Annotated in this window: 51 protein-coding genes (2 of these 51 cut by a window edge); 32 read left to right on the top strand and 19 right to left on the bottom strand. The window is 53.2% G+C overall.

The features are described 5' to 3' along the window. Window positions 1-767, top strand: the 3' portion of a protein-coding gene (locus AC0YNW_RS23580; RefSeq protein WP_475834012.1) for an NAD(P)/FAD-dependent oxidoreductase. Its footprint begins 136 nt before the window's first position; 767 of the gene's 903 nt are visible here — the last part of the coding sequence; its start codon lies off the left edge, out of view; its stop codon occupies window positions 765-767. Window positions 768-911: 144 nt separating this feature from the next. Next, entirely contained in the window at window positions 912-1,094 is a 183-nt protein-coding gene (locus AC0YNW_RS23575) for a hypothetical protein (protein ID WP_475834011.1), read from the top strand. A gap of 37 nt (window positions 1,095-1,131) precedes the next feature. Here AC0YNW_RS23575 and AC0YNW_RS23570 read toward each other — a convergent pair whose 3' ends face one another. The 3 genes from AC0YNW_RS23570 to AC0YNW_RS23560 form a co-directional block, all read right to left on the bottom strand. Then, window positions 1,132-1,908 (bottom strand): uracil-DNA glycosylase family protein, encoded by a 777-nt coding sequence (locus tag AC0YNW_RS23570; protein WP_475834010.1) that lies wholly within the window; start codon window positions 1,906-1,908, stop codon window positions 1,132-1,134. Window positions 1,909-2,247: 339 nt separating this feature from the next. Beyond that, window positions 2,248-3,243, bottom strand: a complete 996-nt coding sequence (locus tag AC0YNW_RS23565) for an N-acetylglucosamine kinase (protein ID WP_475834009.1) — start codon at window positions 3,241-3,243, stop codon at window positions 2,248-2,250. A 28-nt stretch (window positions 3,244-3,271) separates the two neighbouring features. Next, entirely contained in the window at window positions 3,272-4,555 is a 1,284-nt protein-coding gene (locus AC0YNW_RS23560; RefSeq protein ID WP_475834008.1) for a 6-phospho-beta-glucosidase, read from the bottom strand. A 208-nt stretch (window positions 4,556-4,763) separates the two neighbouring features. On the opposite strand from AC0YNW_RS23560, the gene AC0YNW_RS23555 reads away from it, so the two are divergent. The 10 genes from AC0YNW_RS23555 (at window position 4,764) to AC0YNW_RS23510 (ending at window position 15,579) form a co-directional block, all read left to right on the top strand. Beyond that, window positions 4,764-5,627, top strand: coding sequence for a MurR/RpiR family transcriptional regulator (locus tag AC0YNW_RS23555; RefSeq protein WP_475834007.1), 864 nt, complete (start codon window positions 4,764-4,766; stop codon window positions 5,625-5,627). 328 nt (window positions 5,628-5,955) lie between these two features. Then, window positions 5,956-6,870, top strand: coding sequence for an N-acetylmuramic acid 6-phosphate etherase (gene murQ / locus AC0YNW_RS23550; protein ID WP_475834006.1), 915 nt, complete (start codon window positions 5,956-5,958; stop codon window positions 6,868-6,870). A gap of 58 nt (window positions 6,871-6,928) precedes the next feature. Next, a complete protein-coding gene (locus tag AC0YNW_RS23545; protein ID WP_475834005.1) occupies window positions 6,929-8,377 on the top strand; it encodes an ABC transporter substrate-binding protein in 1,449 nt (482 codons plus the stop codon). Between the two features lie 172 nt (window positions 8,378-8,549). Further along, complete coding sequence (locus AC0YNW_RS23540; protein WP_387479721.1) at window positions 8,550-9,449, top strand: carbohydrate ABC transporter permease; 900 nt, start codon at window positions 8,550-8,552, stop codon at window positions 9,447-9,449. Window positions 9,450-9,467: 18 nt separating this feature from the next. Continuing rightward, complete coding sequence (locus AC0YNW_RS23535; protein WP_387479623.1) at window positions 9,468-10,328, top strand: carbohydrate ABC transporter permease; 861 nt, start codon at window positions 9,468-9,470, stop codon at window positions 10,326-10,328. Between the two features lie 75 nt (window positions 10,329-10,403). Further along, a complete protein-coding gene (locus tag AC0YNW_RS23530) occupies window positions 10,404-11,372 on the top strand; it encodes a GNAT family N-acetyltransferase (RefSeq protein ID WP_475834004.1) in 969 nt (322 codons plus the stop codon). A gap of 2 nt (window positions 11,373-11,374) precedes the next feature. Then, window positions 11,375-12,082, top strand: a complete 708-nt coding sequence (locus tag AC0YNW_RS23525; RefSeq protein WP_387479619.1) for a PIG-L deacetylase family protein — start codon at window positions 11,375-11,377, stop codon at window positions 12,080-12,082. Window positions 12,083-12,104: 22 nt separating this feature from the next. Next, on the top strand, window positions 12,105-13,244 hold the full coding sequence (locus AC0YNW_RS23520; RefSeq protein WP_475834003.1) for an exo-beta-N-acetylmuramidase NamZ family protein: 1,140 nt from the start codon (window positions 12,105-12,107) through the stop codon (window positions 13,242-13,244). Between the two features lie 27 nt (window positions 13,245-13,271). Then, a complete protein-coding gene (locus tag AC0YNW_RS23515) occupies window positions 13,272-14,201 on the top strand; it encodes an N-acetylglucosamine kinase (RefSeq protein WP_475834002.1) in 930 nt (309 codons plus the stop codon). Between the two features lie 190 nt (window positions 14,202-14,391). Then, window positions 14,392-15,579 (top strand): anhydro-N-acetylmuramic acid kinase, encoded by a 1,188-nt coding sequence (locus AC0YNW_RS23510; protein WP_475834001.1) that lies wholly within the window; start codon window positions 14,392-14,394, stop codon window positions 15,577-15,579. 197 nt (window positions 15,580-15,776) lie between these two features. Here AC0YNW_RS23510 and AC0YNW_RS23505 read toward each other — a convergent pair whose 3' ends face one another. Together AC0YNW_RS23505 and AC0YNW_RS23500 are read right to left on the bottom strand one after the other, a co-directional pair. After that, window positions 15,777-16,556, bottom strand: coding sequence for a hypothetical protein (locus AC0YNW_RS23505; RefSeq protein ID WP_475834000.1), 780 nt, complete (start codon window positions 16,554-16,556; stop codon window positions 15,777-15,779). 207 nt (window positions 16,557-16,763) lie between these two features. Next, a complete protein-coding gene (locus tag AC0YNW_RS23500; protein ID WP_475833999.1) occupies window positions 16,764-17,330 on the bottom strand; it encodes a beta-class carbonic anhydrase in 567 nt (188 codons plus the stop codon). Between the two features lie 268 nt (window positions 17,331-17,598). Here AC0YNW_RS23500 and AC0YNW_RS23495 point away from each other — a divergent pair, with 268 nt between their 5' ends. Together AC0YNW_RS23495 and AC0YNW_RS23490 are read left to right on the top strand one after the other, a co-directional pair. Further along, complete coding sequence (locus AC0YNW_RS23495; RefSeq protein ID WP_475833998.1) at window positions 17,599-18,024, top strand: SRPBCC family protein; 426 nt, start codon at window positions 17,599-17,601, stop codon at window positions 18,022-18,024. A gap of 1 nt (window position 18,025) precedes the next feature. After that, on the top strand, window positions 18,026-18,361 hold the full coding sequence (locus AC0YNW_RS23490) for an ArsR/SmtB family transcription factor (RefSeq protein WP_475833997.1): 336 nt from the start codon (window positions 18,026-18,028) through the stop codon (window positions 18,359-18,361). Between the two features lie 89 nt (window positions 18,362-18,450). Here the strand turns inward: AC0YNW_RS23490 and AC0YNW_RS23485 are convergent, their stop codons facing one another. From AC0YNW_RS23485 to AC0YNW_RS23460, 6 genes are all read right to left on the bottom strand, one after another. Beyond that, window positions 18,451-19,302, bottom strand: coding sequence for a 1,4-dihydroxy-6-naphthoate synthase (locus AC0YNW_RS23485; protein WP_475833996.1), 852 nt, complete (start codon window positions 19,300-19,302; stop codon window positions 18,451-18,453). 53 nt (window positions 19,303-19,355) lie between these two features. Continuing rightward, window positions 19,356-20,042: a futalosine hydrolase gene (locus AC0YNW_RS23480; protein ID WP_475833995.1), complete on the bottom strand. Its 687-nt coding sequence runs from the start codon at window positions 20,040-20,042 to the stop codon at window positions 19,356-19,358. A gap of 53 nt (window positions 20,043-20,095) precedes the next feature. Next, the gene (locus tag AC0YNW_RS23475; RefSeq protein ID WP_475833994.1) at window positions 20,096-22,384 is read right to left on the bottom strand and encodes an ATP-binding protein; all 2,289 of its coding nucleotides are present in this window, start codon (window positions 22,382-22,384) and stop codon (window positions 20,096-20,098) included. Between the two features lie 62 nt (window positions 22,385-22,446). Beyond that, window positions 22,447-22,941, bottom strand: coding sequence for a hypothetical protein (locus AC0YNW_RS23470; protein WP_475833993.1), 495 nt, complete (start codon window positions 22,939-22,941; stop codon window positions 22,447-22,449). Window positions 22,942-22,988: 47 nt separating this feature from the next. Next, window positions 22,989-23,492 carry a hypothetical protein gene (locus AC0YNW_RS23465; protein ID WP_387479595.1) on the bottom strand — a complete coding sequence of 168 codons (504 nt, stop codon included), beginning with the start codon at window positions 23,490-23,492 and terminating at the stop codon, window positions 22,989-22,991. A 67-nt stretch (window positions 23,493-23,559) separates the two neighbouring features. Further along, the gene (locus AC0YNW_RS23460) at window positions 23,560-25,692 is read right to left on the bottom strand and encodes a multicopper oxidase family protein (RefSeq protein ID WP_475833992.1); all 2,133 of its coding nucleotides are present in this window, start codon (window positions 25,690-25,692) and stop codon (window positions 23,560-23,562) included. A 234-nt stretch (window positions 25,693-25,926) separates the two neighbouring features. Between AC0YNW_RS23460 and AC0YNW_RS23455 the strand changes: the two genes are divergently transcribed. The 4 genes from AC0YNW_RS23455 to serS all read left to right on the top strand — a co-directional run bounded on the left by AC0YNW_RS23455 (window position 25,927) and on the right by serS (window position 29,845). Continuing rightward, on the top strand, window positions 25,927-26,163 hold the full coding sequence (locus AC0YNW_RS23455; RefSeq protein ID WP_387479591.1) for a hypothetical protein: 237 nt from the start codon (window positions 25,927-25,929) through the stop codon (window positions 26,161-26,163). Between the two features lie 190 nt (window positions 26,164-26,353). Further along, window positions 26,354-26,887: a YceI family protein gene (locus tag AC0YNW_RS23450; protein ID WP_387479589.1), complete on the top strand. Its 534-nt coding sequence runs from the start codon at window positions 26,354-26,356 to the stop codon at window positions 26,885-26,887. A gap of 161 nt (window positions 26,888-27,048) precedes the next feature. Continuing rightward, the gene (locus AC0YNW_RS23445; protein WP_475833991.1) at window positions 27,049-28,191 is read left to right on the top strand and encodes an amidohydrolase family protein; all 1,143 of its coding nucleotides are present in this window, start codon (window positions 27,049-27,051) and stop codon (window positions 28,189-28,191) included. A 364-nt stretch (window positions 28,192-28,555) separates the two neighbouring features. Next, a complete protein-coding gene (serS, locus tag AC0YNW_RS23440; protein ID WP_475833990.1) occupies window positions 28,556-29,845 on the top strand; it encodes a serine--tRNA ligase in 1,290 nt (429 codons plus the stop codon). On the opposite strand, the gene AC0YNW_RS23435 is transcribed toward serS, so the two are convergent. Then, on the bottom strand, window positions 29,842-30,693 hold the full coding sequence (locus AC0YNW_RS23435; protein ID WP_475833989.1) for an aminoglycoside 6-adenylyltransferase: 852 nt from the start codon (window positions 30,691-30,693) through the stop codon (window positions 29,842-29,844). The two genes, serS and AC0YNW_RS23435, sit on opposite strands and share 4 nt — an antisense overlap. Before the next feature lie 198 nt (window positions 30,694-30,891). On the opposite strand from AC0YNW_RS23435, the gene AC0YNW_RS23430 reads away from it, so the two are divergent. After that, on the top strand, window positions 30,892-31,035 hold the full coding sequence (locus tag AC0YNW_RS23430; protein ID WP_475833988.1) for a hypothetical protein: 144 nt from the start codon (window positions 30,892-30,894) through the stop codon (window positions 31,033-31,035). A gap of 87 nt (window positions 31,036-31,122) precedes the next feature. On the opposite strand, the gene AC0YNW_RS23425 is transcribed toward AC0YNW_RS23430, so the two are convergent. Continuing rightward, on the bottom strand, window positions 31,123-31,845 hold the full coding sequence (locus AC0YNW_RS23425) for an amino acid ABC transporter ATP-binding protein (protein WP_475833987.1): 723 nt from the start codon (window positions 31,843-31,845) through the stop codon (window positions 31,123-31,125). Continuing rightward, entirely contained in the window at window positions 31,838-33,343 is a 1,506-nt protein-coding gene (locus AC0YNW_RS23420) for an ABC transporter substrate-binding protein/permease (protein ID WP_475833986.1), read from the bottom strand. The genes AC0YNW_RS23425 and AC0YNW_RS23420 overlap by 8 nt, the downstream gene beginning before the upstream one ends. Window positions 33,344-33,440: 97 nt before the next feature. Between AC0YNW_RS23420 and AC0YNW_RS23415 the strand changes: the two genes are divergently transcribed. Further along, window positions 33,441-33,776: a hypothetical protein gene (locus tag AC0YNW_RS23415; RefSeq protein ID WP_475833985.1), complete on the top strand. Its 336-nt coding sequence runs from the start codon at window positions 33,441-33,443 to the stop codon at window positions 33,774-33,776. Next, window positions 33,734-34,585, top strand: coding sequence for a membrane protein insertase YidC (yidC, locus tag AC0YNW_RS23410; protein ID WP_475833984.1), 852 nt, complete (start codon window positions 33,734-33,736; stop codon window positions 34,583-34,585). Before AC0YNW_RS23415 ends, yidC begins: the two co-directional genes overlap by 43 nt. A 111-nt stretch (window positions 34,586-34,696) precedes the next feature. Here the strand turns inward: yidC and AC0YNW_RS23405 are convergent, their stop codons facing one another. After that, a complete protein-coding gene (locus AC0YNW_RS23405) occupies window positions 34,697-34,828 on the bottom strand; it encodes a DUF4023 family protein (RefSeq protein WP_475833983.1) in 132 nt (43 codons plus the stop codon). A gap of 377 nt (window positions 34,829-35,205) precedes the next feature. On the opposite strand from AC0YNW_RS23405, the gene AC0YNW_RS23400 reads away from it, so the two are divergent. Together AC0YNW_RS23400 and AC0YNW_RS23395 are read left to right on the top strand one after the other, a co-directional pair. Then, window positions 35,206-35,412 (top strand): cold-shock protein, encoded by a 207-nt coding sequence (locus AC0YNW_RS23400; protein WP_120113927.1) that lies wholly within the window; start codon window positions 35,206-35,208, stop codon window positions 35,410-35,412. A 158-nt stretch (window positions 35,413-35,570) separates the two neighbouring features. After that, entirely contained in the window at window positions 35,571-35,726 is a 156-nt protein-coding gene (locus AC0YNW_RS23395; protein WP_475833982.1) for a hypothetical protein, read from the top strand. Window positions 35,727-35,792: 66 nt separating this feature from the next. On the opposite strand, the gene mle is transcribed toward AC0YNW_RS23395, so the two are convergent. Further along, on the bottom strand, window positions 35,793-36,638 hold the full coding sequence (mle, locus tag AC0YNW_RS23390; RefSeq protein WP_475833981.1) for an alpha/beta fold macrolide esterase: 846 nt from the start codon (window positions 36,636-36,638) through the stop codon (window positions 35,793-35,795). Between the two features lie 462 nt (window positions 36,639-37,100). Here mle and AC0YNW_RS23385 point away from each other — a divergent pair, with 462 nt between their 5' ends. The 3 genes from AC0YNW_RS23385 to AC0YNW_RS23375 all read left to right on the top strand — a co-directional run bounded on the left by AC0YNW_RS23385 (window position 37,101) and on the right by AC0YNW_RS23375 (window position 43,630). Next, window positions 37,101-39,434: an ATP-dependent DNA helicase gene (locus AC0YNW_RS23385; protein WP_475833980.1), complete on the top strand. Its 2,334-nt coding sequence runs from the start codon at window positions 37,101-37,103 to the stop codon at window positions 39,432-39,434. Between the two features lie 394 nt (window positions 39,435-39,828). After that, window positions 39,829-41,577, top strand: coding sequence for an ABC transporter ATP-binding protein (locus AC0YNW_RS23380; protein WP_475833979.1), 1,749 nt, complete (start codon window positions 39,829-39,831; stop codon window positions 41,575-41,577). Between the two features lie 19 nt (window positions 41,578-41,596). Next, a complete protein-coding gene (locus AC0YNW_RS23375) occupies window positions 41,597-43,630 on the top strand; it encodes an ABC transporter ATP-binding protein (RefSeq protein WP_475833978.1) in 2,034 nt (677 codons plus the stop codon). Window positions 43,631-43,740: 110 nt separating this feature from the next. On the opposite strand, the gene AC0YNW_RS23370 is transcribed toward AC0YNW_RS23375, so the two are convergent. Both AC0YNW_RS23370 and AC0YNW_RS23365 read right to left on the bottom strand, forming a co-directional pair. Beyond that, complete coding sequence (locus AC0YNW_RS23370) at window positions 43,741-45,486, bottom strand: methyl-accepting chemotaxis protein (RefSeq protein WP_475833977.1); 1,746 nt, start codon at window positions 45,484-45,486, stop codon at window positions 43,741-43,743. A 167-nt stretch (window positions 45,487-45,653) separates the two neighbouring features. Then, window positions 45,654-48,305, bottom strand: coding sequence for a putative bifunctional diguanylate cyclase/phosphodiesterase (locus tag AC0YNW_RS23365; protein WP_475833976.1), 2,652 nt, complete (start codon window positions 48,303-48,305; stop codon window positions 45,654-45,656). A gap of 238 nt (window positions 48,306-48,543) precedes the next feature. On the opposite strand from AC0YNW_RS23365, the gene AC0YNW_RS23360 reads away from it, so the two are divergent. From AC0YNW_RS23360 to bcp, 5 genes are all read left to right on the top strand, one after another. Further along, window positions 48,544-48,993: a MarR family transcriptional regulator gene (locus AC0YNW_RS23360; protein WP_475833975.1), complete on the top strand. Its 450-nt coding sequence runs from the start codon at window positions 48,544-48,546 to the stop codon at window positions 48,991-48,993. A gap of 41 nt (window positions 48,994-49,034) precedes the next feature. Continuing rightward, the gene (locus AC0YNW_RS23355) at window positions 49,035-52,232 is read left to right on the top strand and encodes an MMPL family transporter (RefSeq protein WP_475833974.1); all 3,198 of its coding nucleotides are present in this window, start codon (window positions 49,035-49,037) and stop codon (window positions 52,230-52,232) included. A gap of 669 nt (window positions 52,233-52,901) precedes the next feature. Next, complete coding sequence (locus AC0YNW_RS23350) at window positions 52,902-53,966, top strand: asparaginase (RefSeq protein WP_475833973.1); 1,065 nt, start codon at window positions 52,902-52,904, stop codon at window positions 53,964-53,966. Continuing rightward, on the top strand, window positions 53,963-54,655 hold the full coding sequence (locus AC0YNW_RS23345) for a ring-cleaving dioxygenase (protein ID WP_475833972.1): 693 nt from the start codon (window positions 53,963-53,965) through the stop codon (window positions 54,653-54,655). Before AC0YNW_RS23350 ends, AC0YNW_RS23345 begins: the two co-directional genes overlap by 4 nt. A gap of 25 nt (window positions 54,656-54,680) precedes the next feature. Beyond that, the gene (bcp, locus tag AC0YNW_RS23340; RefSeq protein ID WP_475833971.1) at window positions 54,681-55,151 is read left to right on the top strand and encodes a thioredoxin-dependent thiol peroxidase; all 471 of its coding nucleotides are present in this window, start codon (window positions 54,681-54,683) and stop codon (window positions 55,149-55,151) included. Window positions 55,152-55,292: 141 nt separating this feature from the next. Here bcp and AC0YNW_RS23335 read toward each other — a convergent pair whose 3' ends face one another. Then, the gene (locus tag AC0YNW_RS23335) at window positions 55,293-57,164 is read right to left on the bottom strand and encodes an LTA synthase family protein (RefSeq protein WP_475834123.1); all 1,872 of its coding nucleotides are present in this window, start codon (window positions 57,162-57,164) and stop codon (window positions 55,293-55,295) included. A gap of 244 nt (window positions 57,165-57,408) precedes the next feature. Between AC0YNW_RS23335 and AC0YNW_RS23330 the strand changes: the two genes are divergently transcribed. Then, window positions 57,409-57,671, top strand: partial view of a M15 family metallopeptidase gene (locus AC0YNW_RS23330; protein ID WP_475833970.1) — the start only. 694 nt of this gene lie beyond the right edge of the window; only the first 263 of its 957 coding nucleotides appear in the window; it begins with the start codon at window positions 57,409-57,411; the stop codon falls past the right edge of the window.

Here is a 57,671-nt window from a genome sequence, read left to right as displayed (position 1 = left end):
GCTTTCTGACCAGGGATGGCGTGGAGCCAAGCGAGCTGAGAGAGTTGGCCCAGAAGGAGCTTGCCGCCTACTCAACGGTGGAGGTGAAGCGGCAGCGGGTGACGGATATTCGGCGCGCGGGTATCGGGTTTCATATAGGGACAGGGGATGGCGGATGGTATGCTGCCCGCAAGGTGCTGCTGGCGACGGGGCTTCGGGAGACTCTGCCGCCGATACCGGGTATCGGGAGCTATTACGGCCGAAGCTTGTTCAACTGTCCGTACTGCGATGGGTGGGAGCTGCGTGACCGCCCGTTGATTGTAATTGCTGACGGCATGAACGCATTTACACTGACCAGACTGGCTTACCAATGGAGCAAGGATTTGATCCTGTGCACAAATGGTGCAAGACGTACATTATCCCATGAAGAACTGCAAAAGTTGCAGAGCCGCGGAATCCGGTTGACCAGACAGCGAATCGTGGAGCTGGAGGGGAAGGATGGAGAGCTGCATTCTATTCGCCTGGAGGAAGGCTCGCGGGTGCGCTGCTCCGGAGGTTTCGTGTCGCCGATCTGGCGGCAGGCCGCTCTGTTTGGCGATTGGCTTGGGTGCGAGGTGAATGATCAGGGCGGCATACAAACTGATCGGTTAGGTCGTACGAGCGTGTACGGCGTATACGCAGCTGGCGATTCCTCAGTCATCGCGCCTGCGCAGGCTGTTATTGCGGCAGGAGAGGGCAGCAAGGCCGCGATCGGGATTAATGCGGATTTGATTCAGGAGGATTTTTGAGGGGGAGAAATGAGTTAGGGTTAGTGGATCGGAAAAATGAACAAAGGTAGGCAGATGTAAAGGGGTTCGGTATAATAGGTCACAAATTAGTGTTTCAGCCTGGCCGGGGTTATGAATTAGGGCATATTGGGGGAGGACATGTTTGTGGTCTATTTGATTTTTATCATACCTATCTTGGGTATGATGCTGTACATCAATACCGTAAAGCTGCTCAAAAATATAAAAGAAGGCAGAAATACCGCCAATCAAACGGGTTGGGGGGCAGTGCTGACTGGCTTGATCCTATTTCTTTCGTTTGTCGTGATACTGAATGCATTGTCCTATTAATTCAAAGTAAATGTCTGGTACGGCAAGTCTGACTATCTTATGTTGAGGAGTCCATTTCGCTGCTATAGGATCTTCTCAACTTGCGCCGCAAAATTTCTTTATGGTGTTCCTTCAGCAGCTCGAATTGCTTCTTGCGATGGCCGTTGGCGCCAGAAGGATGAGGGAAGTCGAATAAACAGCGTTCATGGAGCCGTTCCCCGGGGAGCGGTTTTTCATCGTCGATGTAACGCAATACGTCCGAGACGGATTTGCCGAGCGGAATAACGATGGAGTCTTCCACGGCTGCAAGTTCATTGGCAAAGTCATGTAGTGCGTACTTGCGAATGAGATTGGATGATAGCATTCGCGGATTATGGCCAGTGTAGTTGTCTCCTTTGCGGAACAGGGGATAGCGAATGACCGAAGTAGTGTGAATCAGCTCACGGCGGTCTCCGAATAGTTCACTGCTATCGGAGACATTGAGCAGCTCCGGCAAGCCGAGCTCGTTCAGCATGTCTATCAGATGTCGGCGCATCGTTCCAGCGAAGCTTGCCACGTACTTTGCTCTCCGGTCGATATCGGATAGGCTGATACTGGACGCCAGGTCTTCTTTCGCTTGCCGGAGGGAGAGTGACATTTGAGTAAAACCTGGTGTAATGCCGACGATAGTGACTTTAGCAGCAGGATTCACGTAATCGTAGGGTGCGTAGTACAAGGAAAGATCGTTTTCTTGCTCCAAAAGCAAGTCATCTATTAGAAGGTCCTCGCGTTGCCAAGGCTGATCGGGAAGACCGGCAATGATGTTCTGATATGTCGCTAACTTCGATTGTGCCAATCCATCCGCCTCCGTAACATTTCGTTTAAGTAACCGTATCTTGTGATTGCGTGCAGCTTAACTATATTATGCCATGTATTCGGCATAGTTGGCGGACAATCTCTCTGCAAGCAGAGAAACTCGGCTTAGAGGGCCGCCCGAGCGGGAAAAGGATGCTGCAAGCAGAGAAACTCGGCTTAGAGAGCCGCCCGGGTGAGAACGGGAAGCTGCAAGCAGAGAAATTCGGCTTATAGAGCCGGCCGAGCGGAAAAAGGAAGCTGCAAGCCGAGAAACTCGGCTTTTATATAGAAGGAGGGCTGCCCACGACGGGCAGCCCTCCTTCTGTCAACGCAGCGCTTCCTACTGAAGCGCATCAACTATTTTCTTGCGCAGCTCTGCGCTGAGCGGACCGCCGTGCGCGAGCTCCAGCGCCCAGACGACCGCGCCTGCGGCTGGCGGCTCCTGGAGCAGGATGAAATTGCATTCGCGTCCCGTCAGCTCCGCAACAATTTGCTTGTAGCGGTCGCGCATGATCGGGGAGGCAGCTTTTACCCACACCGAGCCGGCCATGACGATGTCGACAGGTCCCTCATCGAAGTCTAGGTGGCTGATGCAGCCAACCGTGGAGTAGGCGAGCTGGCGCGCGGAATGCTCTACGATTGCCGATGCCACAGGATCACCGTTTTCCGCCGATTCGAGCAGCAGCGTCACCAGCTCTGTAAAAGGAAGCTTGCGTGTGATCAGCTGCTCCAGTGCATAATCCATAAAGCTTTCCTTGTCGCTCACGCCGATCAGCTTTAGAGCAGGCGCTGTCATGCTTGTCTCGGGAGCGAGACGGTAGAAGCTGTCATAGATCGCGCGAATAACGCGGCGAGACAAGTAGAAGCCGCCGCCTTCGTCGCCGGACAGCTCGCTGCCGACACCGCCGACTTGCAAGCGCTGGCCGCTAGGCGAGATGCCGCCCGTGCAGACGCCGGAGCCGTTGATCGAGCAGATGCCGTAGCCTTTTTCGCTGCCGACCTTGATCCCGAGGAACGAGTCATTGTCCAGCGCATAGGTGGTGAAGCCGATCTTCTCCACCACTTCATTGAGGTTGCGCTTCTGGACCGGGATGTCCGCTCCTGCAAGTCCGAATGCGCCAGTAGCTACATCCTCCATCGACAGGCCGTTTCTCGATAGCAGCAGCGTAATTTGTTCATTCATCACGCGATAGGCTTCGGCATAGCTGTCCTTGAACTGCTCATGACTGCATGTGCCCGAGCGGATATGATCGACGAGCGTGCCGCTAAGATCGAATAAGAAATAGTCCGTTTTGCTGTTGCCGCCGTCGACGCCAATTACATAATTACCTTTCATAACAGGTCATGCTCCTTAGTCGTACACCTTATTTGAATTGTGGCAAATAGTCCTTGTGCGCTTCCTTCAGCTCGTGGAAGCAATCATGTGCCGTCTGGTAGTCGCCTACCAGCGGGTTCATCATCAAGGCGCGCATCGCTGCCGCTTCGCTTCCTTCTACAGCTGCTGCAACGGTTTCGCGCTCGTAAGCCTTCACCATGCGCATGTAGTCGATGATATGCTGGTTGTCAAAGTCAGACACGGCAATAGGCTTCGCGCCGTCCTTGCCGATCACAGCCGTCACTTCAATGGCATCGCTGTCTTCCATAAATGGCAGAGCGCCATGATTCAGCAGGTTCACGACATGCTTCTCTTGCTTGTCATTGAAGATCGCGTCCACCAGGCTGATCGCTACTTCGGAGTAGTTGGCGCCGCCTCGGGAGGAGAGCAGCTCCGGCTTCGAATGAAGCTCTGCGTTGGAGTAGATGTCCAGCAGCTCTTCTTCGATCTGCATGCACTTCTCGCCGCGAGACAGCTCAGCGTCCTTCAGCAATTTCAGTTTTTTATCTTTGAAGTAGTAATATTCAAGATAGGAGGACGGGATTGCGCCGACCAGCTGGACAAGCTCCTTGCTGAAGCCGGTGGAAGGAATGTTCTTCATCGTCTCGCTGTTCAGACCCATATCCAGCGCTGTCTTCAAGTAGTCTTTGCCGTCTTGCTCGATGGCGGTTACCCAGCTCAGATGGTTCAGGCCGATATACGTAAGCTCTGCATTCGGCAGCTCCATGCTTTCGCGGATGCTCTTGTTCATATTGTAAGGGACGTTGCAGAGGCCCAGCATTTTCACATTCGTATGATTCAGAATCGCTTCGGTAATAATACCTGCCGGGTTGGAGAAGTTAATGAGCCAAGCGTCCGGACAAAGCTCTTCCATTCGTTTCGCAATATCCAGCATAACGGGAATGGTGCGCATCGCTTTGAAGAAACCGCCGATGCCGCAAGTCTCTTGGCCGATCAAGCCGTATTTCAGCGGAATCTGTTCGTCCACTACGCGTGCAGGCAGCTTGCCTACGCGAATCTGGCCAAGCACGAAGTCCGCGCCGCGAAGCGCTTCGTCGAGATCCTTTGTTTTGACAACCTGGCAGTTCATGCCCGCAGCCGTTGTCATGCGCTCGCACAGGCCGCCAACAATCTCAAGCTTCCGGTCATCGATATCCATCAAGGCAAGCTCGTAAAGTGGAAGAGAATCCTTCCGCTTGATAATGCCTTCCATCAGTTCAGGTGTATACGTGCTGCCAGCGCCGATAATCGCGATTTTAAGCTTTCTCTCCATGTCACTCATCCTTTGCTGCATTAGTAAGGCCAGTATATCACGCGGTGCTATTTTCAACAATAAAAATCAATATGACTAAAAAGTTTTGAAATAAAATTTTAAAAATTGGATACTCATGCAAACGTTTGTGCCGAAAAGTGCTTGTAATTTGTGGCTATTACGTATACTATTTAGTTGCGAAAACATGACACGGAATAGGGAGCGGCACATGGCGATTAATGATAATGTCTTGATTAAAATCCGCGAACGCAAAGACAGTCTGACGCCTGTTGAACGGCTGGTCGCGGAATATATATTAGCCAATAAAGAAGAGATTCCGCATCTCTCGATTAAAAGCCTTGCGCAAGCGAGCAAGACGAGCGATGCATCCGTCCTGCGCTTCTGCAAGACGATGGGCTACAACGGTTATCGGAGCTTCATCGTCAGCATCTCGGCTTCGCTAGGCTCGATGGATGAGGAGTCGGTCGACCAATATACAGATATCCAGCCTGGAGATGAGCTTATGACGATCATCTCCAACATAAGCCGGAACAATATGCGCTCTATCGAGGATACGTTGAGCGTGCTCGACCGAACCGCCGTGGAGCGGGCTGTTCATGCGCTGCGCACGAGCAAGCGGATTATCTTCTTCGGAATCGGCGCTTCCGGCTTGGTAGCGCAGGATGCGGAGCAGAAGTTCACGCGCATCAATATGATGTGCCATGCCTTTCTGGACGGACACAGCCAGCTTACAGCTGCTGCGCTGTTGACCAAAGACGATGTGGCGATCTTCATCTCCAATTCTGGCGATACGATCGAAATTCTGGATTCGCTGGAGATTGCGAAGAAGAATGGCGCTCATATCGTAGCGATCACCAAGTACGGCAAGAGCGAGCTATCAAGCCGCGCTGATACGCTGCTCAGCATCTCTACGCCTGAGATTTCGATCCGAAGCGGAGCGATGGGCTCGCGTATCGCGATGCTGACGATCATCGATATGTTGTTTGCCGGGGTGGCAAGCGCGGATTATCAGCAAGTGAAGAAATATTTGTCCAAGAGCCGCAGCATTATTGCAAACAAGCGGAGAAGATAACAGAGCTGCCTATATGGTAGTTGACAACCACTGTCCTTCGGGGCGGTGGTTTTTTATTTCAGCCAAGAGGGAAACTACAAGGCAGTCCCCATACGGCTTCCTATGGGGAAACCGCGAGTGCCGCGTTCGACATAGATTGTGCAAGGGGTACAAATTGTGATATAAAATGCCAAATATAAGTTTCAACTTAAAAATTTATTTCAAAATCTATTGACGAGATTGAAATAAAAGTTTTAATATAGAGTCAGCAACACAACAGAAATGAAACGATCACTCGGGATGACACACAGAAACGAACCCAAGCCATGATCACGTTAGGGGAATCACTATGAATGACTATCTTGCAAGCTTAACGACGGAGGGGATTAATGCCGAAACGGCCATGATTGACGAGTTGACGACAGAGCAAATGCTGAAACTCATCAATCAGGAAGACGCGACGGTGCCTACAGCGGTCGCCGCTGAGCTGCCTCAAATTGCAGCTGCGGTGGAAGCGCTTCATCGGGTGCTGGCAAGCGGGGGCCGTATGTTCTACATCGGCGCGGGAACATCGGGGAGACTTGGTGTGCTTGACGCTTCAGAATGTCCACCGACCTTCGGAACCGATCCCTCATTGGTACAGGGTCATATCGCAGGCGGAGACATCGCACTGCGGGTAGCTGTGGAAGGCTGTGAAGATGACGGCGAAGAAGGAAAAGCGTTAATCGATCGCATTGGCGTAACACCTGGCGACGCGGTAATCGGAATTTCCGCAAGCGGAAGCGCTGCTTTCGTCATCGAAGGACTGCGAAGAGCAGGCGAGATTGGCGCGACGACGATTAGCGTTGTCAACAACAAAGGAACGAAGCTTGGCGAAGTAAGCTCCATTACGATTGCGCCGGTTGTTGGACCGGAGGTAATCGCGGGCTCCACAAGATTGAAAGCAGGGACGGCGCAGAAGCTGGTGCTGAACATGCTGACGACGGGCACGATGGTGAAGCTGGGCAAGACGTATAATAACTTGATGGTTGATATGAAAGCGAGCAACAAAAAGCTGTATGATCGTGCGGTGCGCATGATCAGAATGACGACCGGGGTTGACCACGACACGGCCAAGGACACATTGCAGCAAGCGAAAATGGACTGCAAGCTGGCGATCATGATGATCAAGTCCGGGCTTAAAGCCGATGAGGCGCGGAAGATGCTGTCTGATTGCGGAGGCAGCCTGAAGAGAGCTATTCGCGTTTGCGCTAAAGTAATGTAAGCTTGCTTGGCCGGATGTGGGTATATAGAATGAAATGATTAAAGGGAGGATCTTAGCAATGAAAAGAAAAACGAAATTTGCTGCATCTGTTTTGGCTCTCATGCTTTCTGTAGGCGCACTTTCCGCTTGCGGATCCAGTAACAACAATGCTGGTCCAAGCAACTCGCCTAGCCCGTCCGCTTCTACAGGAACGGAAGGCGAAGCTGCGAAAGACACCATCACGGCGCTGCTTCCGCCGGTGTCTCCTAAGTACCAAGAGAACTTCAAGCAAATGGAAGCCGACTTCAACAAGCTTTATCCTAACCTGACTTTGAAAATCGAACCTGCAAGCTGGGAAGACATGACACAAAAGCTTGACACACAAGTAAACGCGGGCAGTCCTCCTGATCTTGCTTTCATGGGCTCCGACGGTATCTCCAAGTATGCGCAAATGGGCATGCTGATGGATATTAAAGACCTTGTTACACCAGAGATGGTAGCTGACTTCGACGAAGCTCCGCTGGAATACATGAAGAACGGCGAAGGCCTGTACGGCTTGCCAGGATACATGGAAGTTCACTCTATTGGCGGCAACAAGCAAATGCTTGAAGATGCGGGAATCGACTGGAAGAAAGTACAGCAAGAAGGCTGGACTTATGAAGAGTTCCGTGAAGCGATCAAAGCTGGCGTCAAAACTGAAAACGGCAAAACGCGTTACGGTTTCGTATTCGCAACAGCTGGTGTAGCTTCCAAGGATTACCTGAGCATTTTGGTGAAAAACGCAGGCATGCCTTCGCCATTCACAAAAGATCATAAGTATTCCTACACAAGCAAAAACTATCTGGAAGTATTGAAAGCAATTCGCCAAATGATCGACGACGGCTCCATGCCGAAAGAGCTGAGCTCCGTTGACGCCGGCAAGCGCTGGAACATGTTCCTGACAGGTCAAACGATGATCACGGGTAAAGGTCTGGCGGTATTCGAAAACTCCGCTAACCAGAACAACAAGAAAATCGAAGCAAATGATGGAAGCGCTGTTGCGGACAGTATCGCTGTAGATTACATTGCATTGCCAGTGCCTTCCTTCGCGGGCCAAGAAGCGGTATCCCATGCCGTTGTCGACGGATATGTAGCGTTCCGCGGCAAGAAAGAGCCAACTGAAGAGCATAAAGCAAACATTGTTAAAGCAGCTTACTTCCTGGCAAGCGGTCAAGTAGCAGCTACAACAAATGGAGACCTGTTCGCAGCTCATATCACGAACAGTGCTCGTGAAATCGCTAAAACAATGGAATCCACTCGTAACCCTGACAACATCGCGGCTGTAGAGAAGATGCTGGAGCATGCTGCACCGGCACGTCCTGACATCCCTGTAGAGCTGGGCGCGAAAGCGATCAAAGTAGAAAACGAAGTTGTCATTCCGAAGCTGCAAGCCTTACTTGCTGGTGAAATTTCGCCGGAAGACATGTACGAAGCAGTTAAGAAAGCTGCAATCGATGCCTTTGGCGCAGATGGAGTTGTACAAGAGTAATACAGTTCAATCCCATCGTATGCATTCGAGGGTGAGCGACCGCGTTTGAGCGGAGGTTTTGATCGCCGATAAAATTCGGCAAGATTAACGCTCGGATAGCCGCCCCCTGATCGGGGGGGCTATCCGATTATGTTTTCGGCGAAGTTAGCGGTAGTGAAAGGAGTCCTGAATGATGGCTCGAGCATCAAGCATCAAGAATCGTCTTAATAAGGGCGATAGCGTATGGGCGTACGCATTTATTGCAGTAGCGCTCGTCGTATATGCGCTATTCACAGCGTATCCCGTTATAAGTGCACTACTTATCAGTTTTCAGGAATACCGTCCATTAGGCTCCAGCTATATTGGAATTGACAATTACGCGAGTATCTTCAAGAGCGAGCTCTTCGGCAAAGCTTTGTGGAACACGCTAGTCTATACGGTACTGACGGTTCCGGTTGCGCTGATTCTCTCCTTCGGTGTTGCCATTATGATTATGCCGCTTAAGAAATGGGCACAGACAACGTTCAAGGCGATCTATTACTTGCCAGCTGTAGCATCAGGCGTAGCGTTGTCCGTTGTATGGCTGTGGATCTACGATCCAATGCCGGGCGGCATACTCAATCAGCTGATCGGACTTCTCGGCATCGAGAATCAGAACTGGCTGGGCTCCAGCTCTACGTCCATGTTCTCACTCGTGCTGATGTCCTGGCTATCCAGCCACGGAACGAGCATCATCATCTATGTAGCCGCGCTGCTTGGCATCGACGAAAGCTACTATGAAGCGGCGGAGATTGATGGCGCGACGTTCTGGCAGAAGATGTGGCATATCGTAATTCCATGTTTGAAGCCAACCACTTTGTTCTTGCTCGTAACCGGCGTTATCGGCTCCTTCCAGGTATTCCAGAATGCATACCTGATGACAGGCGGCGGACCGGACCATTCCACAACAATGGTGGGCTTGCTTATCTTTGATACGGCGTTCAAATATTTCGAATTCGGCAAAGCGGCGGCTCAATCGCTTATCCTTGCCTTGATTATCGGCATCATCGCGTTTATCCAGTTCAAGTTCCTGGGCAAAGACGTGGAATACTAGTAGAAGGAGGGACCCGAATTGGCCCTGTTTAACAACCACTTGGGAAATCGCGCAGCCAGATATACACGCAACACGATCATTGTTGTCCTCCTTCTGCTGTTCGCGTTAGCGACTTTGTTCCCAATTTATTTCATGATTATGTCGTCCTTCGGGGACCCCGTAGAAGCCGGAGCGATCAGCTATTCGATCTGGCCAAGCAAGTTCTCGTTCGAATCGTATAAGTTTTTCTTCAATTTTAGCGAGTACTCGTATCGCTGGTTACTGAACTCTTTAATTGTTGCTACGGTCGTTATGGTTTCTAACGTCATATTTGCTACGATGGCGGGCTATGCGTTTGGCAAGATCAACTTCAAAGGACGCAACGTGCTGTTCGCCGTATTGCTAGCGGCTATGATGATTCCTTACCAGGTTACGCAAGTGCCGCTGTACATTCTGATCGTGAACATTTTCGAGATTCAGAACACGTACCAAGCACTCATTATGCCATCTCTCGTTACGGTCTATAATATCTTCCTGGCGAAGCAGTTCATGAGCTCGATTCCGAAGGAGATATTGGAGAGCGCCAAGGTAGAGGGTGCGAGCCAGTTCAAGATTTTGACCAAAATCATTATGCCTTTGTCCAAAACCGTTATGGCCGTTATGGCGATCCTGACATTCATGGAAAATTGGAATACGTTCTTCTGGCCGTTCCTGGTCACGAACACCATGGATATGCAGACGATTCAAGTCGGTCTGAAAAACTTCCGCTTTGCCAACACGACGTTCTTTGCTCCAATGATGGCGGGTGCGACCATTTCAGCGGTTCCGATGTTCATTCTGTTCTTCAGCCTGCAGCGTTACTTCCTGGAGGGTGTAACAGTCGGCGCGGTCAAAGGTTAACATTTGCGCTTACAAGGCTGCGGCTCCTGCCGCAGCCTTGGTATTAGGAACGGTTCATGGAAGAGGAGGGACAGCATGATTACAACCTGGAATGAGCGATATCGCTCGGAAGTGATCGATTTGTGGAATAAGGAAGCCGTTAAGGACAGCTACAAGGAGATGACGGAAGAGGACTTCTCCCGGATCTTCACGAATCATGCCAACTTCGACCCCGCCTGCACGTTCGTATGGCTGGAGGATGGCCGGTTAACGGGCTTTGCCTGCGGCTGTACGGGAGACGAGCTCCCGCTTGGCGATGCCGCCGGATATATCACCTGCATTGTGCTGGATTCCGGTTCAGATAAGCAGGATAGGTATGCCGGATTGCTGGAGGCTATGGAGGATCGCTTCCTGGAGCTGGGTAAGCGGCAGGCGGAGGTCCTGTTCTTTAACCCGATGCAATTGCCTTGGTATATCCCGGATACGGATTGCCACGAGCATAATAATGCGCCGGGCGTGCCTGTCGGAAGCGGCCTGCATCAGTTTCTGCTGCAGGAGGGTTACACGGAACGGGCGACGCAATGCGCGATGTATCTGAAGCTTGGTGCCTTCGAGGTGCCGGAGAGTATTGTGGCGAAGGAAGAGAAGGCTGCGGCAGAGGGTTACATGGTTGAATTGCTGGATACGTCGAAGCATACCGGCATCGCCGAGATGCTGGAGACGCTCGGCAATCCGCTATGGACGAGAGAGATTGGCGGCAGCGCGGAGTCGGGTACGCCGGTTGTTATCGCAGCGCATGAAGGGAAGGCGGCAGGCTTTGCCGGACCTGTGATCAGACAGCCTAACGGACGCGGCTATTTTGCCGGTATCGGGGTTACGCCTCAGCATGAAGGCCATGGACTTGGCTCAAGCCTGTTCTTCCGTCTATGCGAAGCCTTTCAGAATATTGGCACTGACTATATGTCGTTGTATACAGGCAGCAACAATCCTGCCATACGCATCTATGAAAAAGCCGGATTTCAGACGGTGAAAACATTCGCTATCATGAGGAAGGAGCTTGTATAACCATGAGTGAGAGACAACCGATTACGATTCTGGGCATTGGGGCCCATGTAGGTGACGTTGAGCTGGTAGCGGGAGGCGTGCTTGCAAGCCATTACTTGAAGGGCGACAAGATCGCGACGCTGGCGCTGACAGCGGGCGAGCGCGGTGTGCCGGACTGGCAGGACGTGAATGAATACCGCGAGCAAAAAGTACGCGAGGCGCATACCTTCGCCAATATGCTTGGCGGCGAGGCACGTGTATTCGAGATTCCGGACGGCGAGATTCAGGATGATCAAGAAATTCGTCTGCGCGTCTGCGATGTAATTCGCGAGGTGAAGCCGAACATCATCATTACGCATCACTGCAACAGTATGCATAAGGACCATGCAACAACTCATCGTATCGTCAACGATGCGCGATTCTTCGCCGGTTTGCGGGCGATGGAGCGCGAGCATCCGGCGCATTTTGCAGCGAAGCTGTACTACGGCGAGAACTGGGAAGATGCAGTTGACTATGTTCCTTATGTCTACGTGGACTTCAATCAAGAAGCGTTCGACCTGTGGATCGAAGCTTTGTCCACGCACTGGTTCGTGACGGGCAGCAAGTCGTTCAACTATATGGATTACTACAAATCTCTTGCCCGCGTAAGAGGACTGGAAGCCAGGAAGGAATATGCGGAGACATTCATGATTCCAGCCGAGACGATGCGCTTGCGTCAATCTGAGTTGTAGTCCGGATCAAAAGGAGAAGCTTATGATACGAAACGGAATTGACAATATCGATGCTTACGCCGATCTGTTCCGCGGCAAGCGGCTTGGTCTCATTACGGCACCGACCGGGCTGAATGCGGAGTTTCGTTCAACGATTGATATCCTGCATGAGAAATTCCATCTTGCAGCGATGTTCTCCCCCGAGCATGGCGTTCGGGGCGATCTGGCCGCGGGTGCGCTGGTCGATACGTATGAGGACCCTGCGACCGGCGTGCCGGTCTACAGCTTGTACCGGAAGGATTCCAAACGCCTGACGCCGGAGATGCTGGACGCCGTCGATATGGTCGTCTATGATATTCAAGACGTTGGCGCACGCTATTATACATTCATCTATACGATGCTTTATGCACTAGAAGACTGCGCGAAGGCAGGCAAGCCTTTTGTCGTGCTGGACCGGATGAATCCGCTGGATGGCGTGACGGTGGAAGGGAATGTGCTGAAGGAAGGATTCACATCGTTTGTCGGCAACTATCCGCTGGCCGTACGCTACGGGCTAACGGCCGGTGAAGTCGCCATGATGGCGAGCAGCGAGACGAACCTGGGCGCCGAGCTGTATGTCGTACCTTGCGAGGGCTGGAGCCGGACCATGACGATCTCGGAGACGGGACGCGCATGGATCCCCCCTTCAATGGGCATTCCGCGCTTCCATACGGCGCTGCTTTATCCGGGCACTTGCCTGTTCGAAGGCACCAATCTATCGGAAGGACGCGGCACGACAGCTCCGTTCGAGCTGATTGGCGCGCCATTCGTAGACGCGGAGCTGCTCGCGAAGGAAATGAACGCCAAAGGATTGCCGGGCGTATACTTCCGCCCGTCCTACTTCAAGCCGTCTTTCTCGAAGCATGAAGGCGAGCTGTGCAGAGGCGTGTATGCGCATGTACTTGACGAGCGCACGCTCAGACCGGTAGAGCTAGGTGTCGAGCTGCTCTTTACCGTGAAGAAGCTATTTCCGGAATTTGCGTTCCTGCCTCCTGTGAAGGAAAATGGAAGACCGTTCATCGATCTGCTGTGCGGAGACAATGTGTACCGCGGGGATTCGGTTGATGTTCCGGCGCTGCTGGAGCAATTCCGCGAGGAAAGCCGTACCTTCGCGGCGCGCAAGGCGCAATTCCACTTATATTAGAGACAACGAAGCCGGAGTGATTCGAACATGAGATACGTTGCGGGACTGGATGGCGGAGGCACGAAGACGGCAGTGACGATTGGAGATGAGAACGGATCAATCGTACACGAATTTGCCGTCGGCGCCTTGAATATTAACGGCCAGGATGAAGCCAGCGTAAGAGCGGCACTTGCCGAAATCTGCGAGGAGATTGGCCGGGCTTTGCCAGGCGGCCTTGCTGCTTGCTCGGTCATCTGCCTGGGCGCGGCGGGCATCAGCAATCCCGTGGTAAGCGGACTGATGACCTCGGGTCTGCGCGAAGGCGGTTATCAGGGCGAGCTTGTGCTGGTTGGCGATCATGAGACTGCACTATGTGGAGCACATGATGGCTTGTACGGTGCCATTCTGATTGCAGGCACAGGCTCGATCGCTTACGGCCGCAATGGGAGCGGCGATACGCATCGCGCCGGCGGCTTCGGCCATCTCATTGACGATGAGGGCAGCGGTTACAGCATTGGCCGTGATCTGCTGTCAGCGGTTGTCCGTGCATCGGACGGCCGGGAGGAGTCTACGGTTATTACGGATTTGGTGTATGAACGACTCCATATCGGCTCGGTTCGCGAGATCGTAGGATTCGTCTATGACAAGAACCGGAATAAAAAAGAGATTGCTGCAATCGCGCCGCTGCTATCCGCAGCTTGTGAAAGCGGGGACCGCGCGGCTCTGCGCATTGCGCAGAAGAATGCAGAAGCTCTTGCCGAGACGGCATGTGCCGTCACCCGGCGTCTTGGTCTGCAAGATGGAGAGCTGGCACTGCTCGGCAGCGTGCTGACACGCAATCGTCATGTGCGGGAGATGTTCATCGAGGCAATGAGCCGTCTGCAGCCGCAGGTGAGCTGTATTGAGCCGAAACGGGACGCGTCGTATGGTGCGGTATTGCTTGCGCTAGAGAAGCTGAAGGATGGCGAGACAGGCTAGGGCGGCTGGAGCCGCAGTCTTTGGGAGGATGAAGCATCCTCCGGCGGCAGCTGGCAGAAGTTGAAGGGCAAGAAGAGGCCGGCAGAACGATCTGTCGGCCTCTTGCCGTATCAAGATGATAGGCCGAGGCCCGCAGGCATCGATGACGCCGCATGCGGGGATCAACAATGAAAAAGGAGCGTGGCGGAGCATGCTAACAGGCTTGGCGGGGAAAGCATCGGTTATCGGCATCGGTCTTATGTCTGGCACATCACTGGACGGAGTGGATGCCGCTGTAGTCAAGATAGAAGGAAGCGGACTGCAATCCAAGGTTCATCTGTTGCATTATTATACGAAACCCTATGATGATGAATTGCGAGCGCGGATCAAAGAGCTGTGCGATCCTGCGACGTCCAATGTTATGAATATTTGCGGCATGAATGTCTATATGGGCGAGCTGTTCGCACAGGCGGCGATCGAGGCGGCGCGCGAGGCGGGTCTTGCTAAGGAGGAGATCGACTTCGTGAGCTCGCACGGACAGACGATCTGGCATATGCCCGAGGTGACGGTGCAGGATCAATATCTGAGCCGCTCGACTCTGCAGATTGGCGACTTGTCGGTTATCTCCAAGCGGACGGGATGGCTCTCTGTGGGCGATTTCCGGCCTGCCGACATGGCGGCAGGCGGTCAAGGTGCGCCTCTAGTTCCTTACGGAGATTTGATCCTGTTTGGCGACCCGAGCAAGGGCAGGCTGCTGCAAAATATCGGCGGCATCGGCAATTGTACAGCGCTGCCTCCTGGAGCGGGGCCGGAGGACGTATTCGCCTTCGATACCGGTCCGGGCAATATGATCATGGACCAGACCGTGCTTACGCTCACCGATGGACGTCTGAGCTATGACGAAGGCGGCGCATGGGCAGCGCTGGGCACACCGGACGAAGAGCTGCTGGCTGAGCTGCTGTCGCATCCGTACTTCCGCCAGCTACCGCCGAAGTCAACGGGCCGCGAGCTTTTCGGTGCTGCTTATACCGAAGCCTTCCTGCGCAGAGCAAGCGAGCGCGGTCTGCATGCAGCGGATATTGTCGCGACGGCCACAGCGTTCACGGCGCATACGATAGCGGATGCCTGCAAGGAGCTGGTTATGCCGCGCTGTCGGATCGACGAGGTTATTGTCAGCGGCGGAGGCGCTCATAACCGCACGCTCATGGCTGCGCTGGCACGGCTGCTGCCAGAGCAGAGCATTATGAACGCCGGAGCGCTGGGGCTGGCTGACGACGCCAAGGAGGCTGTCATCTTCGCTTTGCTCGGCCATGGCTTCCTGTGCGGCGAGACGAACAATGTGCCGGCAGCAACCGGAGCGGCTTATCCGACGGTGATGGGCAAGCTGGCTTTGCCGTAAAGGAGTGGGCATTCAACTCTCCAGATCCATAGAAAAGAACCTTCGTACTCTCAAAGTGATGCGCTCCTCTAATCCACTCGCCGGACAAAAACTGCGGGTAATCCGGTGGGGGAGCAGGGCATATCTCATCGCCTGAGAGGCTTCGAAGGTTCTATTTGTCGTGGAGTGCTAATTGTATTGTGCGGCTGAGACTCGCCTCAATGACCGGTCAGATAAGGAGGCAGGCTGCCTTCGTTCGTCTTCAAGGTCATGCTTCCTCGCGTCACCGTATAAATCATCGCGCGGCTTCCTTCTTCATTCTCTTTGCTCCATTGCTCCCGGAAGGTCACTTCAAATTGCTCATGGCCAACCCGTGCAACAGATGTTTCCCGGGTGACCTTGTAGCCGTCCAGCTCAAGCTGGGTAGCGCCTACCTGCTTCGGGAATATCTCAAGCTCAGTGCCGCTGGTCCCAGAGGTTGCGGCTCTGACAGCGGCTTCTTTCGTGAAGGGCTGCTGTTCAGGCGTCTTTTCGTTTGTAAGCGACAGGAGGCCTACCCCGGCAATGATAACGAGCGGCAGCGCCAGCGAGATCAGTATGCCGTTTTTGCGCCATCCCCGCTCCGAAATCCAGGCAAACAGGAAATCTGCAAGCCAGTAAACCAGAGCAGCCGCAAGACATAACCAAGTGAAGCTGGCTGACCGGAAAGGGATGCTGAGTAATGCGCCGAATATCAGATGTCCGGCAACAGGGAGCGCGATCTCCATGATGCGGCTGTGCACGCGCCGGTTCGTTACAAACTCCAGCGCAATCGATACAAGTGAGCCATATATCAGTACGATCGGAAACACATATAAGCTAATGAAGGTCGTCCAGGTCATGAATTGATCAAAGCGGGGGAAGGTAGCTTGCGCTTCTACCCCGGTCAGAACCAAAGACATGTAGATGACGACTGCAAATGAAGTCAAATAAGATGCAATGACTTTTCTAATTAGCAAATGCAGGCCTCCTTTCCGAAATATTATCACCGGCGCCACAAGCCGAATGATGCGAAAGCGATTGCAAGGACGGACAGTTTGTGACTGCGTATAGAAATGATGTTTTTGAAAGAAATATATAGGATGAATGAGAAGCGCACCCCAAAAAAGCTGCCATGCCAACGGGACGTATGGCCCGTTTAGCAGGCAGCCTTGTGCAGCCCGGCGCTACTCTGCTTGATAATCCTCGACGATAACTTCCAACTCGCCCGTCTCAGGATCGATGACGAAGCCATGTACAGGAATCGCTTTAGGGAACAATGGATGCTTGCGAATCATTCGAACGCTATGCATGACGCCTTCTTCCGCACTGCTGAAGCCGCGAAGGAACTTCTCCATGCGAATGCCGGAATTCTCCAGTGTCTCGATCGCGAGCGGGTCGATACCGTGCTCGCTGAATTTCTTGATCATGCCTTGCGTATCCAGGTTTGTCATACCGCAGCCGTGGTGGCCAATGACAAGCACCTCGCGCGCGCCAAGCTCGTATACCGCTACCAGAATGCTCCGCATGGCACTTCCGAAGGGCTGGGTCAGGATGGCGCCAGCGTTCTTGATAAACTTGGCGTCTCCGTTGCGAAGGTTAAGCGCTTTGGGAAGGAGCTCAACGAGTCTGGTGTCCATACAGGTGAGGATGGCGATTTTTTTCTCCGGGAACTTGTCCGTTAAGTAAGCCTCGTATTGTTTTTCCTCGACGAATGTTTTGTTGAATGCCATCAATTGTGGAACGATAGACATAGGTGATCCTCCTTTTAACAATTGAAACTTGTACAGAGCGTGCTTTTTTATCTATTATTCATACAATCGCGCCGCTCGTCAATGAAAGACTGTTGACAGGAAACCGAAAGGTTTCGTATTATGATAATTAGAAACCATTTGGTTTCCTAATGAGTGGTTTAGTGGACGGAACTGTGTTTTATAGCGTAAAACCTGGTGAGGGAGCGAAGAGACGGTATGGCTATCGCCTCAATCGTGACCTGCGTCTAATAGGAGGAGTGAATACAGGATGTCGAGTGAACAACAGGGAGTACTGGCTGATGTAGTCAAGGAAGTCACGATAAAAGCTCCAATTGCAAAGGTATGGGAGGCAGTAGCAACGGCGGAAGGAATCGCAGCATGGTTCATGCCGAACAACTTCGAGCCGATACTGGGGCACGAGTTTCAGTTAAATGCAGGGCCATTCGGTCATTCGCCATGCAAGGTGCTGGAGCTGGACCCGCCTAATCGCCTGGTCTTCTCTTGGGACAAGGACTGGACGGTAACGTTCCAACTGGAGGCGATAGATGAGGGTACCCATTTCAAGCTCATCCACGGAGGCTGGGATGCCGATACGGCTACCGCTTTTGGAGAGAAGCATGCGGTGGTCAGAGAGCGGATGGCTGGCGGTTGGACGGGTATTGTGCAGAAGCTTGTCCGTACGGTGGAGGGCTGAGATGGGAGAGGCATTGCCTAAGCATGATGTCTTCCATGCGATCTCGGACCCCACAAGACGGAAGCTTCTTCATCTGCTCGGCGATGGCGAGCTGCCAGTGAACGTCATCAGCGGACACTTCCCGATGAGCCGGCCAGCGGTGTCCAAGCATCTGCGCATTCTGGCGGATGCAGGGCTGGTGAAGGATCGCAAGGTGGGAAGAGAGACGAGGTACAGGCTGGAGGCGGAGCCGCTGCGGGAGCTGCAGCAATGGCTCGCTTACTTCGAGCGGTATTGGGACAATAAGCTTGCTGCTCTCAAGCAGTATGTGGAAAGCGGAGAACAAGAAAACGGGTAGTGTGGCAAATAGCCATTCATCACGCCCAAGCATGAACCCAAAAGGTCCCGTCAGCGATTATGCTGGCGGGACCTTTATTGTATGACGGACTATTCTCTTAACAGCCGCAGATCGAATGCCGGTACAAGTCCAAGCTTGGCCGCACGGCCGAGCAAAGCTTCAATGGCTCCATAGCCGTCCTCGCCCAGATCATGGCTGAAGGAATTGACATACAGCTCGATATGGGACTGCGCCACTTCAGGCGACAGCTCCTGGGCATGGGCCATGACGTACTCTGTGGAGGCGGAAGGGCTATTCCAGGCATGCTCGAGCGAAGAGCGAATCCATCCACTGAGGGCATCTGCATCCAGTGAACGCTTGGCGATAATGGCGCCGAGCGGGATCGGCAAGCCTGTATCCTCTTCCCACCAGCTGCCCAGATCGGCCAGCTTATGAAGTCCGTAGTTACCGTAAGTGAAGCGGGCTTCATGAATGACCAGACCAGCGTCTATCTTGCCGTCTCGAACAGCAGGCATGATCTCATGGAATGGCATAACGACGATCTCGCCTACGCCGCCAGGCACTTGCTGGGCCGCCCATAACCGGAACAGCAAGTACGCCGTAGAACGCTCGCTAGGAACAGCAACGCGTTTGCCCGTCAGAGCAGAGCCGTCTAGTGGTCCGCTGCCGCCTTGCGTCAATACAAGCGGTCCGCAGCCTCTTCCGAGCGCGCCGCCGCAAGGGAGCAGTCTGTAATCCGACAGCACCCAAGGCAATGCGGCGTAGGAGATTTTCATCACTTCCGGTCCCTCACGGCGGGCGGCCAGATGGTTCGTTATATCAATGTCCGCATAGGTTACGTCAAGCTGGGGCGCATCCGGAAGCAGACCGTTCGCCCAGGCATGGAAAATAAAGGTGTCATTCGGACAAGGAGAATAAGCGATTTGAAGACGTTTTTGCATGAAAATCCCTCCTTCTGTTGTTCATGATGCCTATATTCAATGAGCCAGTCTTATCAAGGCGTAATAGAAGCGAATGCGGCAAAGGCGCTCTCCAGCGACTTCAGAGCTTGGCCGATCTGCCATGCGGAACGGTCGCGCGGGCCGACCGCATTGGAGATGGCGCGCAGCTCCGTGACGGGTACGCCCTGCTGTGCCGCGGCAGTCGCCACTCCGAAGCCTTCCATGCCTTCGGCTGCGGCTCCCGGCACAAGCCGTTCTCGCAGCGCTGCTGTCGCAGCTGTTCCCGTCGCCGAAGAGACGGTCAGGATAGGGGCAAGCGTACAGGCCAGACCCGCATCGGCTAACTGAGCAGCGAGTCTCTTATTCCACACTGCGTGGGAGTCGATGCGCGAGCTGCCGAAGCCAAGCTCGTCTACGCTGAGGAAGCCGTCTGGCGTCTCTGCGCCAAGATCGGCCGATACGATCGTATCGGCGATGACGAGTGACCCGATCTCGGCCCGTTCGGGGAAGCCGCCCGCTATTCCCGCGCTGATGACAAGTTGATAATGATGTCCGGCTGTCGCCAGAAGGGCAGCTGTGCGCGCCGCAACGGCAGCAGGCCCTACGCCGCCAGCGATCACCTCAAAACGGGTGGAGCCGGCTTGGGAGAGGCCGCGCAGGACGGCTTCTCTCTCGGCTTCTACAGCCGTCACAACCAGGATGCGTGTATCATCTGTAGTTATTGTAGCAGGGTGGGTCATGGTGAAGACTCCTTTATATGGGTCGGCAAGCAGTTGCCGGAGCGGTGGTCGCCTTACTGGTCTGCCGCCCTGTTCACAGGAAGACGAATCTCTACGCAGGTGCCTTCGCCGACCAGGCTCCGGTATTTCAATTTGCCGTTATGATTGCGGATAATCTGCTGGCAGATCATGATCCCAAGGCCGTTGCCGCCTTCCTTCCGCGTGAAGAACGGTTCGCCAAGACGTCCCATATCTTCCTCCGAGATGCCGAGGCCTTGGTCGGTGAAGCGAATGGCAATTTCGCGGCCATCCTCGATAGCGGCCAGTTCGACCGTAAGCTCGCCGCCATCGGGCATTGCTTCGACGCCATTTTTGATCATATTGACGAACACCTGCTTAAGCTGGCTGCTAACGCCTCCGATAACGGGGATATCCGTGATTTGATGAACGGACAGATTGACTTTGCTCAATCGTGCCTCCGTATCCATCAGCATGACGATATCCCGTATCAGCTCGTCGACATTCAGGCAATCATGCCGGATCGCCTGCGGCTTGGCGAGCACCAGAAACTCGCTTACGATCATGTTGATCTGATCCAGTTCAGACAGCATCAGATCCAGATGCGACATGGACAGCGAGCCTGTCTGCTTCTGCAGCTGGACGAACCCGCGCAGCGTAGTAAGCGGATTGCGCACCTCATGGGCGACTCCGGCGGCCAGTTGGCCGACAACGGCAAGCTTCTCCGAACGGCGGATCATCTCCTCGGATTGCTTTCGGGATGTAATGTTTCTGGATATCGTAGCGATTGCGACAATTTCGTCCATCTCGTCCCGAATGGCGGATATCGTAATGGAGACGTCGATCAGCCCGCCGTGTTTGGTGTAACGAACCGTCTCGAAGTCGGTCACAGAGCCGCCATCCATAATCGTAGCAATTAGCATCTCATGCGACTCTATCTGGCTGTCCGGCAAGTTAGGAGGCAGTTGGCCGATCACTTCTTCGCTGCTCCAGCCATAGATGGTCTCGAACGCCGGATTGACCTGGATAATATGCCCGTCCAGATCCAAGACATGAATGGCATCAGAGGTATGATTGACGAAGGACTCCAAATACTGCTTCGTGCTTTGCAGCTCCTTAGCGGTATCCTTCAATTGAGTCGTATAGTTCAGCAGCCGCACGCCCATTGAATTGACGCGAGATGCCAGCAGGCCAAGCTCGTCCTTATTCTGAATAGAGATGCTGGCGTCGAAGTTGCCCTCCGCAATGGCATTCACTTTGTTCATAATCTGATTCAGCGAACGGAGCATATAACCAGCAATAAAATAACTGCCTAGCATGGCAAACAGCAGCAGGCATAACGAAATCAGCACATGGGCAAGCAGTTGGCGATGAAGGGGCTCTTGAAGCCCGGCCTTGTCGAAGGCAACGCCGATGACATACGTTTTCTCAGCGTTGATCTTGATCGGGATGAAGCTGCGCAGCACCTCTTTATCATTGATCGTATACTTCTCGGTCTGCATGATCCCGCTCTCCAGCACCGTATGAATATGATGCGTATCCTCCTGAGAGTTGCGGTATTCATATTGGCCAAAAGGGATAGCCCTAACGTCCAGATTATAGACGGGAATGCCTTTTTTCATCTTAATGATCGGCTCTGAGCCGAAGTATTGCGGATCGAAGCCGGTCACTTCCAGCAAGCTTGGCTGCAGATTCTTGAGCTTGGTGATCACATTATTGGTACCGTTGACGAGATCAAATGAGAAATTCTCATCCGTATTAATGATTGTGTTAATCATGTAATTGGTTGTCCCGTCGTAATAATACCCCCATTTGTTAATTTGGGTAGGGTCGGAAACCGCATAATTGATAGGACCGGACCAATAATGCTTAAGCGCATCCCCGCGTCCGACGGACACCTCTTCCATATCGAAGAGCTGATGGAACGCTTTGTCCCAGTAATCCCATGTCTTGGAGCTCAAGTTGATCTCCTCTGGATTGGAAGAAAGGACGGAGACGACCTCGCCATCCAACCGTTGCCATAGCGTAATGTCGTCCAGACCCAGCTCTTCGCTGAGGGATACCAATTGCGCATTGCTGACATGCTCAATATCGGGATCGAGCTTCTGCTTGGCCACGATAGCGGCCATGCGAAGCTTCTCGCCAAGCTCGGCGTCCATCGCCGCGCGTGTCGTCTCAATAATTTCAAGCGTAACGCCGAGCTGCTCGACGATCGACTGAATTTGCTGCTCCAGGGCGGCGTCTTGGGCCATCTTGGTGCTGATATAGGAAAACATAATATTTAAGGCGAGAATCGCCGCTACAATGGCGGAGATGGAGAAGGATAGCTTAGCTTTGATGGACACAGATGTTCCTCCCGAAATCTAGTTGTTTACTTACAATTAGACAACGAGAGGCAAATTCCTGTCTATTCGCGTCGAAACCCTTCATCTACCAGATACTGAATCGCTTCGTCATGCGTCTCGAACGCCATGTCCAGCTCATTGCCGGCATAGACATACCACAGATCTTCCTGGAATAACAGCGTCAGCCGGGTGCCGCCGGCTCCACGCCAAAATTCGGCGCGGGAAGAACGATAGCCAGCTTCTTCTTCAGCTGGCTGAACTTCTGGTTCGCTTGCTTCTCCAGCAGATAACGATGCAATGGAACGAGTGATCAGGTCCTTAAGCTCTGCTTCATCGCAGTCGCGAATATTGACGAGCCCTTTGGCGTCGGTGTCCAGGCCGTCGATCAGTCCGCCATAGACAAAGCCGTTCCCGTTCGGGTGGAGATGATAGACGACGGTTTTTTTCTCATGGACGCTTTCTTCGTAATGAAAGTTTACGCGCCCAAGCGAAACGTCCTTCCGCTGAAGCTCAGGAAAGGACGCGATAATGGCAAGCTTTTGGTCAAAGGTAAGCATAGCTTTGGTTAATCCTCCTTGGATGGTAGGCTGCCACTAGCTTTCTCTCAGTCGGATTTCTTGCGCAGCGTCAGAATCGCGGCTCCGCCTACAATGAGCAGGATGGCGAAGTACGGTTGTTTCGTCAGCAGCACGTCAAATAGCGAGCTGAAGGAGAAGACGATAAAGAATAGCAGCGACAGTACGGTCAAAATATTAATCGGAATAAGCAGCCACTTGTTGCGGTTGCCGAACCAGTAGAACTCGAACAGGCCGACAGCCGGCGCCAGAATGAAGCCCGGCCACATGTATTCCCAGTTGCCAAACAGCATCGCGATCTGGCAGACAAAACCCGCAGTAAGCAGCACGCCTCCTGGAATGAGCAGCCCCGAAGCCCGGCGTTCCGTTACGCTGAAATACAGCCAGTGGAAAAACAAACCGAGCGGTATGACGAACAGGGATGGCCAGAAGTAAGCAAAGATTTTGCCGGGACCAAATGTCTCGCCTTGATTCAGAAGCAAGATAATGCCGAGCAGCAGCAGGAGTACCCCGCCAATGGTTTTGATTTTCATACCGATGAACACTCCGTTCTTCATATTAATTATATAGGATTAGAGGGCCCGATCATAGCGTGGTGCCCTATTCCGGATGATTATGTGTTTCGACACCGATTTGGAAGGGAGAAGTGACCCCCTCGTACATCAAGTGCATCGTCATCCCCGCGGCTGCGTGCTGGAGGTTGTGGCAGTGATCCATCCACACTCCGGGATTGTTCGCCAGATAAGCAACCTCGTAGACTTCACCGGGCAAGACATCCAGTGTGTCGGACCACCAGGGGCTGCCCGTTACCGGCTCGCCGTTACGGGAGAGCACAAGCATATGATGGCCGTGCAGATGCATGGGGTGATCGACGGCGCTTCGATTATAGATCGTTGTTTTGACGAGTTCCCCTTCCTTGACCATGTGCATAGGCGTATCGGGGAATACCTTTCCATTAATTGTATCATAGAGCGCAGGCACCCCGTTGAAAAAAGCGAGGCGATTATCCAGAATCATCGTAAACGCCCGATCGAAGTCGCTGCTGGCATGGAATGGCGTAGGCGCTTCCTTGCCATAATGGATCGGATCAAAGACGGATGCCGGACGAGTCGTCTTAGGCGCATCGCCTGAGCCATTGGTACTCATGAGTATTCCTCGCTCGCGGTTGCCGTCTACGCTGAGATAGACAGGCGCTGCGGGCATGATGAACTCCACATCGTAACGTCCACCGGTGGTCAGAATCAGTTCCGCATTCTCCAGCAGCTCTGGCTCGTTCAGATCGACGCCATCGATGGCTGTAACCTTGAATGGCGTACCGGATAGCGTATAAGAGCGGCGAACCCAATTATCGGTCTGAATGAGTCTAAGCTTCACTCGTTCGCCGGCGCCAATCTGCATGCGCTGGAGAGTGTCGTAGCTGCCGACAGCGGTGCCGGCGCCGTCCCAGACATGGGTGAGTACGACGATATCATGCTCGGGCTGAAGGATTGCCTCGGCAGGCTCGACGATCAGAGCGCCGAACAGTCCCTTCTCGACAGCTTCCTTGGAATGCTGATGGGAATGATACCAGAAGGTGCCGACCTGCTCCACTACGAAGCGGTAAGTGTGGCTGCCGCCAGGCATAACGGCATCCTGAGTTGCTCCAGCCACGCCGTCCTCAGCATTCGGCACATCGAGGCCATGCCAATGGAGCGTAGCGCCGTCTTCAATATCCTCGTTGTACAACGTTACTTCTACAAGATCGCCTTCGCGTACCCGGATCTCCGGTCCCGGCAGTTGGCCGTTGTACGTCCATACATCAACCATTTTCCCTGAGCTTAGCGCAACGCTCGTCTTCTTGGCCGTGAGTGTGAAGGAACGGTCCGGCATGCCTTCCTGCGGTCCGCTTAAGGCGGTCACGGGAACACCAATCTCATCGGACTTCAGCATCGCTGATACAACAGGCAACGAATGATGAGCATGGCCAGCGGGGGCAGCCTTAACCAGCTTGCCGTTCGGCTCGCGGATCAGCCCATAGTCGGGTTTTCCCACCATCATGCTTAGGCTTCCGGGATGGCGGCTCGTATCCATCGCGATAAGCAGCGGTACACTCAATACGGCGCAAGCGACTGCCGCGGCCCCTGTGATGCGGACACGTCTCGACCAGGGGCGATAGACGGCGACTGCATCGGACGCAGCGGCTGCTGCATTACGGCTCGATTGGTGCATCCAGAGCAAGCTGCCGACGAACAGCATCGTGGTCAAAGGAATCGCGATCTCTACCATTAGGAATGGTACAGGCGGAGACAGGACGAAGTGGATGAGTATAGCAGCCGTAAGCGCCAGCCACTTGTAGGGCGCGACCAGAGCCGTGTCTGTGGCATGTCTCCTGCGCGGCATATCCGGTGCGAGCTCCCTTTGGCTCTGCGTGCGCTGGATGAGCATCCGAAGTCTTGGCCATGCCATCAGCCAGAGTAAGGCGAGAGCAAGCAGAGCAAGCGGCGTGCGCAGGAGAAGGCGGTCCATCCAGAAGACGGGCGGGCTTATTGCGGCGAGCAGGGCATCCGCTGCGATCGAGCCTGCGGCCAGTATGCTGGGCAGTATCGTCCAAAAGCGCAGCTTGCGCGCTCTGCGATGCAATTCCATTTCCGTCGGAGAGAAAATCAGCTTGGATGCCTTATTAGAGGCGATCAAGCCGAAGATCAGCAGAAGGAATAACATCGCCTGGCTGATATTGGTTAACACACTATACATAAGGTGTAATCCTCCCGTTCATTTGCTTTCGTTAATATCGTATCCCGTGAGGGATTTGCGTGTAACCTCCGGGAGACTCATCCTTACCTAGACCTCAGACGGGGAGGTCTGACAAGCGGCGAAACCCGCATCGCAAAACGGAAAAACTTCCTATGAAACGACATTTTACACCTCTATCCCCATACCTATGAAAGCGCTACAATAAAGATACAAAATGGTAGGGAGGTGAGAGATATGAGCCAAGAACAAGAAATTGTTCAAGAGGGCGCTGAAGAGATCGTGGAATTGATTTCGGAGGATGCACCTGCTGCGGAAGAAGCGGCAGAAGAGGCTGAAGACGAAGAAGCAGTTGATGCAGAAGCCGCAGAAGCGGTGGAAGCGGAGCTGGAGGAAGAATTGGAAGAGGCGGCTGCATCGGTGGAAGAGGCCGAGGCGGAAGCAGAAGAAGTATCCCAAGAAGAAGCGGAATAATATTTATTATTTACAAATAGAATGGAAGCTGTCCTCGCCGTCTTACGGTGGCAGGGGCAGCTTTTTTATATGGTCATGCCAGAAAAAAAGAGTTGACAGCAAGATGTCTTTGATTTAAGATAATCTCATAATCTAAAGTTAGTTAATAATTAATTGTTAGTAAATAAAATCACATATGGAGGTTATTGATATGACTAAAGCACAATGGGCAGTAGACGCATCGCATAGCGAAGTAGGATTTTCCGTAAGACATTTAATGATTGCAAAGGTTAAAGGCACGTTCCATGCGTTCGATGCGAATATTGTTGCAGATCCGGCCGATCTGACTTCCGCGGAAATTTCCTTCAATATCGATCTGGGCAGCGTAGATACGCGCAATGGCGATCGCGATGGGCATCTGAAATCCGCTGATTTCTTCGACATCGAGAAGTTCCCTACGTTGGGCTTCCAAGCGACATCCATCTCCAAAAGGGGTGAAGGCGAATACACGGTTACGGGAGACGTAAGCCTGCATGGCGTTACGCGTTCCGAATCGTTCGAAGTGACATTCGAAGGCACAAGCCGCGACCCGTGGGGCAACACGAAGGCAGGCTTCAGCGCGACTGGCGCGATCAAGCGCAGCGACTACGGCTTGACGTATAACGCAGCTCTGGAGACAGGCGGCGTGATGATTGGTGATGAAGTGAAAATTACGCTTGAGATTGAAGCTTTGCAACAAGCTTAAGCCTCATGCGATCGGGAAGACTGCAGGCCATCGGCCTGCAGTCTTCTTTTTGTTCGTCGTCCGTTTGCCGGCTTCTCATCCTGCGGAAAGAATCAATTTACATAAATGGATGGAGATGCTATGTTGTTCGTAGATAAGCAGTGATGACGAGGGGGAAGGCGTTGAGCAGAACAAAAAGACAAGCTGCTTGGTTATTAATCGCCATTGCGGTGGTGGTGGCGGCCATGATATTCGGAGGACGGGCCATGGCTCCGGGTGGGGATGAGGCCGCGCCGGTTGCCGATCAGTTGCCGGATCATCAGCAGGCAGCTCAATCTCCTGAACCATCCGCAGAGGTACCAAAGGAGAAGAGTTTGGAGGAGCTGGTGCAGGCGTACCGTGATCTGCCGCTAATGGACGCTCACAATCATAATGCAGCGGGAGGCAAATACCTCAGCATGATCCCCAAATGGGATGCGAGCGGGGTGGACCGGATCGTGCTCTTCGGAGCCGTATCGGAACCGGCTGCGGAGGCAACGGATGAGACGGCTTGGAAAGCGTATCAGAACCATCCTGAGCGATTTATTCCCTTCACGTCTGGTATCAATCTGCTGGAGCAAGCAGGCCTCGATAAGCTTCGCGAGAATCTGGAGCAAGGATACTTCGGTCTGGGCGAGATAGCCGCCGCATCCCAGCATTCTCCGGTGCTCGCTCAAGTGGAGTGGAAGACGGAGCATCCGATGGACGGTATTCTCCCGGATATCTATGCCTTATGTGCGGAATATCAGGCACCGGTTCTGCTGCATATTGATCCGCTGAACGGTATGCCGGTCACCAAGCTGAAGGAAGCGCTGGCTGCTTATCCCGATACGACCTTCATCCTTGCCCATGCCAATGCATTCAACTCGCCTGCCAATATAGAATCGTGGCTGGAGGCGTATCCGAACCTATATGCCGATTTCTTCGCGGGCTTTACGGTATTCAATCCCGAAAGCGCCAATGTGCTGGAGGATTTCTTTCCAGTGATTCGGAAGTTCCCGGACCGATTCGTGCTGAGCACGGATTCGGGCTTTGGTCTCAATAGTGAGGAACAAGCCATCGAAGCGATGTATCGTTTAATAGATAAGCTGGACGACCGAGAACTGGCAGAGCGCGTCGCGTACAGCAATATGATCGGGCTGATCGAGCGGCAGCCGGCAACCCGGACGCAGCTGGAGAAGATTAAGGAGCTGGGCGGAGAGGACGACAGCAGTCTTAAGCTTGTAGAGCTGTCGAAGCGGGAAGCGGGCGAATGGCTGATTCGGACACTTCTTCCGGCGAGTTGATGCCATGCAGATTGCGGACAATGGTTTGCGATTGCTGCAGCAGCTTGTACCCGCTGCGTCTCCCGCAAGGGAAAGTGAATGGGGCTTGCTTTAAACGGGAAACCTATTTATAATACAAAAAAAAGATACGGACCATTATGCCAGTGAAGAGAATCCAACTCGGAGGCGTACTCGTCAAGGTGAAGGCCTGTCACATCTGCCTGTTTCCCTAAGTTTGCCGGAATCCGCCCGTTACCGCGGAACAAAGAGAATCGGACTCTCTAATTGGTCCGGTTAATTTGGGTGGCACCGCGAGACAAGCGCTCCTCGTCCCATAGGGATAAGGGCGCTTTTTGTATTTCTATACGAAAAGGAGCGCGGTGACATGTTGGACATGAAATGGGTAAGGGAACATGCGGAAGAGGTAAAGGAAACGGTGCGGAATAAGGGCATTCATCTGTCGGTGGATGAATTGCTGGCACGTGATGAGGAGCGTCGCAGGCTGAAGCGGGATACCGATGTGCTTCGGGAGCGTCGCAACCGTCTGTCGAATGAAATAGGACGACTAATGCAGGATAAGCGTCGGGAGGAAGCGGAGGCCATTCGCTCGGAGACGAAAACCGTCAATGCCAAGCTGGCAGAGCTCGAGACAGAGCTAAGGGTGGCGGAAGAGCAATTTAGGGTCTTGTATGAGCTTGTCCCCAACGTCGTATCGCACGATTCGCCGATTGGCCGCTCGGATGAAGACAATGTGGAGTTGAAGCGCGTTGGGGAGCTGCCGGTATTCCCGTTCGAGCCGAGGGATCATATCGAGCTAGGGGAGCTGCACGGCTTGATTGATGTGCCGCGGGGTGTGAAGACAGGCGGCAGCCGCCACTATTACTTGATGGGCGCGGGAGCGCAGCTGCATCGGGCTGTCCAGCAGCTCGCGCTGGATTTGCTGTTGGAGCGTAACTTCACTCTGCTGGAGGTTCCGTTAATGGTGAAGGAAGAAGCAATGAACCATACCGGATATTTTCCGCTTGGCCGTGACCAGGCTTATAGACTGGATGGCGTGGACGGCTATCTGGCCGGCACTTCGGAAGTGCCGCTGATGATGTATTATGCGGGTGAAATTGTGGAGACGGAGACGCCAATCCGGTTGGCAGCCGCCTCGATGTGCTTCCGAAGCGAGGTAGGCTCGGCAGGCAGAGATGTCCGGGGACTCTATCGCGTTCATCAATTCGCAAAGGTGGAGCAAGTGGTCATCTGCAAGGCCGAACCTGCCGTGTCGGAAGCAGTTCTGCAGGAAATTACGGCTAATGCAGAGCTGCTGCTGCAGAAGCTGGAGCTGCCCTATAGGCAGATGGCAGTCTGTACCGGGGATATGTCGCAGAAGACGTATAAGCAATACGATCTGGAGACATGGATGCCAAGCCGCGGCGCATACGGCGAGACGCATTCGTCGTCGAACCTGCATGACTTCCAGGCGCGCCGCGCCAATATTCGCTATCGGGATGAGGAAGGCGTGTTGCGCTATTGCCATACGCTCAATAATACAGCGGTCGCGAGCCCGCGCATCCTGATCCCGCTGCTGGAGAATCATCAGCGGGAGGACGGCTCAATCTATATTCCGGCGGCGCTTCGGCCTTATATGAACGGATTGACCGAGCTTTGCCTGCCTTGCGAGCCTTAAGAAGAGGAAGCTTGAACGCTGTGCAGATATGCTGTGACCTTGCGGTCCTCTTCTTCGTTGTAGGCAAAGCCGAAATGCTGCGCAACCATATGGGCCGTCTCGCGGAACAGCACGATCATGACGAATAAGGACCGCCAAATTTGAGCGGTATCGTCATTCGAGAAGGTTAGCCGGAATTTGGCCCACAGTTCAGGAGGAAGCAGCTGCTCGTAATATTTGCCGAGCTTGCCTGGATTTCCTTTAAAGTCCGATTGGCAGCCAATATACCAATCCAGCATATAGATCAGCATGTCGCGAACAGGACGCTCCAGATGGAACTTGGCGTAATACAGCTCGCCGCGCCACAGCCCCTTGGCGATGTAGGTGCTCACCCACCAAAACTCATTGCAGCATTCGGCAAAATGCTGGGCGCTGGGCTCCTTCGTCCGGTAGTCATCAATGGTGGGGGCCGGGAGCGTCCCTACGCGCGCATCCTTGTCCAGCAACACGAGGCTAAGGCTGTCATGACGCATGTTGCTCAATTGGCTGGCGGGCGAGAAAGTCAGATCGATGCGGTTGCCGTCCATGAACAACATGAGGTAGGCAAAGCTGGCGCGAGGCTCATCCTCAATGAGCGTGCCTTCATCAGGTGTCTGCATGATCAGGATGTCGCCGAAGCGGCTGATCCAGTGGCGGTCTGCTACCCACTCTTGTACATCGGAGACATAATAGACGATATCGTAATCCTGGAATCGGTCTTTGGCTGCGTGAGGATTGACGCGGGAGCCGTTCATAATGACGGCTCTAATCCCCGGCTGCTCATTCGCAAAACCCACAATCAACCCTATCATTTCCTCTTCGGTACGCATGGCGGTTCACGCTCCTTGTTCCCTATAGGGATGATTTCCCTTATTATAGACTTGAATGGAACAAGTGGGAATCAAGGCTTATGAGCCAGGTATGTGGGGGAGGGCTTTGCTATTCGTATGGATCTCCTATCAGGATTGATTCTTTTGATTGGCGTTCTGCACCTGATGATCCCGTCATGGATGTGGAGATGGGGCGACATGTATAGAAGACATTATACGCATCAGGTCGATGAAGCTTACGATAGGACAAAAGCGAGTAAGCGAACCGTTGCGATCTATAGGCTGATAGGGGCTATGCTCATCGTTGCAGGTTTATTGAAGCTGGTGATTTTGGGAAGATAGCGGAAGATAGATCAAGCTCCTGGCAGGAGTGCATAACAGCACCAATGCCAGGAGCTTTTTTGGTTAATGAAGGGGGTCACAGCCCGGCTACAGCACCTTCTCCAAAAACCGCTTGGCGCGCTCGCTTTGGGGGCTGTCGAAAAATTGCTCGGGAGGCGTCTTCTCGACCAGTCTGCCGTCGTCCATGAAGTAGATGGTGTCAGCGGCTTCGCGGGCGAACTTCATCTCATGCGTGACAATCAGCATAGTCATGCCAGTGCTCGCAAGTCCCTGAATGACGGCGAGCACCTCTTTAACCATCTCAGGGTCCAGTGCCGACGTGGGCTCGTCGAACAGCATGATGTCGGGCTCCATAGCGAGGCTGCGAGCAATGGCGACGCGCTGCTTCTGCCCGCCGGACAGACGTGACGGATAGCTGTCCGCCTTATCGGCTAAGCCTACGCGTTCCAGCAGCGCGCTCGCTTTATCCCTGGCTGCTGCGGCAGACAGTCCTTTCACCCGGCGAGGAGCGAACGTAATATTCTCCATCACCGTCATATGGGGGAACAGATGAAAGTGCTGGAAGACCATGCCGATACGCTGCCTGACCTTGCCGATGTTGGTATGGCGGTTGGTCAGCTCCGTATCGTTAATTGTAATAATGCCGGAGGTGGGCGTCTCCAGCAGGTTCAGGCAGCGCAGAAAGGTCGACTTGCCAGAGCCGGAAGGGCCGATCAGGGCGACGACTTCCCCCTTGCGTACAGAGGTCGTTATGCCCTTCAGCACCTGGTGCTTGCCGAAGCTCTTGGTCAATTCCGTTACGTTAATCACTGCGTCGCAGCCTCCTTTCCAGCAGATGGGCAAGCGAAGTAAGCACAAGCACCAGGACGTAATAGATCACCCCGGCGAAGAGGAGCGCCTCCAGTGCGCGGAATTCCGTCGCCTGCACCACATTGGCTCTGCGCATAATATCTTGCACGCCAATAACAGAGACGAGTGACGATTCCTTCAGCAAGGCCACGCATTCATTCACAAGCGCAGGAAGAATGGTCCGCACAGCCTGCGGCAGGATGATGCTGATCATCATCGTCCGATACGGGATGCCAAGCGACATGGCCGCCTCCCGCTGGCCCTTGTCGACGGCCATAATGCCGCCGCGAATCGTCTCCGATAGATAAGCGGCGGAATTGAGGCCAAAAGCCAGACCCGCTGCCATAAGCGGAGAGATGTCATACTGGAACAGCTGCGGCGTCGCGTAATAGATCAGGAAAAGCTGCAAGAGCAGCGGCGTTCCGCGCAGCACGGAAGTATAGGCGGTTGCGAACCACTCCAGCGGCTTAATCCCAGATATTTTGAAGAGAGATAAAATCGTCCCCCATATGAAGCCGAATGCAGCGGATACAAGCGTGAAGAGCAGCGTCACGTAGACGCCCTTCAGCATGTAAGGGATATATCCTTTCAGGATGCCAAAGTTCAAATTCAGGAAGTTGTCCGCTTGCGGCTCGCGCTCGGTGGCAAACCACTTGTCTACGATGGCATCGACTTGACCGCTTGTCTTCATCTCCTCCAGCACGCCGTTGAAGGTCTCCACCAGAGCCGAGCCCTTGGGAAACGCGATTGCATACCCGTCCTCCGTGCTTCCTGGAGGCAGGAAGCTCATCATAAGGTCAGGATTTGCGGCCGTCATCTCCACCGCAACAGCATCTTCAACGATTACCGCATGAATGCGTCCGGTCTTCAGCTCCTGGATGAGATCAGGTATCCGATTCAGCTTCTTCAGCTCGACGCCCTTCAGCGTCTGCGCATAGAGATCCTGCGTAGAACCGAGCTGGGTGCCGACCACCTTCCCTCCCAGCGATTCACTGGACTCATATGGCTCATTCCTTCTGGACACGATGGTGTTCCGCGCTACATAATAGGTAGTAGAGAAGTCGACGTTCTGCTTCCGTTCCTCAGTAACGGACATCGCAGACATGACGAAGTCGACCCTTCCCGTCTGCAAGGCGGCGATCAGTCCGTTGAAGTCCATCGCGGCGATCTCCAGCTTGTAGCCGAGCTGGGCCGCAATGAATTTGGCGATATCAATGTCCATGCCGACAATTTCACCGTTGTTTTTGGCATCGACATTCTCATAGGGCGGATAGTCGGGCGATGTGCCGAGCACGATCGTTCCCTTTTCCCCCACGCTTGGAGCGACTGGGGCAGTTGTTGACGCATACGGTTCGATTCCCGTGCGGACATCGCCCAGAAGGCTGGGCAGCAGCGCAGCGGAAGCGACGAACACAAGAAGAAGCAGATAGATCATTCGCAGCAAAGTCGTTCTTCGCATAAGCCCTCTCCAGATCATTGTGAATTGTTGTTACTATAACCCGTTTGCATCCGTATAATTAAAAACGATTCTTAGTCCGAGGAAGGGAGGGATTGACATGTTCGAGTTGGAACTCCAGGAATGGCTGCCATATCTGCTCACAATCGGCTGGATCTGCGCAGTAGCAGGGCTTTATTCCGTCCATCTGCATACCGTGTCCGCGACGATCGTCCATAGCGAGGATGATAGCGGCATGCTCATTGCGTCGGAACGCCGGATTGTGGCGATTGCGGCAGTCGTACAGAAGCGGCTGGTCCGGCATATCAAGCGGAAAGACGCGCCGGAAGAAGATGATCCGGAGTGCAGCGCCTCGTTGGTTCGCATAAGATTCAATCAACGAGGAGGGACTATATGTCCAATCGATCATTCATCTCTTCCCGGCATAGCGGGATAAAAAAATTCATGCTGGCGCTGGCTGTGCTGGCGCTGCTGGTCATCCTGCCTGGCTGCGGTTCAGCTACAGGCACAATCAATGAAGATACGCCGGGCGTATTTAATCATTACGTCATCTATCCGCTGTCGGAGCTAATTAGCGGCATTGCAGGAGCACTTAGCGATAATTACGGTCTTGCGGTCATGGCGATCACTATCATTATCCGTCTTGCTCTCTTCCCGCTGATGGTTAGACAGCATAAGTCGCAGCGGAGCATGAAGGCCAAGATGGCCGTACTGCAGCCCGAGTTGAAAGCTCTGGAGGCCAAGTATAAGGACAAGAAGGATCAGGACGCGCTAAAGAAGAAGCAGCAGGAGACGATGGAGCTGTATCAGAAGCACAAGGTCAATCCGCTTGCAATCGGTTGTCTGCCAATGCTCATTCAATTGCCGATCCTGACGGGACTGTATTCCGCCATTCGCATGACGCCGGAGATGTCTACCCACACGTTCCTTTGGTTCAAGCTGGGGGCGCCGGATCTATGGCTCCCGCTTATAGCGGCATTTGTATACTTCTTGCAATTCAAGGTGTCCCAAAGGGGTGTCGATAACTCGGCTAATAAGCAGCTTGCGTTCATGGGGTATCTTTCGCCGATTCTGATGGGTTTGTTCGCTTTATGGGCACCGGCTGCCATTTCGCTGTATTGGGTAACGGGGGGGTTGTTCATGATCGGACAATCATTCCTGCTGTCTAAGCTGTATCCCGCGATCAAGCTTCCCGACAGCCCCGCCCAGGCGCCCCAGGTTAAGACAAGGAAAAGCAGAGCCTGATCTCGATCAAGAGGCGGCGGATCGTCATCTCTTGACGCCATTCATGCGTATCCTTGCTAATCAAGAGGCTTCCCCTCATCACGAGGGGAAGCCTCTTTCGTCGTTTGCCGATTATTTATTGGTGCTGTGTTGTTTATTCGAAAGCTGCGCGCCTGGCGATCCCTGACCGTTGGTACGCTTATTCCGTTCGGCTTTTTGCTGTGTATCTTTCACCTTATCCACGAATGAATCCGAATGGCTCATTGGCTCACCTCCTCTGTCCACTTTCCCCCGAGTCATGGATTTCCATTCCTTTGAATAAAAATAAAGAAGTAGGGTGTGAAAAGACCGTCCTGGGGCAATGAAGCGTTGGAAATAACAAGTATGGAAGGGATTTGCCTTATTCCGGTGAACATGGTACAATGACGGAAATTTAATACTTAACTTCCTGTTGTCACCTTGGACGACGACAGAGCCCCATAGACGAAAACTGCCCGCTGACCTAGCGTTTGAGGCAGTTTTCCGTTTTGTCTAGGGTTTGTCGGGATAGCCGGATGATGGGACGCACATTACACATATCTGCGAGGCGGACGCTGCCGGCTGATCGGTATGCGTTGGCGCTGGCGCGAAGGAGGCTGGCCATGTACAATCGTAAAAAACCGCTAGAAGAAATTCCGCTTGAAAACACGAAAGTATGGACATGCGAGACTGAGGGCTGCAACAGCTGGATGAGAGATAACTTTTCATTCGAGCGAGTGCCAAGCTGTATTATGTGCAACGCGCCAATGGTAAGCGGCGAAAAAATGCTTCCAATGCTAGTCAATTCTACGGCGGAACTGAAGAGCTAAGCCACTGCAAATCAGAAGAACGCTGCATGGAGGGATTCCCTCTCGTGCAGCGTTCTTCTGTATATGCGGGGAATGATCCGCGTGCTGGTTGATTGTGAACTTGAAAGGGTAATCTATAGCAGATCAGAAACCCAGAGCTTGCATGAGGAGGCCCCATTATGAAGGAGAATCAACGCGTAAGGCTGCCGGATACCGTCAAGCATGAAGGCTTGGTTACCGAACGGGACATTGACGAAGAATTCGGATTGTTCACAGAGGAACCTGAAATCGGGAGCGCCTGGAAGAAGGGGACGGAGCAGGAACGGGAAGCCTAAGCCATAGTCAGGAAGAAGCGGCAGCTCAACTACCATTCAGGTATTCCGGGCTGCCGCTCTCCGGTTTTATAAGGATTTGATCGACGTATGGTCCTTGATGGCTTCGATGATGGCGTCCCAGTCATGATGATGCAGCTCGTGGCCGGTGCCGTCCAGTGTTACTAGCTTGGCGCCGGGAATGGTATCCGTCAGATGCTGGCCATGCGCATAAGGGATGATCGGATCTTCTGTCCCATGAATAATTAAAGCAGGGACATATATCTCGCTTGTACGCGTCAGGTAGTGTTCTCCGCCCGTGACCAAGGCATGATTGTTGATGCTCTCCATTCTTGGGCTGCGTCTCGCTTCTTCCTCAGCCAGCAGAGAAACTCGGGGCAGATCGAACGGGTTCTTAGAGCCGGAGAGCAGCTTTGACTTGCTGATATTGAAGTCAATGACCGCTTGAGTGTCCATCCAGTCTATCTGCCCGGAATTTGAGAAATAGTCCATTATCTTAGCTTCCATAGGAGGAAGATGCGGCGCAAAGTTGGAAGTCGCAAGTAACGTAATGGTGCGTACGCGGGACTTATGACGAAGTGCTGTCATCTGTGTCAGCATGCCGCCCATAGACATGCCGACAATATGCGCCTGCTCAATGCCGTAGCCATCCAGAACATGAATGGCGTCATCTGCCATGTCCTCGAAGGTATAGTCTGGGCTGCCGGGCTCGCATGTGGTGGATAACCCTGTGTCACGGTTGTCGTAGCGAATGACAAACCGGCCCTCGTCTGCGAGATAGTGGCAGAAGGCCTCCTCCCACCAGACGAGCGAGGACTGCGCTCCCATAATGAGCAAGACAGCAGGATGGGCTGGATGGCCGAAGCTTTCTGTGCAAATAACAGCTCCGTTGCTCGTCACTAGCTTTTGATTCATATCATCATTCCTCCTATCGCGATTCGCGGTCTAATATAAAAAAGCACAGGCTATGGGCCTGTGCAGATCGTAATCGAGACATAGAGGAGCGCGGATGATAACCGGGCTGTCGGAAGGACAACAGGGGGCATTGGCAGACTGCGAATACTGCCTATTGTCCTTGCGGGCCGGGTTACGCGGGATGCGTCCTCTATGTAATTGGGTTACCGTATGGCAAACCAATTCTTCGATTACGATGCACAAAGAGATCTGTGTTCTATGCACATCGAGCAATCGAATCATTAGTTCAACACACATAACCCTCCGTTCAAGTGAATTGGTTCTCATATTATCACATGATTTTTTTGGCTGTCAACCCGCTTTTTTGCATGGATTTGCAGCTTTGGAACGGCTGGACAACTCCTGGATGTATGCTACACTAAGGGAACAAATGTTCTTTCGGGCGGACGAGAAGGAGAGATTATGTCGGAGACGTATACAGTATCCTTGTCAGTTAGGCAGCTAGTTGAATATGTCTATTCCAGCGGCAGCATTGATGCCCGGCTGCAGAGCGCGGACGCGATGCTGGACGGCACGAAGGCGCATCAGCGCATTCAGGGTGAATATGGCGAGGACGACCAGAAGGAAGTGTTCTTGAAAGCGGATATCGTCTGGGGGGATGACTTGAAGTTCACCATTGACGGGCGATGCGACGGGCTGCTTGCATCTGGATCTGTACCGATGATCGACGAGATCAAGTCGACGAGGGGAGACCTTGCCCGCGTGAAGGAAGCAGGCGGATTGCCCGTTCACTGGGCGCAGGCTTGGTTCTATGCCTATATGTATGCGAGAGACTACGACGTGCCAAGGATGAGCGTGCAGTTGACGTATGTTCACACCTTAACAGATGAGACGATCCGCTTCGTTCGAGAGGCGAGCTTTGAGGAGCTGGAATCGGATATTCTAGGCATGATCGAGCAGTATGCCCCGTATGCGCAGCTTCGCAGAGAGCATGAGCAGAGTCGCAATGCGAGCATCGGACAACTCCCTTTCCCGTTCCATACCTATCGGACCGGTCAGAGGAAGCTGGCAGGAGCTGTGTTCAAGTCGATCGAAGAGGGAGTATCCCTATTCGCCAGAGCGCCTACCGGGATCGGCAAGACGATTTCCACTACCTATCCCGCCATCAAAGCGATAGGCCAGGGGTTGCTTCAGCGCATTTATTATTTAACAGCCAGAACGACGACAAGAGCGGCGGCAGAGGATGCGCTGCGGCTTATGGAATCGCAAGGGCTGCGGCTGCATGCCGTGACCATTACAGCCAAGGACAAGATCTGCTTCCAGGAGGAGACTCGCTGCGAGAAGGAACATTGTCCGTACGCAGACGGTTATTATGATCGGATTAACGAAGCGGTCTTGGATATTTTGCGTGAGGAGACGCTGCTGACGCGCCCGGTCATTGAGCAATACGCACGCAAACACCTTGTATGCCCATTCGAATATTCGCTGGACCTGGCGTATGCCGCCGACATGGTCATATGCGACTACAACTATGTCTTTGATCCGCGGATTTCGTTCAAGCGGCTGCATGGGGAAGTGAAGAAGCGGACGGCGCTGTTGGTGGACGAGGCGCATCATCTTCCCGATCGCGGGCGGGAGATGTTCTCCGGCATGCTGACGAAAGCTCCGTTTCTTGCCATGCAGCGGGAGCTGAAGGGCAAGCATCCGGGCGCGCATGGCGCGGCGAAAGCGATCAACGATTATTTCATCGCGAAGCGCAAGCAACTTGGGGACGGAAGGCCGCAAGCTATGGAGCAGGAGAAGCCAGAGGAGCTGATCGTGCTCGCGGAGCGATTTGCGGAGGAGATCGAGCCACTGCTGGAAGGCGCCGGCGCCGAGCTGCTGGATCTCTATTTTCAGTCCCAGCAATTCCTCCGGGCCGCGAAGCTGTATGACACTCGGTACACCACACTGACGGAAGTCTCACGGGGCGATGTCACCATGAAGCTCTATTGCCTTGATCCTTCGGAGCTGCTGAAAGGGATGAGGAAAGGCTATCGTTCGGCTGTTTATTTCTCGGCCACGCTAACACCGCTCGGGTATTACATGGACATGCTGGGCGGCGCGGAGGAGGATTATACGATCTCGCTGGCTTCTCCCTTTGACAGCGGACAGCTCGATGTCTCCATTCATGCTGTCTCGACCCGTTATCAGGTCCGCGGACAATCGTACGGGCCTATCGCCGGCATTGTGCATCGAATGGTCATGTCTAGGAAGGGCAACTATTTTGTGTTTTTCCCCTCCTATGCCTACATGAACGCAGTCCATGAAGCATATATAGAGTTGATGGAGAGTGAAGGGTTGCCGCCTGAGGTGCGTCCAGTCGTTCAGGTGCAGAGAAGCGATATGACAGAGGAGGAGCGGGACGGCTTCCTGGAGGCGTTCCAGCCGGGGGGAGCTCGGTCGCTTGTCGGCTTTGCAGTCATGGGCGGCGTCTTCTCGGAGGGCGTTGACCTGCCGGGAGACCGATTGATTGGCGTCGTCGTTGTGGGCGTCGGCATGCCGCAGCTAGGGATGGAGCGGGATGCTCTAAGGGCCTATTACCAGCAACGGGGTAATAGAGGTTTTCACTATGCATATGTCATACCCGGCATGAACAAGGTTCTCCAAGCGGGCGGGCGGCTCATTCGATCCGAGACGGATGAAGGGCGGCTCATGCTCATCGATGATCGGTATCTGGAGCAGGATTACCGCAGGCTGCTTCCGGAGGAATGGCTGCAGGCGGTAAAGAATACCTATAGCGAATTTTTGGATTGACAGCCTCTTGATCGGGATGATAAAGTGACAAATAGATTTCAAGAAATTTCTAGCAAAGAGGGAGGATTACGAACATGCGGAATAACGATCTTAACGGCCATTTTAATATGGGATTCCTTAACGTAATCCATCTGCGCGAAGAATAGCTTTGTATATCAGGGTATTCCGGATATCAAAGGCGCAGGGTTACGTGACCGTAATCATGCGCCTTTATTGTGCCTTGGAAGGGTTTCCCTGCGTACCGCGCGGGGGAAATTCCAGGCCGGATAAGAGCGTGTCGTTGCGGCGACAGGCTCTTTTTGTATGAGCGGAAAGCGGGAGCAACCGGCAATAGTCCGATTAGAAAGAGAAGCATCCGACTTGTGGATGCGAGACGGAAGGTGTGGTAAAAGCGATGTTTGGCGTATTGAAAAAATTGGGCTGGTTCTTTCGAAAGGAATGGAAGCGATACACGCTGGCAATCTCGCTTCTTGTATTGACTGGAATTATTGATATTATTCCGCCTTGGCTGCTCGGCTACATCGTAGACGGGATAAGCCAAAATGCGCTCGGCACGTCCGAGTTCAATCGCATTATGTATATGTGGATCGGGTTGACCGTGTTTGGGTATCTCATTACGTATGTGTGGCACTATAAGCTCTTTGGCGGTGCGTTCGTGCTGGAGAGGCTGCTGCGCTCCAGTATGATGGGACACTTCCTGCGCATGACGCCTACCTTCTACGAGCGCAACCGAACTGGCGACTTGATGGCCCGTTCGACGAACGATCTGGGAGCTGTGGCGACGACGGCAGGCTTCGGCATTCTGACGCTGGTCGATTCGACCCTGTTCATGATTACAATTCTGATCGTGATGGCAGCCGCAATCAGTCTGAAGCTGACGCTGGCTGCGCTCCTTCCATTGCCGCTTATGGCTATTGCAATGTCCTATTACGGCAAGAAGATTCATGAGCGGTTCACAGAAGCGCAAGACGCTTTCGGCGAGATGAACGACCAGGTGCTGGAATCGGTGGCAGGCGTACGCGTCATCCGTGCATTTGTGCAAGAGGAAGCAAGTGAAGGGCGATTCAATGCGAAGACAGATGAGGTATTGGGCAAAAATATCGCGGTAGCCAAAATCGACGCGCTCTTCGAGCCTACGATGAAGATTCTCGTCGGCAGCAGCTATCTGATTGGTCTGGGCTACGGCGGCTTCCTCGTATTCCATAACGAAATTACGCTGGGCGAGCTGGTCTCGTTCAACATTTTCCTCGGCATGCTGATCTGGCCGATGTTCGCGATCGGCGAGCTGATTAATATTATGCAGCGCGGCAATGCGTCTCTGGATCGGGTGAATGAGACACTAGGCTACAAGCCGGATGTGAAGGACGCTTCGAAGCCAGCCGTAGTTGGCGAACCGGCTTCGCTGGAGTTCGATAAAGTGACATTCCGCTACCCGTCCTCAGAGGTTGATAACCTGACGGGCGTGTCGCTCAAGCTTCATCAGGGCGGAACACTGGGCATCGTCGGCCGCACAGGCAGCGGCAAGACTACGCTGCTCAAGCAATTGCTGCGCGAGTATCCGCTTGGCAAAGGCCATATCCGGGTATCCGGCGAACCGCTTGGCAATGTAAAGATTGATCACATACTGGGCTGGATCGGCTATGTGCCTCAGCAGCCGATTCTTTTCTCCAAGACGATTCGGGAGAACATCTTCTTCGGACGTACAGATGCGTCAGAAGACGATCTCCAGCGGGCGCTGGAGCGCGCATCCTTCGCGAAGGACATCGCCTTCCTGCCGGATGGGCTGGATACGATGGTCGGCGAGAAAGGGGTTGCGCTGTCCGGGGGGCAGAAGCAGCGGGTAAGTATCGCACGCGCGCTAATCGCCGATCCTGAAATTCTGATGCTCGATGATGCGCTATCCGCTGTCGACGCGAAGACGGAAGCGGAGATTATCGAGGGCATCCGTACGGAGCGTGCAGGCAAAACGACTTTAATTACAACGCATAGGCTGTCTGCGGTGCAGCATGCCGATTGGATTATCGTGCTGGAGGACGGCAAAATCGTGGAAGAAGGCACACATGACCGCTTGCTCGCAAGCGGCGGCTGGTACCGCGAGCAATATGACCGTCAGCAGTTGGAAGCATCAATTGAGACTGAATAGATAGGAGGCGTCAAGAACTATGGGTACAACAGGCAAACGATTGTTTCAATACGCCATGCTGTATAAAAAAACGATTCTGATCGCGTTGGCGCTTCTCGTGCTGGCGGTATGCGCGGAGCTTACAGGACCGCTTATTGCCAAGCGAATGATTGATCAGAACATTCTTGGCATTGAGAAGAAGTGGCATCAGGTAGAGGGCGATCAGCCTTATGCCGTGCAATATCAAGGCAATTGGTACAAACGGGAGGACCGCTTCTCCGGCGAGGAGAGCGGAGGGAAGGGGCAAGAGGCTCGCGTGCTGCAAGTGGGTAGAAGCTATTACTTCCTGACCGGCTCACTAGTGAGCGAGACTGGCAAGCGGGAAGTGACAGGCAACGAGCTGACCGTGACGGACGGCACAACAGGCGAGCAAAACGTCTATCCCGTGACGAAGCTGGAATCCAAGGAGCTGTACAGCTTCTATAAACCGGAGGTGCCGGGACTGCTGGTGCTGGCAGCCATTTATTTCGTCCTCTTGCTGGTGGTGGCTGCCCTGACCTACGGACAGCGGCTCATGCTGCAGACATCTGCGAACCGCATCGTGCGCAAGATGCGTAATGACGTGTATGCACATACGCAGCGTCTGCCGGTTAATTATTATGACAATCTGGCCGCGGGCCAGGTCGTATCCCGCATTACGAACGATACGGAAGCAATTCGCGAGCTGTATGTAGGCGTGTTGGCGAACTTTTTTACGGGCACGATCTACATGGTTGCGATATTCGGTGCGCTGTTCCTGCTGGATACGCGCCTTGCGCTTGTTACGCTGCCGCTAATTCCGCTGCTGATCGTATGGATTATCGTATACCGGAAGTTTGCAGCCAAGTACAACCGCATTATCCGGGCAAAGCTTAGCGAGATCAACGCGATGATCAATGAATCGATTCAAGGCATGACGATTATTCAAGCCTTCCGCCGCCAGAAGGAGACGTCCAAGGAATTCGCCGAGATGAACGATCATTACTTCAAGTATCAGAACAAATTGCTGAGTCTGAACTCGATTACGTCTCATAACTTGGTCAATGTCGTTCGGAACGTACTGTTCTTGATCGTCATCTGGATGTTCTGGGGCGGCACGCTCGGCACGCTGGTTACGGTCGGGGTGCTGTTCGCTTATATCGACTATATGAACCGGATGTTCTCGCCGATTGTCGGCATCGTCAATCAGCTCTCCAATCTGGAGACGGCCCGCGTCTCCGCGGAGCGTGTGTTCAAGCTGATGGATGATGAAGGCATTGATGTAGCGAAAGGAAGGCTGGAGCGCTACAAAGGAAATGTATCATTCGAGAACGTATCGTTCGCGTATAAAAAGAATGAATACGTGCTGAAAAACATTAACTTCCACGCGAAGCAAGGCGAGACGGTCGCTCTGGTCGGGCATACGGGCTCCGGCAAAAGCTCCATTCTGAACCTGCTGTTCCGCTTCTATGACATTAAGGACGGGGAAGGCCGCATTGTCGTAGACGGCCGGGATGTGCGTGATATTCCAAAGCAGATGCTGCGTCAGCATATGGGCATCGTGCTGCAGGACCCGTTCCTGTTCACCGGAACGATTGCATCGAACGTCAGTCTGGATGATCCGTCGATCTCCAGAGAGAAGGTCATTCAAGCGCTGAAGGATGTTGGCGCATATGAAATGTTCAGCCAGCTGCCGGGCGGCATTGACGCCGAAGTGATCGAGAAGGGGAGCACGCTATCGGCAGGACAGCGTCAGCTGATCTCCTTCGCGCGGGCGCTGGCCTTCGATCCGGCTATCCTCATTCTGGATGAAGCGACAGCGAGCATCGATACAGAGACGGAAGCGGTCATTCAGGAAGCGCTGAATGTCCTCAAGAAAGGGCGGACAACGTTCGTCATTGCCCACCGTCTGTCGACGATTCGTCAAGCTGACCAGATTCTGGTGCTCGACCGCGGCGTGATCGTAGAGCGCGGCAATCATGACGAGCTGATGGACCATCGCGGCAAATATTATGCGATGTATCAGCTGCAGCAAGGCTCTGTTCAGACAGCTTAATGCCTGGTATAGTTCCTTTTGATCATGTTTGGATATAAGTTGGCAACAGGAGAGGCCCGCAAGCACACCGTAATGGCGTGCTTGCGGGCCTCTTAATAATAGGACTTAAATTAGGTCTTGAAGCGTCCGACGGCTTGATTCAAGCCGGTTGCCAGACTGCGGAGCTGCACGGAGCCGCTTGCCACCTCTTGCATGGAAGCCAGCTGCTCCTCCGAAGCGGCTGCGACGCGTTGTGCGTTAGACGCAGTAGATTGGGCAATGTACGACAACTGATCCAGTGAAGCAGCAATTTCTTCGCTGCCAGCCGACATTTGCTCGGATGCGGCGGATACTTCCTGCACCTGAGCCGATACCTGCTTAATGGAATCTACGATGGAGCGGAAGGATTCGCCCGCCTGAGTCGCTACGGAAGAACCATCGCGAGCCGCCACCGCTGAGCGCTCCATGGAGCTTGCTGCTTCTCTCGTGCGCATGCCGATCATGTTCAGAATCTCGTTGATTTGCTCCGAGGATTCCTTGCTTCTCTCCGCCAGCTTGCGGATTTCAACGGCAACTACCGCAAAGCCTTTGCCATGCTCTCCTGCCCGAGCCGCTTCAATAGAAGCGTTCAGCGCAAGTAGGTTGGTCTGGTTGGCCACTTCGGCAATTAGGCCAAGGATGCCTTCGATCTTCTCACTGTGATCTCTGAGCTCGCGGAGCGTGACGACCGTCTGCTCTACATTCTGCTCCAGCTCTTTCATCTGGGTCTGCGTTTGCTCCATGACGCTTTCGCCTTCTGTAGCCAGATGAGTAGTATCCGATGCCATCTCCGATACGATGGCCGACGATTCGGCAATTCGTCCGATGCCGACCGCCATCTCTCCCATTGCACGCTGGCATTCCTGGAAGCTCTGCAGCTGTGATTCCGAACCGGATGCGACCTCTTGGATCGCTTCCGTCACTTCTTCCGTTGCGCGGGAAGTCATCTCCGCACTCTGCTGCATATTTTCCGCCGAGCCGGCTACTTCTCCTGTGCTGTTGCGAATGTCGCCGGTCAGCTTGCGCAGGCTGGCAATCATGCCGTTGAACGATTTGGACAGCTGCCCGATTTCGTTGTCGCCCTTCGCATTCACGGATATTGTCAAATCTCCGGCAGCCGCCAGCGCCGACACTTCAGCGAGCCGGCGAAGCGGCCGGAGCACGAGACGGACCAATATTGTAATAATCAGGATCGCACCGGCTGACAGAGCAGCGGCGATAAAGACGCTTTTCCACACCATAGCTCCCAATTCGTCTTCGACGTGTCCGTAGTCGAAGTCAATGGCTAACAGGCCCACAACTTTGCCCGTTGTATCCTCAATTCTTTTTATATATGTGATCCAATGGCCGAAGTCGTCCTCATAGATTTCTGTCCATGCTGCTCCTTGAGTCTCAGCCTTCTGGAATGCGGTATCGAAACTTTCTGCCATCGCATAAGTCTCGCCTGGACCCAGATCGGTCTGGTGCAGCTCTTCATTGCTTTGAAGCATGGTGGCTGTGCGCTTGCCGTCCACTTCTTTCACTTCAGGCATATAGATGGCGGCATTCGTTACCCGTTCATTGCGCACCATGGCGTCGAATTTGCTTTTCAGCACACGGAAGGCATCCGCTTCATAGGTACCGCTTTGCAGCAATTCATCATGAGCGGCTGCGACAAGATCATATTCGAATTCTAGTTGATAGCCTAATGTTTCGCCCAAATCTGTAATATCGTCTTTGTAAGCTGCTTTCTGGGAGTTGTAGGATAGCCACTGCGTCGCACTGATCAGCACGATCAGAATAAGGGCTAATACCAGAGAGCTAGTTACGACCAAACTGCGGTCTTTCCATCTGAACATGAATGCCACACCTCTCGTTTGTTGTAAAGGCTGGCAAGACAATTGGCTGTCCGTCATGGTAGGAATATGTTAGAACAAACCGGTCCCGCCTAATATCCTACACTAACATGCATTTATTAGAAAAGTTTAGCAGCTAATGTTAGGAAAGTATCAGGTGGGACCGGCTTTTAGCTAACGTTTTCGGTTGGGACGAGCAGGGCCTCCAGCTCTGCGGCTGGCAGCGGCCGGCTGAACAGATAGCCTTGCAGCTCATCGCACTTGAGCTCCTTGCAGAAGCGAGATTCATCGGCTGTCTCGACGCCTTCCGCCACAACCTTCATGTTCATGCTATGGACAAGCTCGATGATGGCGCGAACGATAGACGACTTTTTGTCATCGCTTGTAATGCCTTGAATGAAAGAGCGGTCAAGCTTCACATCGGAGATCGGCAGCCGCTGCAGCTGATTCAGCGACGAATATCCCGTGCCGAAATCATCGATCGAGATCTGGATGCCCAGATTGCGCAAGTACAGAATCGTATCAATGACTTGGTCGATATTGCGCATGAAGACGCCCTCTGTAATTTCAAGGCATACATAGTGCGCTTCAAGCCCTGTTGCCTTCAGCTCGCTGAGGATCATTTCCTTTAAGTTGCCCTGATAGAAGTGACGCGCCGATATGTTGACCGAGACGCTGATCTTCTTCAGTCCGGCATCCTGCCAGGCTTTATTCTGGCGGCAAGCCTCGCGGAATACCCAGCGGTCGATCTCCAGAATAAAGCCGGACTCCTCCGCCAGCGGGATGAATTTATCCGGCGGCACAAGCCCCAGCTCCGGATGCTTCCAGCGAATCAGCGCTTCGATGCCGCATAGCTCACCGGTTGCGGCGCTAATCTTCGGCTGATAGTAGAGCGAGAATTGATTCTCTTGCAGCGCCTTATACAGACCGTTCTCCAGCCGCATCTTCTCAGCAATGAGTGGCAGCAGATTCGGCTTGAAGAAGCGGTAGCAGCCATCTCCTTCTTCCTTGGCGTTATACATGGCAATGTCCGCATTGCGGACGATGGTATCCATATCGTCTCCGTCATGCGGATAGGCGCTGATGCCGATGCTGACGGTCAGGAACAGCGGCATGCCGTCGATGATGAACGGCTCGACGAAGCAATCCAGAATGGCTTCCGCATGGCGAGACAGCTCCTCCTCCTCTTGATAACGGACGACAAAGACGAATTCGTCCCCGCCGAGGCGGAAGACATCGCAGGATTTGCATTGAATGGATTGGAAGCGCCCCCCGGCCAACTGCAGCAGCTTGTCCCCAAAGGCGTGGCCCAGCGTGTCGTTAATCTGCTTGAACCGGTTAATGTCGGTGAACAGCACGCCGACCTTCAGTCGTGAGCCTGCGCCGGTGTTCATGGCAATCAGCTCCTGGAAGTGCCGGGTGAACTGATGGCGATTAGGCAGTCCTGTCAGCATGTCGTAATACGCCAGCTGATGGAGCTGCTCTTCCGATTGCTGCAGAAGCTGAGCCTGCATCTCCAGACGTTCGTTGTTGCTTTGCGATTCACGGAACAGATAGAGCAGGCTGCTCGACATATGCTTGATATTCATAATGAGCGAATGAATTTCGACCGTGCTGCTCTCAGGCAGCTCCAGCGCATTGTTATGCTTCAGCTTGAGCGGCAAATTCGTTGTCACGACCGCCAGCCTCTTCAAGCTGCGGGCAAAAGAGCGGTTGATGAGCAGCGAGACAAAGGCTGCTACAAGCCCAAAGCCGATCAAATAGAAGATATGAGTGAAATATTTGCCGAGCAGATACTTCTGGTAGTATTCCAGCGGGAACGTAATGACAATTTGTCCGGTTCCGTTGCCGAGCTTGGATTGGAACAAAAACTGCTCATCATTCCAGGTATAAAGCTTTAAACGGCTAAAGCTATTGTAATTGGATGAGAAATACAGATACTCGCTGATTGGCCTGAACGTCTTCTCGCCGAACGGATCAATATGCGTACCAATCAGTCCGTGATGGTTCGATGCGACGACCTGATGCTGGTCATTCGTCAGGCTGAACGTATAGGTATCCGTCGTATAACGATCGATGAGGAATTGCAGCGTGCGAATCGATACGCCATCTGATGGAATCGTATAGGGAACATTGGATGCGCCCCATTCTTTTGTAATCGTGTTCGTGGCTTGCAGCGCGATATCCTCCACGTAGTAGCTGACTTCCTTGAAGGAGTTGATGCTGTTCACCAGCATATTCAGCAAGAAGCTGACGAGTACAATGCCGAGCGACAAATGCAGGAGCAGCTGGCTCATGGATCGGGGCAGACGCTTGATGCTGGACATGCCGCTCCAGCGGCTAAGCGGCAAGTATTGATGGGCGATTTCCGCGAATAGTGCATTAAATAAGCCATTGATTGCGATGAGGCAAGCAATAAGCTTAATATCGATTCCTGTCCCTGAATAATGTTGATTATAGAAGAAATATACGAGCGGCGCGCCGATGAGCAGCCAGAAGAAGAGGTCCGTCATAAACAGCCGGCCGCGATACCGGAGCATCAGCAAGCCGACGATGAGGGCTTCCAGCAAGCCGATCGCCTGGAACATGAGAAGATCCGCGGAAGCGGCTCCAGCCAGGAAAGCGGCGCAGGCGGTCAGAAGCCCTCCCCAGATCCCGAACAGCCGGACAGACAGAAGAACAAATAAGCTGGTGAGTGAAAAGGTAATGCCGTATATGAAATGGAACTGGCTCCATTCTCCTGCAACTGCCAGCAAGGCGCAGAGCGTGAGAGAGATGGCAATCATCCATTGGTTGCGAGGTTGATGAGTTGGATTGCTCAAGTTCGTCCTCCAGTTGCTGTTAGAAGCGATGTAATGAACGATAGATACGATGTATAAAAGCGCGTTATTTGGCATATGTATGTCGTGTTAATTCCCTAATATTCGACAAAATTTTCTTAAATCCTCCTTTCAAAAAAGAGGGTCGATTGACGTTAATTTGCATGCTTGTACCTGTCATGATATAGTTCTATTATCGAATAGTTCGACAATAGAATTAATTAGAGGAGGAGGGAACGAAATGGAAAAAGACCTCAGCCTGTTGAAATCCTTGATCCATCGCTACGAGATTGCGAATTTTATCGTAGAGCGAGGTCTCCATGTTAAGGTGAAGGACTTGATGCCAGAGGAATTGACCGTCGATCAGTTCAAGACGCTGCGATTTCTTCGACATAACGTCAACAGTACGGCATCGGAGCTTGCTCAATTTTTTTGTGTGGGCAAAAGCTCGATTACCGCGATTATTACCCGGCTGTCGGATAAGGGGCTCATTGATCGGATTCAGGATGATGACGACCGCAGAGTCATTCATTTGAAGCTGACAGAGGAGGGGGAGCGCATCAGCAGCCTGCTGGAGGAGCGCGTGCAGAATGTCCTTGCGGATATTATTGAGCACTTCGACGCGAAGGAAGCAATCGCCTTCATCGAGACCTTCGAGAAGCTGGCAAAAGTTGTGAAAGCCGCCCAGTAGTGCCTAGAGAGATCGACTTGGAAAAGAGAGGAAGATCATTGATGAGGGTTGTGTTGAAGTTAAAGTGGCTGGTCCTCGCCCTTTGGTTGCTTGGATCGGTGGGCCTGATGCTGAGCGCGCCGGCCATGGAGGAGCTGGTTCGCACGAAGGGCCAGATTACGGTGCCGGAAGGATATTCCTCTTCGGTAGCCGGACAATTGGAGAAGGCGATCGGTGGGACCGGCACGGAAGAAGGCGGAGAGCCGGGGATGTCTACTGTGCTTGTCTTTCATAAGGAAGGCGGGCTGAGCGAGGCGGATCTGAAGGAAGTCGAAGGAGCGCTAGCGAAGCTGGATGCGGAAGGCGAAAAGCTCGGCGTCAGCTCCGTGATGACCCACTTCGATATACCGGAGCTCGCAGAGCAAATGGTGGCGGAGGATGGCAGCACCATTCTGTCACTCCTAACCGTTGAGGCGGGCGATCGCGAGCTGAAGGAAGTACAGGATGGCCTGTACGAAGCGCTTGAAGGCGTATCGGTCGATCATTACTACACAGGCAACTGGATTATTAATGAAGACGTGATACAGAGCTCACAAGAGGGTCTGAAGAAGACGGAGTTTATTACAGTCGGATTTATTCTGGTTATTCTATTCCTTGTATTCCGTTCTGCGGCGGCGCCGCTTGTGCCTCTTCTGGCCGTCGGCTTCACTTATCTGGTGTCGCAATCGATAGTCGCTTTCCTGGTGAAGTATGCGGACTTCCCTCTATCTAACTTCACGCAGATTTTCCTTGTAGCTGTCCTGTTCGGTATCGGAACGGACTACTGCATTCTGCTGATTAGCCGCTATAAGGAGGAGCTTGCGCATCGGAGCGACCGTACGGAGGCGATTGTGCACACGTACCGTACTGCGGGCAGAACGGTATTGTTTTCCGGCTTGGCGGTGCTGGTCGGCTTTGCTTCCATCGGCTTCTCGACCTTTGTGCTGTACCGCTCGGCAGTAGCGGTGGCGGTAGGTATTCTTATCCTACTATTAGCCTTGTTCACACTGGTGCCGGTCTTTCTCTCGCTGCTCGGCAATGCGCTGTTCTGGCCGTCGAAGGGCAAGCTGGAGCATAAGCCAAGCAAGCTGTGGGATGTCGTTGGCCGCTTCTCCCTGAAACGCCCTGTCTGGGCGCTTCTTATCCTGGCGGTCATCATCGTACCGTTCCTGACGGCATATAAAGGGACGATATCCTTTAACTCGCTGGATGAGATCGGAGACAAATACGATTCGGTCAAAGGCTTCAATATTATTGCCGACAGCTTCGGTCCAGGCGAGTCGCTTCCGACCGGCGTGATCGTGAAGTCGGATGATCCGCTCGATACGCCGGAAGGCCTTGCGGCATTGGAGCAGGCAAGCCGCGAGCTGTCGAAGGTCGAAGGCGTGAAGACGATTCGAAGCGCAACGCGCCCGACAGGCGCGATCCTGGACGATTTTCTCGTTGCGGATCAAGTGCTGACGCTCGATGAAGGACTTGGCAAAAGCGGCGAGGGTCTCGGCGAGATTAGTACCGGACTTGCCGATGCCAGTACCGCATTGAACGAGAATGCGCCTAAGCTTGCGGAAGCGGCGGATGGCGCCGGGCAGCTTGTCAGCGGCACGAAGGAGCTGAGGTCCGGAGTTGAGGCGCTGGCATCCGGCCTGAAGGCGATTCAGAAGGGGCTTGATGACGGCACAGTCGGAGCGGAGGAACTGCTCAGCGGCTTGACTGAGGCGCAGGAAAGCGCCAAGAAACTTGCTGCTGGAAGCGCAGAGCTGCTGACCGGCTATAAGGATTTGGGCGGTGGCTTGACGCAATTAAGCGGCGGCTATGAGGCGATTGCAACCGAGCAAACGAAGCTGGCGGAAGGGCTCGCAGGCGTAACTGCCGGTCTCGACAGCTTGCAGGAGAAGCATCCCGAGCTGAAGCAAGACGAAGCTTTCCAGCAGGCGCTGGGCGCATTGTCCGGTATGCAGCAGGGTGCGGCCGCGCTGGGCACGCAGCTTGCAGAGCTGAATAAAGGCCTGGCCGGTATCTCTACCGGCGTAGAACAGGCCAACAAAGGCTTTGCCGAAGCGTCTGCCGGCCAGTCCGCGCTTGCGGAAGGATTATCGCAACTCGCGACAGGCCTCGGAGCGCTGAAGGACGGTATTAGCCAAGCGGCGGCTGGCCAAGGACAGATTGTAGGGCAGCTGCCGGGCGTGACGAAAGGCCTTGGCGATCTTGCCAAAGGACAGGAGGAGCTGAAGTCCGGCTTCGCATCGCTAGGCGATCAGCTCGGCGAGCTGACAAGCGGACTGGATCAGAGCGTCGACGGCTTGACGCAAGTGACGGACGGCCTGTCATCGGCCGGAGGCTACCTCCAAGGCTTGGCGAACGCACCGGATAAGAATATGACCGGCTGGCATATTCCGCAGGAGGCAATCGAGGATGAGCAGTTCCAAGCGTCGCTGGATGTCTACATGTCGCCTGACCGCAAGACGGCGAAGCTGGACGTTATCTTCGAAAGCAATCCGTATGCGCAAGACACGATGGCTGAGATTGAAGCTCTGAATGCTGCGGTCAAACGGGCCTTCCAAGGCACATCGCTGTCGGGTGCGGAGGTCGCGATTGGCGGCGTTACGAGTATGAACCATGATTTGAGCACAATCTCGAACGGTGACTATTCCAGAACGGTCATGCTGATGTTGATTGGCATCTCCCTTATCTTGATCGTGCTGTTCCGTTCCATTGTTATTCCGATTTATATCGTCGCTTCATTGCTGGTCACGTTCTACACGTCGCTGGCGATGGCGGAAGTGATCTTCGTCCGCATGCTGGGATTGTCCGGCATCAGCTGGGCGGTGCCGTTCTTCGGCTTCGTCATGCTGATCGCGCTAGGCGTTGATTACAGCATCTTCTTGATGGACCGCTTCAGGGAATACAAGGATCTGGATCCGAAGAAGGCGATCCTGGAGGCAATGAAGAACATGGGCGCGGTCATCATGTCCGCGGCTGTCATTCTGGGCGGAACCTTCGCAGCGATGCTGCCTTCCGGCGTCATGTCGCTGCTCCAGATCGCGACGGTCGTCTTATGCGGACTGTTCCTGTACGCTCTCGTGATCTTGCCGCTCTTCATTCCGGTCATGGTGCGCACCTTTGGTGAGGCCAACTGGTGGCCGTTCATGGCAAGTCGCGAGCAATCAAGCAGAGAGCTGAAGCAGTATGCAGTCATTAGCTCCAATAAGGAAGGACAATAGTTTTTGGAAACCCGAGCCTCGATTGAGGTTCGGGTTTCTTTATTATGCGTGAGGTGCATGGCGTCGTGTAGAGCGGTTAAATGGGGAAGTGTCTTGGGTTACGGGGGTGAGCGAATAGTATTGCGTGACACCACTGAAGTTCGCGAATGGCGGGAAATGCAGGATTAGTATTGTGAAAAACAACTAAATGGAGAACCATGTGCCAGCTAGGCGAATAGTGTTGCGTGGCACTACTAAATTGCGCGAATGGCCTGGATTGCAGAATTAGTGATGTGTAAAACAACTAAATACAAAATCCTCGCCAGATAAAGTAAACGTGTTGAATGATACTGTTCAATTTCGTGAGTAGCCGGAAATAGTGTGAACGGGTTGAATAGAACTGTTGTACGGAGAAACTAACGTCATTGAATTAAGTAGCATTGCGACATGCCACTGATTGATCACTTGGTTGTTGAGCTATATAGAACCGGCTTGGGAACACTACATATGAAAATGATGAGACGCTCCTCTGATCTGCCTCAATATGATGGCCGTGATACAATCAAATATAAAGCAGCCAAAATGCACTTAGACATTCGACTTCACAGGTAGTAAGATGGACGTATTGCGTTGCCCCAAGAGGGCAATCTTGAACAATGACAGCATGATATGAGTGGAGGGAGGCTGCTTATGAAGCGGCTTTTGGTAATTTTCACGGGAGGCACCATTGGAAGCAAGGCGGAGGGACTGGCGATCAACGTTAGCGACAGCGGCTCATATACGCTGTTGGAGGAGTATCGCAAGCAGCCCTTCTATCGAAATGATGTACAGCTGGATACGATCCAGCCGCTGAATCTGCTCAGCGAGAACTTAACCCCTCATGACTGGGCTGTACTGGCAGCGGCCATCCGGGAGGTCGATTGGAGCCTATACGAAGGCCTGATTGTTACACACGGATCAGACACACTGGCCTATACGGCAGCGATGATGAGTTATCTGTTCGCAGACATTCCGATTCCGCTCGTCCTGACGGCAAGCAACTATCCGATCGCGGACGAGAGAAGCAACGGCCTGCGTAATCTGTCGAGCTCCATTGATTTTATTGTGAATGCGGGGCTTCCCGGCATCTTCGTCGTCTACGAAAACAATAAAAGCGAGCCGCTTGTGTACTTGGGTACAAGAATATTTCAGAATGAGTCTTTTACGGATCAATTCCTCAGTCCATATGAGCTCGTCTACGGGAAGATGGGCAGCGACAGAACCTTCCAGCTGGTGGAGGACCTGCGCAATCCCGATCCGGACAGCTTAGCGCCGCGTGCCAGCACGCTGTCGTGGGAGCCGTCGATACTGAAGCTTGAGGATGCCGTGTTATACATAAAGCCGTATCCGGGCTTGAATTATGAGTTGTACGACTTCAGCAAGAAAAAGCCTAAAGTCATTCTGCATGACCTGCATCATTCCGGCACCGCGAACGCGCTGGAGTCCGGACCGTATTCGTTAACCACTTTTATCGAGAAGAATAGAGAGCTCGGGATCGATTGCTACTTATGCCCCATCAAAAACGCAACCGATGCGTTGTACGATTCCTCACATCGGCTGATTGACGCCGGAGCCCGGTTCATTGAAAATATATCCATAGAAGCCGCGTTGACCAAGCTGATGCTGGCATACGGCATGATTGCAGAGAATGAAGCTCGTGATGAGTTCATTCGCAGCGAGTCGATTTACTATGAGAAGCTTGAGGTGCTGTCATGATTATGGAGTCGGTCACGTTGCTCACGAGGAAGCGTCCGGAGGAGCTGCTGCCATTCTATCGGGATGTATTGGAGTTGCCGGTCATCGATTCTGCGGAGAACCGCTTTACGGTACAAACAGGGTACTCGAGCCTGACCTTTCTACATCAGCCAGAAGACGCTGCACAGACGCCTTATTACCACTTTGCGATTAATATTCCGGAGAACAAGCTGGATGAGGCGAAGCAATGGTTGGAGAGCCGAATTGAGCTTGGCACAGAGGATGGATCGGATATCTCCCACAGCGAGCTGTGGAACTCCCATTCCGTATATTTTCTCGATCCGGCAGGCAACATTCTTGAGCTGATTGCGCGCCATACGATGGACAATGCGGTGGACCGGACGTTCGATCCGAAGCAGGATTTACTTGGCATCAGCGAGATGGGGCTGCCGACGAAGGATGTGCCGCGAGCTGTAGATGAGCTGGAGGCGCTCGGCATCCCTACCTATAAGAGGCGGGACCCGGTCTTCAATCCGGTCGGCGATGAGGAAGGCATCTTCATTGTCGTGAAGCCGGGACGCAGATGGCACTTCACGAATTTGACAGCGGCATGCTTTTCATTCCAGGTTAACGTGAAGGGGATCGGCCCGCTGACGCTGGAGGAAGGCGAGTCGGGACTGGTCATACGCAGAGAATCGCGATGGGAATAAAGTATTTCAGAGGAGGAGAAGCAAGATGAGCAATGTAACAGTAAAGGTTGGAGAGACGGTGCCGGATTTCACTCTGCACGCCTCGAATGGTAAAGACGTATCGCTTAGCGACTACAAGGGCAAGAAGCTGGTTATTTACTTCTATCCGAAGGATATGACACCGGGATGTACGGCTGAGTCCTGCGACTTCCGTGATTTCAATGGTGAATTCGCGGCAAATAATGCGGAAGTCGTCGGCATTAGTCCGGATGATCTGACTTCCCACGAGCAGTTCGTCAATGAATACAAGCTGCCTTTCCTGCTTCTGTCGGATACCGATCATAAGGTGTCGGAGCTGTTCGGCGTGTGGAAGGAGCTTAGCTGGGGCGGCAAGACGTTCCTTGGCGTAGAGCGCGCAACCTTTATCCTCGACGAAGAGGGTACGTTGGTGCGCGAATGGCGCAGCGTCAGCGTAGAAGGGCATGCGGCTGAAGTGCTCGAAGCGGTGAAGTCTTAAAGGCCTGGCGGTGAGCAAACGTGTAGCAGCTGGTATTATCCAGCGATAAGGAAGAGCATATTCTAGCCGATACCGCTATCGATAAAAAAAGGTCCTCCCGTCTCAAGCTGCATCAAGCAGTCTTGAAGGGAGGACCTTTTTTTATTTCTGATCTTTCTTCCAATTCGGCAAATGATTCACATAGCTGTCGGACAAATTCAGCAATTCTAGCGCGCGTTCGAATTCGTCTTCGGTTGCCTTGTTCTCGTCGTTGCCGTCGCCAGCGAGCGGATAATGCTTGCCGTCCTCGAAGCCGCTGCCCGACATGAACAGCTCTTGGCTGCTCAGGAACGAGCCGCTCGGCAAGTAATAGCGTTGAGGCAGGATGTTATAAGTCTGATTGAACAAGTCTTGGCCAAAATGAACCTGGTCGTTCAATGACATGCCCAGCAAATTAGCTACAGTCGGCAGCACGTCGACTTGTCCGCCGAGCTGCTCGTACTCGGCTGGCTGCACGGTTTTGTCCGGATTCACGATAACGAGCGGAATATTGATCATATCCGTGTACGTGTATTCACGCGAGTAAATTTCCGCCATCAGATCCTTCTCATGACGATCCAAAGAATAGATAGGCAGGCCCAGATGATCGCCGTACAGCACAATCAAGCTGTTGTCCCAGATGCCGCGCGCCTTGAGGTCTTCAATGAATATCCCCAGTGCGTGGTCGGCATAGTTCTGCGCGACAATATAATCGCCAACAAGCGTGTTGTTGAAGCGTTCCGGCAGCGTAATGAGTCTCTTGTCATCTGGAATGGTATACGGATGATGCGCCGTCATGGAGATGACTTGAGCATAGAATGGGTTGTCATTCTGATCCATACGCGCCAGCTCATCTATCGTTTTCTTATATAACATGTCGTCGGAAGCGCCGAAAAATACAGTATCTTCCGTACCGAAAAACTCAGCATCGTAATAACGGTCGAAGCCGATCGCCTTATACAACTCCCCGCGATTCCAGAATTCCACGACGTTCGTATGGAAGGTCGCCGTATCATAGCCGTGTCCCTTCAGGAGCTTCGGCAAGCTAGGCAGCTCTTTGCCTGCATACATCTGAGTCGCAGCGCCGCGAGGCGGAATGTACAGCGATGTATTAATAACGAATTCGGCATCGGATGTATTGCCTTGTCCAACCTGCTGGTAGAAGTGCTTGAAGTAGCTGTTCTCCTTCACGAGCTTGTTCAGATTTGGCATGATTTCTTGACCTTCAATGTTTAGTCCGACCAGGAAATTCTGCATGGACTCCATCTGCAAGATAATCAGGTTCTTGCCGTTAGCCGTTGCGTGCAGCACCGGTTCGGCTGGAGGCTGAGTCTTCTTGACGGAGTTAATCTTATCTTGCGAGATTTGGTCCGAATCGACATAGTCGATATCTTTGTTGGAGAAAATGGTATACGCCTCATAATTAAGAATACCCATTTGTTCTGCTTTGACGATCTCATTCATGCTGGCACGGTTCGGCAGTACGTTGAACAGACAGATAACCAGCGATACCGTCAGCAAGCCGACGACGAATCTGGTATTCTCTTTGCGCTTGAACGAGTTTTTCCACTCTATCGCCTTATTCTTGCGGAACATCAGGAACATCAGAATCACGACATCCGTGTAGATGAACAGGAAATAAGGGTCCATGAGTGAAAACACGCTGTTTTTGACTGCGGTAACCTGGTTCACCTGCGCAAGTGCGAAATAGGTGACAATTACGCCGTAATACTTGTAATACATGATGACTGCAAATAGAATAGATGTCATGGTCAGGTTCGCTATGAGATAATAGAGAAGCTTCCTCTTGCTGGCGAACCACTCAATGAGGCAATACACGATAAGTACGAACGGAATTTCCTTGAGCATAGTCGTCCAGGACGGACCGCCTTCGAAAATAACCATCCAAGCCAAGTAGCTTTTGAGAAGCATAATGAGCGAAAAAAACAAAATGGGACGAGTGCTCAATAGCCGCTTTGATGTTATGATTGACACTTTGACCCTACCTTTCACAGCAAAAACCGGCTTTCTCTCCGAGCCAGCCGCCAGCGCTTTTTTTCTATAATTATAATCGTATTGTAAATCCACTATCATTATGCTCCTTCTGGGAGGCAATTGTCAAAAGGCAAAAGGGCCCTTAACAGGAATGTCGAAAATTAACAAACGTTAGTCGCATCATCCTGATGTCTGCAAACGTCAATAGATAGGATATGCCATGTTACGAACAGGAGGAACCAGAATGGGCAGAGGGAAGTTTTTGATGTTGGTCGCACTCGCGGTCGTCGTTGTGCTTGGCGCATATGCCGTCTTGGAGAAGAAGGAAGCGGTCACGGAGACGCCGCCGAAGCTGGCCGAAGGAGCGGATGACGGCTCTGGCGAGAGTGAAGGGGAAGTATCCGGGCAGACTCCACAAGAAACGGGCGGAGAGGCGACAGAGACTCCTGCGACGGACAAGCCAAGCGGTGGCGATGCGACAACGCTTCCTGCAACGGACAAGCCATC

The sequence above is a fragment of the Paenibacillus sp. J31R120 genome, from assembly GCF_056269225.1.
The sequence above is the reverse complement of the archived record's forward strand: the minus strand, read 5'-3'. Positions and strand labels throughout refer to the sequence as shown.

Excerpts from the sequence above, each read along its gene's own strand:
- AC0YNW_RS23565 (WP_475834009.1), bottom strand. The coding sequence starts at position 3,243 with ATGAAAGGTAATTATGTAATTGGCGTCGACGGCGGCAACAGCAAAACG.
- AC0YNW_RS23560 (WP_475834008.1), bottom strand. The coding sequence starts at position 4,555 with ATGGAGAGAAAGCTTAAAATCGCGATTATCGGCGCTGGCAGCACGTAT.
- AC0YNW_RS23555 (WP_475834007.1), top strand. The coding sequence starts at position 4,764 with ATGGCGATTAATGATAATGTCTTGATTAAAATCCGCGAACGCAAAGAC.
- murQ (WP_475834006.1), top strand. The coding sequence starts at position 5,956 with ATGAATGACTATCTTGCAAGCTTAACGACGGAGGGGATTAATGCCGAA.
- AC0YNW_RS23545 (WP_475834005.1), top strand. The coding sequence starts at position 6,929 with ATGAAAAGAAAAACGAAATTTGCTGCATCTGTTTTGGCTCTCATGCTT.
- AC0YNW_RS23540 (WP_387479721.1), top strand. The coding sequence starts at position 8,550 with ATGGCTCGAGCATCAAGCATCAAGAATCGTCTTAATAAGGGCGATAGC.
- AC0YNW_RS23530 (WP_475834004.1), top strand. The coding sequence starts at position 10,404 with ATGATTACAACCTGGAATGAGCGATATCGCTCGGAAGTGATCGATTTG.
- AC0YNW_RS23525 (WP_387479619.1), top strand. The coding sequence starts at position 11,375 with ATGAGTGAGAGACAACCGATTACGATTCTGGGCATTGGGGCCCATGTA.
- AC0YNW_RS23520 (WP_475834003.1), top strand. The coding sequence starts at position 12,105 with ATGATACGAAACGGAATTGACAATATCGATGCTTACGCCGATCTGTTC.
- AC0YNW_RS23515 (WP_475834002.1), top strand. The coding sequence starts at position 13,272 with ATGAGATACGTTGCGGGACTGGATGGCGGAGGCACGAAGACGGCAGTG.
- AC0YNW_RS23510 (WP_475834001.1), top strand. The coding sequence starts at position 14,392 with ATGCTAACAGGCTTGGCGGGGAAAGCATCGGTTATCGGCATCGGTCTT.
- AC0YNW_RS23500 (WP_475833999.1), bottom strand. The coding sequence starts at position 17,330 with ATGTCTATCGTTCCACAATTGATGGCATTCAACAAAACATTCGTCGAG.
- AC0YNW_RS23495 (WP_475833998.1), top strand. The coding sequence starts at position 17,599 with ATGTCGAGTGAACAACAGGGAGTACTGGCTGATGTAGTCAAGGAAGTC.
- AC0YNW_RS23490 (WP_475833997.1), top strand. The coding sequence starts at position 18,026 with ATGGGAGAGGCATTGCCTAAGCATGATGTCTTCCATGCGATCTCGGAC.
- AC0YNW_RS23485 (WP_475833996.1), bottom strand. The coding sequence starts at position 19,302 with ATGCAAAAACGTCTTCAAATCGCTTATTCTCCTTGTCCGAATGACACC.
- AC0YNW_RS23480 (WP_475833995.1), bottom strand. The coding sequence starts at position 20,042 with ATGACCCACCCTGCTACAATAACTACAGATGATACACGCATCCTGGTT.
- AC0YNW_RS23470 (WP_475833993.1), bottom strand. The coding sequence starts at position 22,941 with ATGCTTACCTTTGACCAAAAGCTTGCCATTATCGCGTCCTTTCCTGAG.
- AC0YNW_RS23465 (WP_387479595.1), bottom strand. The coding sequence starts at position 23,492 with ATGAAAATCAAAACCATTGGCGGGGTACTCCTGCTGCTGCTCGGCATT.
- AC0YNW_RS23460 (WP_475833992.1), bottom strand. The coding sequence starts at position 25,692 with ATGTATAGTGTGTTAACCAATATCAGCCAGGCGATGTTATTCCTTCTG.
- AC0YNW_RS23455 (WP_387479591.1), top strand. The coding sequence starts at position 25,927 with ATGAGCCAAGAACAAGAAATTGTTCAAGAGGGCGCTGAAGAGATCGTG.
- AC0YNW_RS23450 (WP_387479589.1), top strand. The coding sequence starts at position 26,354 with ATGACTAAAGCACAATGGGCAGTAGACGCATCGCATAGCGAAGTAGGA.
- serS (WP_475833990.1), top strand. The coding sequence starts at position 28,556 with ATGTTGGACATGAAATGGGTAAGGGAACATGCGGAAGAGGTAAAGGAA.
- AC0YNW_RS23435 (WP_475833989.1), bottom strand. The coding sequence starts at position 30,693 with ATGCGTACCGAAGAGGAAATGATAGGGTTGATTGTGGGTTTTGCGAAT.
- AC0YNW_RS23430 (WP_475833988.1), top strand. The coding sequence starts at position 30,892 with ATGTATAGAAGACATTATACGCATCAGGTCGATGAAGCTTACGATAGG.
- AC0YNW_RS23420 (WP_475833986.1), bottom strand. The coding sequence starts at position 33,343 with ATGCGAAGAACGACTTTGCTGCGAATGATCTATCTGCTTCTTCTTGTG.
- AC0YNW_RS23415 (WP_475833985.1), top strand. The coding sequence starts at position 33,441 with ATGTTCGAGTTGGAACTCCAGGAATGGCTGCCATATCTGCTCACAATC.
- yidC (WP_475833984.1), top strand. The coding sequence starts at position 33,734 with ATGTCCAATCGATCATTCATCTCTTCCCGGCATAGCGGGATAAAAAAA.
- AC0YNW_RS23405 (WP_475833983.1), bottom strand. The coding sequence starts at position 34,828 with ATGAGCCATTCGGATTCATTCGTGGATAAGGTGAAAGATACACAGCAA.
- AC0YNW_RS23400 (WP_120113927.1), top strand. The coding sequence starts at position 35,206 with ATGTACAATCGTAAAAAACCGCTAGAAGAAATTCCGCTTGAAAACACG.
- AC0YNW_RS23395 (WP_475833982.1), top strand. The coding sequence starts at position 35,571 with ATGAAGGAGAATCAACGCGTAAGGCTGCCGGATACCGTCAAGCATGAA.
- mle (WP_475833981.1), bottom strand. The coding sequence starts at position 36,638 with ATGAATCAAAAGCTAGTGACGAGCAACGGAGCTGTTATTTGCACAGAA.
- AC0YNW_RS23385 (WP_475833980.1), top strand. The coding sequence starts at position 37,101 with ATGTCGGAGACGTATACAGTATCCTTGTCAGTTAGGCAGCTAGTTGAA.
- AC0YNW_RS23380 (WP_475833979.1), top strand. The coding sequence starts at position 39,829 with ATGTTTGGCGTATTGAAAAAATTGGGCTGGTTCTTTCGAAAGGAATGG.
- AC0YNW_RS23375 (WP_475833978.1), top strand. The coding sequence starts at position 41,597 with ATGGGTACAACAGGCAAACGATTGTTTCAATACGCCATGCTGTATAAA.
- AC0YNW_RS23370 (WP_475833977.1), bottom strand. The coding sequence starts at position 45,486 with ATGTTCAGATGGAAAGACCGCAGTTTGGTCGTAACTAGCTCTCTGGTA.
- AC0YNW_RS23360 (WP_475833975.1), top strand. The coding sequence starts at position 48,544 with ATGGAAAAAGACCTCAGCCTGTTGAAATCCTTGATCCATCGCTACGAG.
- AC0YNW_RS23355 (WP_475833974.1), top strand. The coding sequence starts at position 49,035 with ATGAGGGTTGTGTTGAAGTTAAAGTGGCTGGTCCTCGCCCTTTGGTTG.
- AC0YNW_RS23350 (WP_475833973.1), top strand. The coding sequence starts at position 52,902 with ATGAAGCGGCTTTTGGTAATTTTCACGGGAGGCACCATTGGAAGCAAG.
- AC0YNW_RS23345 (WP_475833972.1), top strand. The coding sequence starts at position 53,963 with ATGATTATGGAGTCGGTCACGTTGCTCACGAGGAAGCGTCCGGAGGAG.
- bcp (WP_475833971.1), top strand. The coding sequence starts at position 54,681 with ATGAGCAATGTAACAGTAAAGGTTGGAGAGACGGTGCCGGATTTCACT.